Annotated in this window: 42 protein-coding genes, 1 tRNA gene and 5 pseudogenes (1 of these 48 running past the window's edge); 10 read left to right on the top strand and 38 right to left on the bottom strand. The window is 61.0% G+C overall.

What is annotated here, in order from left to right; all coding sequences use genetic code 11:
* A protein-coding gene (locus EOA16_RS24255) for a 50S ribosomal protein L21 (protein WP_127260461.1) crosses the window boundary here: on the bottom strand, positions 1-498 show its 5' portion. The gene continues 183 nt to the left of window position 1, outside the view; only the first 498 of its 681 coding nucleotides appear in the window; its start codon is at positions 496-498; its stop codon lies beyond the left edge, outside the window.
* 404 nt (positions 499-902) lie between these two features.
* Between EOA16_RS24255 and EOA16_RS24250 the strand changes: the two genes are divergently transcribed.
* Positions 903-992 (top strand) — tRNA-Ser (locus tag EOA16_RS24250).
* A gap of 114 nt (positions 993-1,106) precedes the next feature.
* Positions 1,107-2,429: an integrase gene (locus EOA16_RS24245; protein ID WP_063169217.1), complete on the top strand. Its 1,323-nt coding sequence runs from the start codon at positions 1,107-1,109 to the stop codon at positions 2,427-2,429.
* Between the two features lie 1,453 nt (positions 2,430-3,882).
* Here EOA16_RS24245 and EOA16_RS24240 read toward each other — a convergent pair.
* The 12 genes from EOA16_RS24240 to EOA16_RS24185 form a co-directional block, all read right to left on the bottom strand.
* On the bottom strand, positions 3,883-5,784 hold the full coding sequence (locus tag EOA16_RS24240; protein WP_082826564.1) for an EAL domain-containing protein: 1,902 nt from the start codon (positions 5,782-5,784) through the stop codon (positions 3,883-3,885).
* A 175-nt stretch (positions 5,785-5,959) separates the two neighbouring features.
* Positions 5,960-7,141: a 5-demethoxyubiquinol-8 5-hydroxylase UbiM gene (ubiM, locus tag EOA16_RS24235; RefSeq protein WP_024502870.1), complete on the bottom strand. Its 1,182-nt coding sequence runs from the start codon at positions 7,139-7,141 to the stop codon at positions 5,960-5,962.
* A gap of 280 nt (positions 7,142-7,421) precedes the next feature.
* Entirely contained in the window at positions 7,422-8,039 is a 618-nt protein-coding gene (locus tag EOA16_RS24230; protein ID WP_063169219.1) for a hypothetical protein, read from the bottom strand.
* Between the two features lie 728 nt (positions 8,040-8,767).
* Positions 8,768-8,923: a cbb3-type cytochrome oxidase assembly protein CcoS gene (gene ccoS / locus EOA16_RS24225; RefSeq protein ID WP_081714250.1), complete on the bottom strand. Its 156-nt coding sequence runs from the start codon at positions 8,921-8,923 to the stop codon at positions 8,768-8,770.
* Between the two features lie 5 nt (positions 8,924-8,928).
* Complete coding sequence (locus EOA16_RS24220) at positions 8,929-11,208, bottom strand: cation-translocating P-type ATPase (protein WP_063169220.1); 2,280 nt, start codon at positions 11,206-11,208, stop codon at positions 8,929-8,931.
* Complete coding sequence (locus EOA16_RS24215) at positions 11,205-11,702, bottom strand: FixH family protein (protein WP_063169221.1); 498 nt, start codon at positions 11,700-11,702, stop codon at positions 11,205-11,207. Before EOA16_RS24215 ends, EOA16_RS24220 begins: the two co-directional genes overlap by 4 nt.
* On the bottom strand, positions 11,699-13,258 hold the full coding sequence (ccoG, locus tag EOA16_RS24210) for a cytochrome c oxidase accessory protein CcoG (RefSeq protein WP_063169222.1): 1,560 nt from the start codon (positions 13,256-13,258) through the stop codon (positions 11,699-11,701). Before ccoG ends, EOA16_RS24215 begins: the two co-directional genes overlap by 4 nt.
* A gap of 167 nt (positions 13,259-13,425) precedes the next feature.
* Positions 13,426-14,289, bottom strand: a complete 864-nt coding sequence (gene ccoP / locus EOA16_RS24205; protein ID WP_063169223.1) for a cytochrome-c oxidase, cbb3-type subunit III — start codon at positions 14,287-14,289, stop codon at positions 13,426-13,428.
* A gap of 2 nt (positions 14,290-14,291) precedes the next feature.
* On the bottom strand, positions 14,292-14,441 hold the full coding sequence (locus tag EOA16_RS24200; protein WP_024502864.1) for a cbb3-type cytochrome c oxidase subunit 3: 150 nt from the start codon (positions 14,439-14,441) through the stop codon (positions 14,292-14,294).
* A gap of 11 nt (positions 14,442-14,452) precedes the next feature.
* Positions 14,453-15,184: a cytochrome-c oxidase, cbb3-type subunit II gene (ccoO, locus tag EOA16_RS24195; RefSeq protein ID WP_063169224.1), complete on the bottom strand. Its 732-nt coding sequence runs from the start codon at positions 15,182-15,184 to the stop codon at positions 14,453-14,455.
* Entirely contained in the window at positions 15,184-16,803 is a 1,620-nt protein-coding gene (gene ccoN, locus EOA16_RS24190; RefSeq protein ID WP_063169225.1) for a cytochrome-c oxidase, cbb3-type subunit I, read from the bottom strand. Before ccoN ends, ccoO begins: the two co-directional genes overlap by 1 nt.
* Positions 16,804-17,297: 494 nt before the next feature.
* Positions 17,298-18,041 carry a Crp/Fnr family transcriptional regulator gene (locus EOA16_RS24185; RefSeq protein ID WP_024502861.1) on the bottom strand — a complete coding sequence of 248 codons (744 nt, stop codon included), beginning with the start codon at positions 18,039-18,041 and terminating at the stop codon, positions 17,298-17,300.
* A gap of 152 nt (positions 18,042-18,193) precedes the next feature.
* Here EOA16_RS24185 and hemN point away from each other — a divergent pair, with 152 nt between their 5' ends.
* The gene (gene hemN, locus EOA16_RS24180; RefSeq protein WP_063169226.1) at positions 18,194-19,543 is read left to right on the top strand and encodes an oxygen-independent coproporphyrinogen III oxidase; all 1,350 of its coding nucleotides are present in this window, start codon (positions 18,194-18,196) and stop codon (positions 19,541-19,543) included.
* Positions 19,544-19,653: 110 nt separating this feature from the next.
* Here the strand turns inward: hemN and EOA16_RS24175 are convergent.
* The 18 genes and pseudogenes from EOA16_RS24175 to EOA16_RS24095 all read right to left on the bottom strand — a co-directional run.
* Positions 19,654-20,998 (bottom strand): annotated as a pseudogene (locus EOA16_RS24175) (IS5 family transposase).
* A 335-nt stretch (positions 20,999-21,333) separates the two neighbouring features.
* Positions 21,334-21,576 carry a DUF2274 domain-containing protein gene (locus EOA16_RS24170; protein ID WP_024502859.1) on the bottom strand — a complete coding sequence of 81 codons (243 nt, stop codon included), beginning with the start codon at positions 21,574-21,576 and terminating at the stop codon, positions 21,334-21,336.
* 12 nt (positions 21,577-21,588) lie between these two features.
* The gene (locus EOA16_RS24165; RefSeq protein WP_063169228.1) at positions 21,589-22,803 is read right to left on the bottom strand and encodes a TrbI/VirB10 family protein; all 1,215 of its coding nucleotides are present in this window, start codon (positions 22,801-22,803) and stop codon (positions 21,589-21,591) included.
* Complete coding sequence (gene trbG / locus EOA16_RS24160; RefSeq protein WP_164548809.1) at positions 22,800-23,825, bottom strand: P-type conjugative transfer protein TrbG; 1,026 nt, start codon at positions 23,823-23,825, stop codon at positions 22,800-22,802. The genes EOA16_RS24165 and trbG overlap by 4 nt, the downstream gene beginning before the upstream one ends.
* A 1-nt stretch (position 23,826) precedes the next feature.
* On the bottom strand, positions 23,827-24,558 hold the full coding sequence (gene trbF, locus EOA16_RS24155) for a conjugal transfer protein TrbF (RefSeq protein WP_063169230.1): 732 nt from the start codon (positions 24,556-24,558) through the stop codon (positions 23,827-23,829).
* Complete coding sequence (gene trbL, locus EOA16_RS24150) at positions 24,559-25,881, bottom strand: P-type conjugative transfer protein TrbL (protein ID WP_063169231.1); 1,323 nt, start codon at positions 25,879-25,881, stop codon at positions 24,559-24,561.
* Between the two features lie 33 nt (positions 25,882-25,914).
* Positions 25,915-26,640: a P-type conjugative transfer protein TrbJ gene (gene trbJ, locus EOA16_RS24145; protein ID WP_024502854.1), complete on the bottom strand. Its 726-nt coding sequence runs from the start codon at positions 26,638-26,640 to the stop codon at positions 25,915-25,917.
* A complete protein-coding gene (gene trbE, locus EOA16_RS24140) occupies positions 26,637-29,087 on the bottom strand; it encodes a conjugal transfer protein TrbE (protein ID WP_063169232.1) in 2,451 nt (816 codons plus the stop codon). Before trbE ends, trbJ begins: the two co-directional genes overlap by 4 nt.
* A complete protein-coding gene (locus tag EOA16_RS24135) occupies positions 29,081-29,353 on the bottom strand; it encodes a VirB3 family type IV secretion system protein (RefSeq protein ID WP_024502852.1) in 273 nt (90 codons plus the stop codon). The genes trbE and EOA16_RS24135 overlap by 7 nt, the downstream gene beginning before the upstream one ends.
* Entirely contained in the window at positions 29,353-29,661 is a 309-nt protein-coding gene (locus EOA16_RS24130; RefSeq protein WP_024502851.1) for a TrbC/VirB2 family protein, read from the bottom strand. Before EOA16_RS24130 ends, EOA16_RS24135 begins: the two co-directional genes overlap by 1 nt.
* A gap of 12 nt (positions 29,662-29,673) precedes the next feature.
* Entirely contained in the window at positions 29,674-30,642 is a 969-nt protein-coding gene (gene trbB / locus EOA16_RS24125) for a P-type conjugative transfer ATPase TrbB (protein ID WP_024502850.1), read from the bottom strand.
* Positions 30,639-31,052: a CopG family transcriptional regulator gene (locus tag EOA16_RS24120; protein ID WP_063170364.1), complete on the bottom strand. Its 414-nt coding sequence runs from the start codon at positions 31,050-31,052 to the stop codon at positions 30,639-30,641. The genes trbB and EOA16_RS24120 overlap by 4 nt, the downstream gene beginning before the upstream one ends.
* Positions 31,053-31,168: 116 nt before the next feature.
* Complete coding sequence (locus EOA16_RS24115) at positions 31,169-33,193, bottom strand: conjugal transfer protein TraG (RefSeq protein ID WP_063169233.1); 2,025 nt, start codon at positions 33,191-33,193, stop codon at positions 31,169-31,171.
* A gap of 219 nt (positions 33,194-33,412) precedes the next feature.
* Positions 33,413-36,940 carry a Ulp1 family isopeptidase gene (locus EOA16_RS24110; RefSeq protein ID WP_245456008.1) on the bottom strand — a complete coding sequence of 1,176 codons (3,528 nt, stop codon included), beginning with the start codon at positions 36,938-36,940 and terminating at the stop codon, positions 33,413-33,415.
* 833 nt (positions 36,941-37,773) lie between these two features.
* On the bottom strand, positions 37,774-40,080 hold the full coding sequence (locus EOA16_RS24105) for a S9 family peptidase (RefSeq protein ID WP_063169235.1): 2,307 nt from the start codon (positions 40,078-40,080) through the stop codon (positions 37,774-37,776).
* Between the two features lie 667 nt (positions 40,081-40,747).
* Positions 40,748-40,979: pseudogene (locus EOA16_RS33315) on the bottom strand (IS5/IS1182 family transposase); the annotation flags it as partial.
* 86 nt (positions 40,980-41,065) lie between these two features.
* Positions 41,066-42,110, bottom strand: a pseudogene (gene fni / locus EOA16_RS24100) (type 2 isopentenyl-diphosphate Delta-isomerase).
* A gap of 88 nt (positions 42,111-42,198) precedes the next feature.
* Positions 42,199-43,092 (bottom strand): annotated as a pseudogene (locus tag EOA16_RS24095) (hypothetical protein); the annotation flags it as partial.
* 902 nt (positions 43,093-43,994) lie between these two features.
* Here EOA16_RS24095 and EOA16_RS24085 point away from each other — a divergent pair.
* The 4 genes from EOA16_RS24085 to EOA16_RS24070 are packed head-to-tail and all read left to right on the top strand — an operon-like array spanning position 43,995 to position 46,949.
* Positions 43,995-44,291, top strand: a complete 297-nt coding sequence (locus EOA16_RS24085; protein ID WP_024505654.1) for a DUF2604 domain-containing protein — start codon at positions 43,995-43,997, stop codon at positions 44,289-44,291.
* Positions 44,284-44,901, top strand: a complete 618-nt coding sequence (locus EOA16_RS24080) for a putative metal-binding protein (protein ID WP_024505653.1) — start codon at positions 44,284-44,286, stop codon at positions 44,899-44,901. Before EOA16_RS24085 ends, EOA16_RS24080 begins: the two co-directional genes overlap by 8 nt.
* Positions 44,898-45,386, top strand: coding sequence for a Mov34/MPN/PAD-1 family protein (locus tag EOA16_RS24075; RefSeq protein WP_024505652.1), 489 nt, complete (start codon positions 44,898-44,900; stop codon positions 45,384-45,386). Before EOA16_RS24080 ends, EOA16_RS24075 begins: the two co-directional genes overlap by 4 nt.
* Positions 45,387-45,389: 3 nt before the next feature.
* On the top strand, positions 45,390-46,949 hold the full coding sequence (locus EOA16_RS24070; protein ID WP_024505651.1) for an E2 ligase fold family C protein: 1,560 nt from the start codon (positions 45,390-45,392) through the stop codon (positions 46,947-46,949).
* Between the two features lie 206 nt (positions 46,950-47,155).
* On the opposite strand, the gene EOA16_RS24065 is transcribed toward EOA16_RS24070, so the two are convergent.
* The 7 genes from EOA16_RS24065 to EOA16_RS24035 form a co-directional block, all read right to left on the bottom strand.
* A complete protein-coding gene (locus EOA16_RS24065; RefSeq protein ID WP_063169237.1) occupies positions 47,156-49,624 on the bottom strand; it encodes a S8 family peptidase in 2,469 nt (822 codons plus the stop codon).
* A gap of 17 nt (positions 49,625-49,641) precedes the next feature.
* Positions 49,642-50,628, bottom strand: coding sequence for an ATP-binding protein (locus EOA16_RS24060; protein ID WP_024505649.1), 987 nt, complete (start codon positions 50,626-50,628; stop codon positions 49,642-49,644).
* A 355-nt stretch (positions 50,629-50,983) separates the two neighbouring features.
* Positions 50,984-52,954 carry a relaxase/mobilization nuclease RlxS gene (rlxS, locus tag EOA16_RS24055; RefSeq protein ID WP_063169238.1) on the bottom strand — a complete coding sequence of 657 codons (1,971 nt, stop codon included), beginning with the start codon at positions 52,952-52,954 and terminating at the stop codon, positions 50,984-50,986.
* A gap of 178 nt (positions 52,955-53,132) precedes the next feature.
* Complete coding sequence (locus EOA16_RS24050) at positions 53,133-53,816, bottom strand: lytic transglycosylase domain-containing protein (RefSeq protein ID WP_024505647.1); 684 nt, start codon at positions 53,814-53,816, stop codon at positions 53,133-53,135.
* Positions 53,804-54,256: a S26 family signal peptidase gene (locus EOA16_RS24045; protein WP_244514236.1), complete on the bottom strand. Its 453-nt coding sequence runs from the start codon at positions 54,254-54,256 to the stop codon at positions 53,804-53,806. The genes EOA16_RS24050 and EOA16_RS24045 overlap by 13 nt, the downstream gene beginning before the upstream one ends.
* A gap of 92 nt (positions 54,257-54,348) precedes the next feature.
* A complete protein-coding gene (locus tag EOA16_RS24040; RefSeq protein WP_024505645.1) occupies positions 54,349-54,618 on the bottom strand; it encodes a helix-turn-helix domain-containing protein in 270 nt (89 codons plus the stop codon).
* Between the two features lie 181 nt (positions 54,619-54,799).
* Positions 54,800-55,123, bottom strand: coding sequence for a DUF736 domain-containing protein (locus EOA16_RS24035; RefSeq protein ID WP_024505644.1), 324 nt, complete (start codon positions 55,121-55,123; stop codon positions 54,800-54,802).
* Between the two features lie 1,010 nt (positions 55,124-56,133).
* Here EOA16_RS24035 and EOA16_RS24030 point away from each other — a divergent pair.
* The 3 genes and pseudogenes from EOA16_RS24030 to groEL form a co-directional block, all read left to right on the top strand.
* Positions 56,134-56,481 (top strand): hypothetical protein, encoded by a 348-nt coding sequence (locus tag EOA16_RS24030; protein WP_063169239.1) that lies wholly within the window; start codon positions 56,134-56,136, stop codon positions 56,479-56,481.
* Between the two features lie 62 nt (positions 56,482-56,543).
* Positions 56,544-56,837: pseudogene (gene groES / locus EOA16_RS24025) on the top strand (co-chaperone GroES); the annotation flags it as partial.
* 65 nt (positions 56,838-56,902) lie between these two features.
* A partial coding sequence (groEL, locus tag EOA16_RS24020; protein WP_127224146.1) for a chaperonin GroEL occupies positions 56,903-57,671 on the top strand: 769 nt, incomplete at its 3' end.

Raw genomic sequence — 57,671 nt, 5'->3', positions numbered from 1 at the left:
CAGATCGTCCGGCTCGCCCTTCGGCGCCTTGAACAGCGGTGCTGCCGCGGTCTCGGCTGCCTTTGTCTCGGCTGCCTTGGCCTTGGGCTCCTTCTTCGGCGCGGCTTCCGCCTGCACCTCGGTGGCGGCCTCGGCCTTCACCTTCTTCGGCGCCTTGACCGCCGCCGTCTTCGTCGGCTTGGCGCCACCCAGCAGGATCTCGGAGATCCGCACGGTGGTCAAAAGCTGGCGATGGCCGATCTTGCGGCGCGAATTCTGCCGGCGGCGCTTCTTGAAGGCGATGACGGTGCGGTTCTTGCCCTGCTCGACGACTTCGGCGGTGACCACCGCGCCGTCGACGAACGGCGCGCCGAACGTGACATTCTCGCCTTCGCCATGTGCCAGAACATGGCCGATCTCGACCATATCGCCGACAGCGGCTTCGACTTTTTCGATCTTCAGGAGATCGTTGGCGGCAACGCGATACTGCTTGCCACCCGTTTTAATGACTGCGAACATTTTTTGCCTTTCGCTGTTCGGTCGGCCTTGATGAACCGCCTCTGGCGGTTCAGCCGTCTTTTTGTCAGTCTGCGGGTTCAAAAAACAAGCGGCGCGGAAGAACCCTCCACGCCGATTGCGCGCTGTCCCTAACCGAAGGTTGAGTGCGAGTCAAGGCAAACAGCTGTTGTCGGGACTGTTGTTGGCGGCCGAAGGATCGAGCGTGTCGGCACGACTGCACAGCATCACCGTCGTCGAGGCAAGGATGCATGACTGGTCACCGATCTACCCAGGCCTCGCCGCAGCTGAACCGTCGCGAATCCGCTGCTTGCCCGGCAAGCCAAATAACTGACGGATTGGCCTTGTAACCTGCCCGTTCAGCCGTTATCTAGTGCGCCGCGCCGGCAACGGCCGACCATGACCGCGGAGAGGTGGCAGAGTGGTCGAATGCACCGCACTCGAAATGCGGCATGGGTGCAAGCCCATCGGGGGTTCGAATCCCTCCCTCTCCGCCATTTAGCTTCCATAAAAATCCTTTCCTTTCAAAAGCTTCCTTGTTGCGCTTGACCAGCACGAAGCGAAACATATCTTAGACTGTGTAACAAACTGTGTAACATTAGAGAAAGATAATGCGACGTTCCGCAGCGCCAAAGCCGCATAAACGTGAAGGCATCTGGTATCTCGTCCGCAGGGTGCCGAAGGAATTCGCGGCGTTTGATCGCCGCTGCCTAGTACGCATTTCCACGGGCGTCGCCGTGGCTGACGATCCCCGCGGTGTACGGGCGCGAGATGCAGTGCAAAGCCTCGGCGCGGGGCTGGAGGCGTATTGGCGTAGACTGCGGGAAGGCCAATCCGCCGAGGCGGGGCTGCGTTTCGAAGCCGCGAGGAAGCGCGCGCGGTCATTTGGATTGGCCTATCGCACTAACGAGGAACTAGCAGCGGGGCCGCTCGACGAACTCATGGCCCGTATCAAGCTGCTCCTCGACAAAAAATCGATCGAGGACGCGCAGGACGTCTCGGCCGTCATGGGTGGGGAGAAGCGGCCAGCGGTCCGCCTGAGCGGTCTTATCAAGGAATTCGAGACGATCGAGCAACAGAACTTGCTGACCATGTCGCCCAACCAAATCAAGAAATGGCGTAACCCCAAAAAGCGCGCAGTTGCCAATCTGGTTGGAGTCATTGGCGACAAGGAGATCGCAAGCCTCACTCGGGACGACGCAATCGCGTTCCGCGAGTGGTGGCAAAAGCGGATCGTTGAGGATGGACTTGATATCGGTACGGCCAACAAGGACATCGGCCATGTTTCGAAAATGCTGCGCGTCGTCGATCTGACTCACCAGCTCAAGCTGGAGCCGGTTTTTCGAAACCTGCGTCTTTCCGGCGCCGTCCCCGGGCAACGCGCTGCGTTCACAGCGGAGTTCATTCAGGAGAAGATACTCGCTGAAGGCGCGCTCGACGGACTCAATGACGAAGCCCGCCATCTAATCTATGTGATTGCCGATACCGGACTCAGGCTTTCTGAAGCGGCAAACCTCACCACCGAAACAATCCACCTCGATCGAGAAATCCCGCATGTGCGGGTGCGCCCCAATGGCCGTCGCTTGAAGACCGGTCATTCAGCCCGTGACATTCCCTTGGTTGGCGGCGCACTTGCAGCCATCAAGCTCCATCCGGACGGCTTTCCTCGTTATCGCGACAAGGCCGCGTCACTTTCAGCGCTCGTCAACAAGGTGCTCGCCAGCAAGGAACTTCTGCCGACTTCCGAGCATAGTCTTTATAGCCTGCGACACACTTTCGAGGACCGGCTGACGGCAGTTGAGGCGCCGGAGAAGGTAATTGCTTCTCTGATGGGCCACAAATGGATCCGGCCCAAATACGGCGCGGGACCTTCGTTAGCGCAAAAGCGCGAGTGGCTCCAAAAAATCGCTTTTACCCCGCCCGGGCGAATGTGATTGCGGCGCCATCCAGGCCTTGAGAACCAACCTCACGGCTCCAGCTGTCCGAGCCATTTAGGTTGAGCGTGGCCAGCACGCGCTGCGCTCGCTCGCGATTTCCGAGCTTCCGCCGCATTTGTTCGACCTCGTATTCCAGCCTTTCGAAGGTCGGTATATAGGCATCTCCATGCCGGATGACCAAGTAGGCGGCAACAGCTAGACACCATTCTAGCTCCGTGGCCGATGGATCGGAAAAAGGGGCGACGCCATACCAAGACGAGCAACGCCTCTCGAGGGCTTCCGAACTAGGCAAACGGCCAGCATGTGGCATGGGAAAGAAACCTATGCCTGATCGACGAACCTAAAGTGCTCACGAAGCTTGACCGGTACGCGGGCCATCGGAGGGTTCTGCCTAAAACCGCCAAAAATTTTGAAACACCCATTCATCCGGCTCGAATTCAAAGGGATCGGCGATTTTTGGGTTATGGCTTGCAAGCATAGTTCAGCCCAGACAAGAACGCCTGATATCTTGTCGTGCACTGTCACCCTGCCAAATATGGTGCCGGCGACAACGGCAGTTTGGCGAGCAGAAGAATTCCCGAGACTGAGACGTTCTACGGCTTGGCCCATGTTCGCGCTCCTCCTCGATTGGAGACAGGATGGGCCATATGGAAGCGAATAAAAGGAGGTTGGTGACGAGTCTCGGTAGTGGAGTAGAAACGGGTGGAAAAGCTTGCGCTATTCGCCATCGGCGCCGCTAAGCGCATTTGAGAGAAGGGGCAGCGATCGCCAAGAGATGACGTCCGATCGCAAGCCGGCTAGAAATGCGACAGTGACGCGCCTTTTTTGGCACGACCTTAGCACCCGATCGGGCCTCAGCTGGTCGTCGTTGCGCAGCCGATCGGGTGCGATTTTTATAAAGCTCTCTTGGCTTTAGCTTTGAGAGCCCGTCATCGAGACAAATGCAAGGGAACGGTCCGCCCCCTGGGGACATTCGACATGCCGTGGCAGCTTCCTATGGTGAGCCAGCGCATTCCGATACACGTTTTCCGCGCTCTACCGTTGCTCCAGCACCTGTGCTGAGGCTGAGCGCTTGATCAGGACCCGACCGCTGCTGTTGCGGGATGGTGACTGGGTTGAGGTCGCGAAGACCTTGACCGCGGGTACGTTGTTCATCCCGATGAGCGCTGAGCCGAGAAGCAGCCAAGAACGCTTCCCGTAATCGAATCCTACGGGAACCGCGAAACCAGCGTCCAAAGGACGCAATTCTCCGACGTCGTTCACTCAAGCTCATCTCGCAACTTGAACGCTTGTATGAAGCCGCTGCATGTGCGCCGGTGGACCGGATTGCTGCTATCCAAACCACGTGCTCAGTTTCGCCCCCGTAATAACTCTACCGTCCGAAACGGCTTTCGCGCGTCAGGTCCACCCCACATGAAAGTTCCGCGAGCAGCACGGACGGAGAGGCCGGTCACAACTCCTTCGCGTGCTCTTTTACTACCGAATCAAGTGCCAAATGGAGAGGCACTGCCTTAGAGAACAGGAAGCCCTGCGCGGTTCTGCAGCCAAGCTTGTACAGAGTTTGCCGATCTGCCTCTGTTTCAACGCCCTCGGCCATGACCTCGATCCCGAGCGTCCTACCAAGATCAATCACCGCTTTGACAAGCAGCCGATTCTCCCGGGACTTGGCTAAGCCGCGAACGAAGCCCTGATCTATTTTCACCTTCCTGATCCGACTGTCCTTGAGCGATGCCAACGTCGAAAAACCGGTGCCGAAGTCATCGAGCGCGATAGAAATGCCAGCATGTGAAAGCCGGGCGAGCTTTTCATCCACTCTGTCCGGATCCACTGGGGCTTCTTCGGTAATCTCGATGTCGAACATCGTTGCAGGGAGGTCTTTTGCCGCCAGACCATTAAGAATCATCTCGTCAATATCGCCAGCTTCCAACTCGCACGGTGAAACATTCATCGCCACACGAACATCACGACGGTCAGCTTTGACCAAGCCCTCGATAAGAGCGCAACAGTCGGCGAATACCGTTTGAGTTAGCAGCTGAAGCATTCCAGTTTCGCGTGCCGCTGTCATGATCTCGGGCGGAGAAATGGGACCGTGAAGCGGGTGAGACCATCTTAGCAAGGCTTCAAAACTGACGACGGCTTCAGTTTCGAGTCTTACGATTGGCTGAAACCAAGCGACCAAGCTTCTCATCGTTATCGCCGAATGAAGATCGCGTTCGATTGACTGGCGGCGTTGCAACTCCCGGGCTAGCTCGGCATCGAACAGACAAAATTCATTCCTGCCGCGGCGCTTAGCTGTGTAAAGGGCGATGTCGGCCCGCAACAACATTTCCGTTAGTCCGGGGTTTTCAGCCAAGTAGATTCCTATAGACGCTCCAATGCGGACTGATGCGATCCCAGGATAGGGGCGAGCAAGCTTGGCTATGAGATTGGACGCGAGATTGGTGGGAGAAGGAGAATTCTTTCGCGAAGAAAAAACCAGCACGAATTCATCCCCACCGATGCGGGCGAGCGTTGAGCCCTCCGGTGCTTCTTCCTCTATTCGGCGGGCGATCCTGGCAAGCAGCTCGTCACCCGTTCTGTGACCGTAGGTATCGTTGACAGATTTGAACCCGTCCAGATCAATCAGCATGGCCACAAAGGGTCCATCGGTGTTCTCAAACTGATCGATTGCATGTTCGAGGCCCCGCCTGTTGAGGAGCGCGGTAAGATGGTCCTCCCTGGAATTGCGCTCCATTTCCGCGGCAAGCCGCTCGGCTTGATGTCTCAGGCGGCTCGCGTCACGGAAGCGCGCTTGTCCAACGAACGAGGATCGAACCAGGCCGCCCTCGAAAAGCAGGACGGCAAAAGCCAGAATGTAGTTTTCCGGGGCTCCCTTCGTCAGCAAACATGCGGCGGCAATGAGGAGTGGCGGTGTGATGAAGCATATCGCTGCCGCAGCATATGAGCTGCCGTACGTGACCGCGCCAGCTGAAATGCCCGCCAGAATTATTAGATGCAGCGATGCTTGAGACGTCGTGTATCCAGCCGTTAGGACGGCAAGGAATGACCAGGTGAATCCCGCCAGAAGAGCAAGCCTGCCAAACCAGCGAAGCCGCAGCCAAACCCGTGTCAGATCATCCTGGACTCCGGGTTCCTTCAGCTGATGACGGGCGAGTGCAAGGCGGGCGGCATTTATCGCATTAACGACCGAAAACCAGGCCGCGCCAGCAAGACCGTTCCCGGAAAGGGCCTGCACGGTCAAAATCAGCCCGGACAGCACAATGCTTATCGGCATTGAGACGAAAAGGCCTGCCCTCAGATCAGCGAGCTGGTCCTGAAGGATTCTCGCCTCCAGCGGATCTTCTTTTTCCAAGGCTGGACGGGTCAGCTTGCTTACTCCTGCTTGTCCGCAGCCTATGCAGCCCCCCTGAAGGACGGGTTAATTCTTCAATCGGAGATCAGCGTCGGGGAGCAGGATTACTCCGGTGCATCATGCACTCTCTCATCGCTCGCCCAGCACGCGCAAAAATGCGACTGCTGGTGCAGTATCACCGCTGGAGCTCCGCCGAAATCCCATGCCGGACAAGGGGAACATGTTGGGCAAAGCGAAGCCCCAGATGCCTTGCAAGCCGTGCCGCCAGGTGGTCTCTGGAGTAGAGTCCAACCAATATGTTCGTTGCATGGTAGAGCGGCGCCGCCGACAGGCGCAGCCGCCTTTCGTATATATGCAGCATGTCGGGGTCGCCAACATTGCGGCCGTCGCGGCACGCAGTCATGATTCCACGGGCGAGTTGCTTCTGGCTGCTGAGACCGATGTTGAATCCGTGAGCGGTCACCGGGTGCATGCCGATGGCAGCGTCGCCGATGAGTGCGGCGCTCGGCGCCCGGAATTTGTGCGCCCAGGTCGTGACCAGCGGATAGGTGTGGCGCTTGCTTGCCAAGGTCATTTTTCCAAGGCGCCCTCGACACCGTTTCGTCAACTCCGACAGGAACAAATCATCATCGAAGGCAAGCAGTCTATAGGCCTCGTTTGAGCGCAATGTGAGCAGCAGCGACGACATGCCCTCCGCGAGGGGCAATATCGCTATCGTCTGATGGTGATCGAACCATTCGATGGCGATCTGGTGGTGGGCGCGCTCGTGCCTCACTCGGCAAATCAGCATCGAGTGGCCAAGCCGGTTGATATCGGCGCCGATGCCTAGCAGATCACGCGTGGCGGACAAACGCGAATCCGCGGCAACAACCAGCCGAGCAGTTAAACGCGCGCCATTAGAGAGCGTTACGACTGCTCCTTCTTGGCTGTTTGTTGCATCGACGACCGAGTGGCCGCACAACAGCCGGGCGCGATCCTGCAAGCGGACGATTTTGAACAGCGCCTCGCGGATCCGGCAATTTGGAACCAAAACCCCCAGCGGTTCTCCAGAGTTGCTGGGAGGATCGAAACGAAGAGCGAATGCGCTCGAGCCGTTGAGCACGCGCGCGCCTTGAAGTGCTGATTTGTCCGAAGCCGGGATGACATCCCAGGCGCCGAGCTCGCGAAGGGTTCTGATCGAAGCGTTGGTCAGCGCGATTTCGCGACCATCGAAAGCCGGATTCGCCAGACTATCGAATGTGTTCTGTTCAACAACTGCCACCTTGAGTTCGCTTTGGGCAAGCGACGCAGCGAACGAAAGGCCGACCGGGCCGGCTCCAACGACAACGATGTCAAAATTATCGTCAGAGCCCATCAGCGTGCCGCCATCCGGTCGCCTATCCTCGTGTAACGGTGGAACTGAGCCGAGTGACATGAGCTCCGTGCCCGCCGCATTGCCTAAAGGCGCTGGGCCGGGAGATTCGCATCGATCGGCAACGAAGCACTCAAAGCGCTCAGAGGTGGATGCGGCTAACCGATCCCGCCCTTTCGCCGCGCAGCCGCGCAGATCGCCGCCAGCAAGCGAGACACTCGCGACGCTGGTCAGCGACGGCCGCGCCGCATCGATCGCCACATTCCACCTGGAACCCTTGCGCATACTACTCACGCTCCACGACGTCGAAGCGGGCTCTCTTGCGAGGGTGAGGGTATCGAACGTAGCGCTCTCTCTCGTCATCCCAGCCAAGGTAGCGGAAACTTTTATCCACGACCGCGCATATCTCATCAAGAACCTGCTGCATGGCTTCGATGTCGATGTCCTTGCAATTCAGTCGCCGATAGAGCAAAGCCCACGCGGCGACATAGTCGTCGAAATAGCGCGCGTCACTCGAACCAATGATCAACTTCGGACGGTTGATCGATTTCGAAAACGCACGTCCCAACCCCGATGATGCTCCGCAGCACGTTGACATCACGAGGATCTTCGGCGCTGGATGCGAGCCCTGGAACATTTTTACGAAGTCAGCCCAAAGAAGGCCACTTCGCCCACTGGACGAAGCGATCCCGTCACCATTGCCGTGCCCGGCGATGTGAAGCACGTCGCACTCCGCCTCCATCGCTCGTACTACAGCCTCACCAAATTTCGTTCGGTTCAACGCCATTTGGAGCTCCGCGCGGATGTTGACAGCCTTTAACAAGTGCTGCACGATCGGTCCCTCTTGCCTGTCGGCGAAGTAGTCATTTGCATTGTGGCAGTCGATGATGTGTACGGTGTTCATGGTACTCCAGCCGCTTGTTCGTTCATCGTCGTGACGAGCGGACACCACGCGCGCGGAACCGCGTGACGTGCGCTGGGTTCCGGTACCGTCGCATAGCCTCAAGGCGCGGGCCGGGAATCGGGATGGATCGGCAACGACGCACACAACCCATCAAAGGCGAAAGCTGTTGATCGGCCCCCTGTCCGCGCAAGCCACGCGGATGGTCAGCCAGCAAGCGAGATACACACGACGCCGGTCAGCTAATGGCTGCGCCGTAAGCACAAGGCATGGCCGACCACACGACAGAAAACCCAGAACCGTGAAGGTGCTGATAATGACGACCAATCTTTCCGTAAGTCATGCATTTCTCCGTCGAAGACTGGTCAATAGACCACGCCGATGAGTATGACCCTGATCTGGATCAGCCAGACATGACCAATCGGCACTGGCGGTTCACGGTCAGGTGATCGACCGTGACGTTCCACTTTGGAACCCGTGCGCACATTGCCAAGCTCTCGTCCGGCCACGCGAGGTACTCTCGTGGCATCACACGCCTCATACTGGGTGCAATGGGAGGCAGTCCTTCGCACGACAGAGGCTTTTCACAAATGTAGTGTGCAGCTTAGGTCAAGATGGTCATGGAGCATGGAGCATGGAGCATGGAGCATGGAGCATGGACAGCTTGTTCCCGACCGAGCCGGCTCGACTGACGAGCGCGATCCGCGCATCTTATGCACAGCGGATTGAAATCAGCGTTCCGGTTTGTCGTCCCGATCAATTAGTATCCGCTCGGCGGCTCCGTCGAGATCTTCGTATTGACCGCTTCGCAATGCCCAGACGAAGCCGGACACACCCAGTGCACCCAGAAAAAGGGCCACTGGTATGAGATAGAGCAACGTCGTCACGAGGATTATGCCGAATAGCTGACTGCGGAGCGTCCGACTTTTTGAATAACTTGCAGCGTCGCATTCGCCCCGAAGCCGTGCAAGCGCAATGCGTTTCCAATAACAAGCACCGATGAGGCAGACATGGCAATCGCCGCTAACAAAGGCGTGGCGTGGCCCAGGATGGCGATCGGCACGGCGACGGCATTGTAGACGATCGCAATCGCGATGTTCTGGCGGATCAGGTGTCCCGCCTTGCGCGAGACGTCCAGCGCGAGAGGCACTGCCAGAAGGCTTTCGCGCAGGAATACGAAGTCGGCGGCATTGCGGCCAATGTCGGCGGCGGTGGCCGGAGCGATCGAGACATGCGCCGCGCTCAGCGCCGGCGTGTCGTTGAGGCCGTCGCCAACCATCAGAACCTTGTGTCCGTCTTTCGCCAGGGTCTCGATGCGCTCGACCTTGCCCGACGGCAGCAGGCACGGAACGAAGTCCTCGACACCCAGCATTCTTGCAACTTCACCGCAGGCACCTGCGGTATCGCCCGACAGCATTTGCATCGACACCCCAGTATCGTTCAATCGCTTGATCGCCGCCGCCGCGTCGGCGCGCAGCGCATCCTCGAAATCGAAGGTCGCGACAATGAACCCGTCTTTTGTCAGCACCGTTCCGCCATAGCCATGGTTGCCTTCACCACCGGTCCGGGCCTTCCATCCAGCCCATCCGCGTCGACCCAGCCGCCAGATGCTTCCGGCGACAGTGGCTTCGATCCCGAACCCCGGATGCTCTGTGACGGCATCGAATTTGTGTTGCCCGCCAGGAGCGGCAAAGCCGGTTATGGCCTTTGAAAACGGGTGACGCGAGTGCGCGGCCATGTCTGCCGCGATTGCCAGCATGGCCGGATCGATCGACGATGCATTGAGGAGCCGGGGTTGTCCGAGCGTGAGCGTTCCGGTCTTGTCGAACACTGCGTTATCAATCGTCGCCAGGCGCTCCATGGCCGAACCGTCCTTGACCATGATGCCGTTCTCGAACAGACGCCGCGCGGCGACCACCTGAACGATCGGTACGGCGAGGCCGAGCGCGCACGGGCAGGTGATGATCAGAACGGCAATGGCGATCGTCATCGCCCGGTGCCAGTCGCCCGTCGCCGCCATCCAACCCAGGAATGTCACGAAGGCGGTGAGATGAACCACGGGCGCGTAGAGTGCCGACACGCGATCAGCGATGCGGCGATAGTGCGCGCGACCGCCCTCTGCGGCTTCCATCAGCCGAACCATTTCGGCGAGGAACGAATCCTTCGCGGCGGCGGTCGCCTCGATCGTCAGCGGGCCGGTAAGATTGAGCACGCCGGCCTGCACGGCTTCGCCCGGCGCCACGTTTTTCGGCGCGCTTTCGCCTGAGGCCAGCGAGCAGTCGAGATCAGACGCTCCGTGGATGATCTTGCCGTCGACGGGGATCCTTTCACCGGCCGCGATCAGCAGCTGCATCCCCGGTTCGATCTCGCCAACCGGCAGATAGTCGCGCGCGCCATCGCCGCGCAGCACCATGGCGCCGCGTGCGGCCAGCTGCGACAGGCCTTTCACCGCGGTGCGGGCACGTTCGCGCATCACGTGATCCAGCGTCCTGCCGATCAAAAGGAAAAAAAGCAGCGAAACCGACGCGTCGAAATAGGCGTGGTCGCCATGGTTGATCGTCTCATAGAGGCTCATGGCGTAAGCGAGCGACACTCCGACCGCGATCGGCACGTCCATGTTCATGCGGCCGTGGCGCAGTGCATTCCAGGCCGAGCGGAAGAAGATGCCGCCGGCGAAGGCGAGCGCTGGGATGGCGATCAATGCGGAGACCCAGTGAAACAGGTCGCGGGTAGCCCCTTCGGCCCCGGACCAGACAGAGACCGAAAGCAGCATGATATTGCCCGCCGCGAACCCGGCAACCGCGACGGCGCGGATCAACTCCGAAAGCGTCCTGTCCTTTTCATCAATCTCGGGGGCGAAGAGATGCGCCTGGTAGCCGAGCCGTCCAAGCGCGGCGACGAACGGTGGAACCTCGTCGCCACGCCAGCGGACCGAGACCCGTTTCGTCGACAGGTTGACGCGGGCGCTCTCGACGCGATCGAGCGTTCCCAACGCCGTCTCGATCGTCTGGATACAAGCTGCGCAATGAACGCTCGGCACCGAAAGATCGGTTTGGCGGAGATCATCTCCAAGCGATCGGCTCGCCAGCCTGATCTCTTGACTAGACGGCAGGACCGACGTGGTGCTGCCCAGATCAAGCGCCATTTCGGCGCCCGGTGCACAACAACTCATTTCAGCGCTCCATGGGAAATCATGATCCTGCGGACTTCGCGGTAGGGCTCGGCCAGACCGGCGTCAGCGTCGACTTCGACGATCCAGACGCCATCCTTCGGCATGTGCTGGGCTGCGAATTCCTGGCCGGAGGCGAGGGCGAGGTTGACCGCCTTGTCCTCTTTCTCGTAGGCGGGATGGCGAAACAGCACCTTGACGCCATGCAAGGCAATCGGCTTGCCGACGGCGTCGGTAAGGCTATAGCGGACCTCGCCCCATGCGATGGTCAGCTTGCCGGTCCAGCCGAGCGCTGCCTGCGCCCGCCCCTCCTCGGCCTTCTTGTTGAACTGCTGGCTCGCCACATAGGTGTTTTCGACGACAAGGCCGGTCCAGCTCGTGTTGGCGAGCGTTGCCATCGTCAGATTGACCGCGATGACCACCCCGAAAAAGGCTAGGATGATGGCCAGCATGTGCCTGCCGGTGAATACGCGGGGTTTTTCAGCGTTAGCGGTCATCTGGCAGTCTCCGGCGCGTTGAAGGTGGCGGTGTATTCGTCCGCCTCGAAGCTCGCCTTGTCCTCGACACGGAACTTGAAGGTCTGCGCTGTGCCCTGGATTTGATCCGCCGGCTGGCGCACGAAGACCTTCAGCATTTTCAGGCGGTCGGGTTCGACCGGAATGGCAAAAGAACGGCCTTCCGGGATGTCGTCGCCGACCACGCTCATCTCGGCGCCCTGCAAGCCTTGAATCGCGACAACGATCGTCCTTGGCTCGGGGATCATGTTGAGCAGCTTGACGGTGTAGCCGTTGCGGATCGAGCCGTCGGACAGCGTGACAAATTGCGGATTGCGATCATGCAGCACGTTGACTTCGAGCCGATCGCGCGTCAGCAGCGAATAGAGCAGACCCAGGCCGATCAGCGACCAGATACCCATGTAGACGTAGGTGCGTGGCCGAAAGATCTTGCGGATATGGAAATGCGCCACCTTGTCGGAGAACAGGCCATCAGCGGTCCTGACCTGCGACGGGTTGACTGAACTGGAGCCGCCCGCGGTCGCCAGCATCATGTTGGCGTTGTAGTCGGACAGTGTCGCATAGGAGATCAGCCCGCGCTCCTTGCCGAGCTTGTCCATGACCCCGTCGCAGGCGTCTATGCACAGCGCGCAGGTGATGCATTCCATCTGCTGGCCATCGCGGATGTCGATCCCCATCGGGCAGACCGCGACGCAGGCATTGCAGTCGACGCAGTCACCGACCGGCAGCCCTGCGGCAAGGACCTTCTTGGCGTGGCGAGAACGCGGTTCGCCGCGCCAGTCATTGTAGGTGACGGTGAGAGAACTTTCGTCGAGCATCGCTGCCTGGATGCGCGGCCATGGGCACATGTAGGTGCAGACCTGCTCGCGCATCAGACCGCCGAACGTGTAGGTGGTAGCCGTCAGCACGGCGACAGTGATGTAGGCGACGGGTGGCGCGGTGCCGGTGAAGAGTTCGCCAACCAGCGTCGGCGCATCGGCAAAATAGAAAATCCAGGCGCCGCCGGTCGCCGCACCGATGACCAGCCAGACGGCGTGCTTCGATAAGCGCAGCATCAGCTTGCGGGCGGTCCAGGGGCCTGCATCGAGTTTCATGCGAGCGTTACGGTCGCCCTCTATCGCACGTTCGACGACGAGGAACAGATCGACCCACACCGTCTGAGGGCATGCATAGCCGCACCAGGCACGGCCGACAGTCGAGGTGATCAGGAAAAGACCGACGCCCGCCATGACCAGGAGGCCGGCCACATAGAAGAATTCCTGGGGCCATATCTCGATGAAGAAGAAGTAGAAGCGCCGGTTCGCGAGATCGAGCAGGACTGCCTGGTCCGGGGCAAATGGACCGCGAGCCCAAGGCAGCCACGCAGCCAGGTAATAGATGCCAAGTGTGATCGTCATCACCAGCCATTTGAAGCGACGAAAGTTGCCCGAGGCGCGCTTCGGAAAGATCTTTTGACGCGCGGCATAAAGCGGCTTGCGGGTTTTGGCGGAATTGACAGTTTCTGTTTCGAGCCCTGTCAACTGCGTCTTGTCACGCATGTGCAACTCCACTTTCCCAGCCAATGTCAGGGGCACCTGTCGTAAAGCCTCGCCGTAGGATAGCCTTGCCGGGTTGTGCAGATCGCATTAGGGATGGTGTCGAGGCCCGGCTCACGCCGGGCCTCGTCCGCTTGGCAGGGGGGACCGAAGAATAGGACCTTCCATTCCTATTCTCCGCCGCCAAGCGAATGGACATAAACTGCAAGTTCCTTGACCTTGATCTCGCCGAGACGGCCAACCCAGGCCGGCATGACGCCCTGTTTTGGCGCACGGACCTGTGCGGCGATGGCTGTCTCACCGGATCCATAGAGCCAGATCGCATCGGTCAGGTCGGGGGCGCCGAATTCCCTGTTGCCTTTTGCATTGTCGCCGTGACAGGCCACGCAATTCTCGGCAAAGACCTTGGCGCCGGGTTGGATCAGACTTGCATCGCGGACCTTGCCGGAAAGGCTGGCCACGTAGGCGCTGACTTGTGCGATCTGGTCGGCGGTAATGATGTCGCCGAAGGCCGGCATTTCCGACAGGCGCGTGTCCGGATCGGATGCGAAGCGGATGCCGTGCGTAATCGTCTGCTGGATCTGCTCGGCCTTGCCGCCCCACAGCCAGTCGTCGTCGTTGAGATTGGGAAAGCCCTTGGAACCCTGGGCGCCGGAGCCATGACATTGTACGCAATTGACCTTGAAAGCGGCGCCACCGGCGGCGATTGCGAATTCGCGCAGGCCGTCGTCCGCGGCGATTTCCGAGACGCTCTTGGACTCCACCGCCGAGATATATTTGCCCTTGGCGGCCTCAGCCGCGGTCAGCTCGTTCCTGACCTCGTTGCGGCTGGAATAGCCGAGCACACCCGTTGTCGCCGAGTGCAACAGAGGCCATGCTGGATAGGCAATGGTGTAGCCTATCGCCCAGACAATGGTGACGTAAAAAGTGATAACCCACCATCTGGGAAGCGGGTTGTTCAGCTCCCGGATACCATCCCATTCGTGGCCGGTGGTCGAGACGCCAGAGATTTCATCGATATGCTCGTCGCTCATGATCACTCGTCCTCGAGCGGAATGCGGGCCGCTTCGTCGGCCAGCCTTCGGCTGCCGGGGCGTAGGGCAAAGGCGATGCACCCCACGAAGAACAGCGCCATCGCAACCAGGCCCCAGCTGTCGGCAAACGCCCGCATCAAATTGTAGGTCATCAGCGTTCTCCTCAGCGGTAGCCGGCGGCTTCGTCGTAATTTTTGAAGTCGACCAGTGTGCCAAGCATCTGCAGGTAGGCGAGCAGGGCATCCATTTCGGTGACCTGTTGCGGGTTGCCGTCGAAGTCGCCGATCTTGGCTTTTGGGTAACGCGCCTCAAGGCCTGATGTGTCGGCATTGGGATCGGCCTGCGCCGCCAGATCCGCATTGGCGTGGGCGATCATGTCATCGGTGTAAGGGACGGCTACAAGCCTGTTGGCGACCAGATGCGTCGAGAAATCCTTCACGTCGATCGGCGTGTCTTTCAGGAACCCATAGCTCGGCATGATCGATTCCGGCACCACCGAGCGCGGGTCGGTAAGATGCGCGACATGCCATGCATTCGAGTAGCGGTCGCCAACTCTGGCGAGATCCGGCCCGGTGCGCTTCGATCCCCACTGGAAGGGGTGATCGTACATGGACTCGGCAGCCAGGCTGTAGTGGCCATAGCGCTCAACTTCGTCGCGGAACGGCCTGATCATCTGGCTATGACAGAGGTAGCAGCCCTCGCGCATATAGATGTTGCGCCCGACAAGTTCGAGCGGCGAATAGGGGCGCATGCCTTCCACCTTCTCGATCGTGTTGTCGAGATAGAAGAGAGGCGCGATCTCGACGATGCCGCCGACCGTCACCACGAGCAGCGAGCCAACGAGAAGAAGCGTGGCGTTCTTCTCGATGATTGCGTGTTTGTCCATCAAGCCCATTACCTGGCTCCTGATCGCGCAGGTCGGATGGCGACGGGGCTCGGCATCGGCTCCTCCTCGCGCTGGTGGCCGAGGATGGTCCTGGTGATGTTCCAGGCCATGATCAGGGCGCCGGAGAGGTACATGGCGCCGCCGATGGCGCGCAGGACATAGTAGGGGTGCATGGCGGCGACGGTTTCGGCGAAGGAGTAGACCAGGAAGCCCTGCTCGCCATATTCGCGCCACATCAGGCCCTGCATGATGCCGGACACCCACATCACCGCGGCGTAGACGACGATCCCGAGTGTCGCCAGCCAGAAGTGCCAGGTGACGAGCCTCAGCGAGTAGAGCCGTTGACGGTTCCAGAGCTTCGGGACCATGTAGTAGATCGCGCCGAACGAGATCATGCCGACCCAGCCGAGCGCACCCGAATGGACGTGCCCGATGGTCCAGTCGGTATAATGCGACAGCGAATTGACCGCCCGGATCGCCATGATGGGGCCTTCGAAGGTCGACATGCCATAGAAGGCGACGGCCATCACCATCATGCGGATGATCGGATCGGTGCGCAGCTTGTCCCAGGCGCCGGACAGCGTCATCAGGCCGTTGATCATGCCGCCCCAGGACGGCATCCACAGCATGATCGAGAACACCATGCCGAGCGTCTGCGCCCAATCGGGCAAGGCGGTGTAGTGCAGGTGATGCGGCCCGGCCCAGATGTAGAGAAAGATGATAGCCCAGAAATGGACGATCGACAGCCGGTACGAATAGACTGGCCGGTTCGCCTGCTTGGGCACGAAATAATACATCATGCCGAGGAAGCCGGCGGTGAGAAAGAAGCCGACCGCGTTGTGGCCGTACCACCATTGCGTCAAGGCGTCCTGGACCCCTGAAAAGGCGGAGTAGCTCTTGGAGCCCGGGAACGAGACTGGTATGGACAGGTTGTTGACCACATGCAGCATCGCGATGGTCACGATGAACGACAGGTAGAACCAGTTGGCCACGTAGATATGCGGTTCCTTGCGCTTCAGGATCGTGCCAAGGAACAGAATGAGGTAGGCGACCCAGACGATGGTCAGCCAGACATCCACATACCATTCGGGTTCGGCGTACTCGCGGCCCTCGGTGATGCCGAGCAGGTAGCCGGTCGCGGCCATGACGATGAACAGCTGGTAGCCCCAGAAGACGAACCAGGCGAGATCACGGCCGAAGAGGCGCGCGCGGCAGGTGCGCTGCACGACATACAGAGACGTGCAAAGCAGCGCGTTGCCGCCGAAGGCGAAAACGACACCGGATGTGTGCAACGGCCGCAAACGACCGAAATTGAACCAGGGCTGGATGTTGAGATCGGGGTAGGCGAGCTGCAGCGCGATCACCACGCCGACCAGCATGCCGACGACACCCCAGAACACGGTGGCGATCGCGCCGTAGCGGATCGGACCATCCATGTAAGCGGATGGGTCAATCGGAGCTGCTGGCCTGAACTCCGTGTTGCGCAACAGGATCGCAGTGAAACCAGCCACTGCGAAGAACAACACCCACATGTGTCGGCGGAAAGGTTCATCCACGCCGAAGCCGGCGGCCACCAGGGCCGCAAAAGCGAACACGCTTAGAAGGACGATCTCTGTGCCGAATTTCATTGCAGATCCCGATCTCGAATCTGGTGGATGCCAAATCCGCAGCGCACTAATCGCGCAGCCGCCGCCCCCTCGCCCTGATCTATGTCAGGCCGCACGATTTTGTGCGGCGCAATCAGCAGGTGGCGAATGAACGAGGAACGCAGCGCGGGCTCACTCCCTCATGGAAGGCGTTCCCTGGGTTGGGCGGGCGCAGACGCGATCGCTGAGGCGAAAGCTGAGGCTCTGCGCGCGTTGGATGCTATTGCCGATGCCCTGCCAAACGTTGTTCGGATCCCATTGGAAACGAACGCGATCGTTCCGCCGAGCCGTGGCAGATTAAGGACCATGCTTCGCCGGTATGTGCCGAAACACACCTGGCGATTGGTCACGTTCCTATCAAAGCCCGAAAGCTGTTTGTCTCGACAACCGTGACGCCGCTTCGTCGAAGGCGCGGCGACATCGCATTAAAAGGCAAACACGGCCCGCCCCGGAGTCATGCGACATGGCCTCGCCGCTTAGGGCCGCTCGCGTCCGCCGCCACAGCGCTTCTCCAGACGGCTTATGCTGTCCACCGTCACATGGCGTGCGTTCTCAATCCGAATCACCCCGTCAGCCCGCAATCGCGTCAGTTGGCGGCTCACGGTCTCGCTGGTGATTCCAAGGAAATCAGACATTTCGGCACGCGTCAGCGGCAGATCGAAGGAGGCCGACCCGGAAGCCGCATCGAGACTGGAATCGATATTCCGGGCCATCATGAGGAGAAAAGTCGCCACCTTTTCCGGAGCTGTCTTGCGCCCCAGCGTCACCATCCACTCGCGCGCCTCATCGAGTTCATTCAGCGTCTGTTTGAGCAGGCGATGCTCGAATTCCCGTGACGCCTTCATCATCCGTTCGACGGCCGCTCGCGGAAACGAACACAGCGTGACTGCTGTTGCCGCTTCCGCATTGATCGAGCTTTCCTCCTTGAAAGGACGTCCCAGAAAATCCGGTGCAAACTGGAGACCGACGATCTGCTGGCGCCCATCCGACAGGCTCTTTGATAGCTTTACCACGCCTGAAAGCACGTTGGAGTAGCTGTCGACGTTCTGTGCCTCGCCGGTCAACTCCATTCCTGACTCGATCCGGCGACGCGAGCAAGTCTTGGCGAGCCCAACCAAATTGTCTGGATCGAGCGCACCGCAGACACCGCGACGCCGTGCCTCGCAAGGGAAGCAAAGAACAGGAATGCCGGAACTATGAATGTCTTGCCGAAAGGTCATGCGTTCGCCTTACCCGATCCTAACTGCCGGCAGGATACCCATCCAGGGTAGAGAAATCCTGCGGCGGTTTGTCCATGAGCGCGGCTGATCGAGATCAGGGTCTGCTTCAGCGATGCGTGCAGTGTTCCGGCGGGCAACACGGTGAACGCGAGATGCAATCGGAAATAGCTGTCAAACTCAGCGAGAACGTCCCACGCTACACCAGCTATCCGACGGCGCCGCATTTCCATTCGGGGATCGATGCTGCCATTTACCGTGGCTGGTTGGAGACGCTGGAAAGCGGCGACGAAATCTCGCTGTACCTGCACATTCCTTACTGCGACAAGCTCTGCTGGTTCTGCGCCTGCCACACCAAGCAGACGCACCAATATGAGCCGGTGGCCGCTTATCTGCGCTCGCTGAATGCCGAAATCGTCACGATTGCCGGTCTGGTGAGCGGCAAGGCACATGTCCGTGCAATCCACTTCGGTGGCGGTTCGCCAACTATTCTGAGGCCCGATGATATGGTTGCTCTTGGAGCGGCCTTGCGGGACAGCTTCGACCTTCTCCCGGATGCTACGGTCAGCATCGAAATCGAAACCAACGACATGGACAAGGCGCGCCTTGATGCACTTGCTCAAATCGGCGTAACGCGGGCGAGCCTCGGCGTGCAGGATTTCGATCCGCAAGTGCAAAAAGCAATTAATCGTGAGCAGAGTTTTTTGCAGACCAAGGCAGTCGTCGACGGGGTTCGTTCGCGGGGCGTCGAATCGGTCAATCTGGACCTGCTCTACGGGCTCCCGAATCAGACACGCGAGACGATCTGTTCCACGGTGGCGCAGGCACTGACCTTGGAGCCAGACCGGATGGCCCTGTTCGGCTACGCACATGTGCCCTGGTTCAAGAAGCATCAGACGATGATCGACGAGGCATGGCTGCCGAGTCCCACTGAGCGTTTCGCCCAATCTCAACTCGCGGCGCGGGCAATTGTCGCCAAGGGATATGAGGCAATAGGACTCGATCATTTCGCGAAGCCCGACGATGCGCTGGCCATAGCGGCCCGCGCAGGGGTTTTGCATCGCAATTTTCAGGGCTACACTGAGGATCGCTGCCCGACACTGATCGGACTTGGCCCTTCGTCCATCGGTCGTTTTCGCCAAGGCTACGTGCAGAACATGGCTTCGACTGCCGGGTACGGGCGCATGGTTGCGGATGGCGGGTTGGCTGCCGTCCGCGGCGTTGCCCTTTCCGACGACGATCGCGTCCGTGGCTGGATCATCGAGCGGCTGATGTGTGATTTTGCCTTCTCGGCAGTCGACCTGGTGGAGCGGTTCGGCAAAGCCGGCGAGCAGCTCCTTCATCGCTCGAGGTCCATCGCACTCCACGATCCTGCCCGAGCGCTTGAATTCGATGGTGACAGTTTCCTCGTACGGACTGAAAGTCGCCCCTTCATTCGAACCATCGCGGCCAAGTTCGATACATATTTCAAAGGGGGAACGGCGAGGCACTCGGTGGCGGTCTGAGCAAAGCACAGTGCGCTCGCCGTTTGGTCGATCGGCGAACCAGCTGCGTTCGTTTTGACCGCTCATAGGCGACTACCGCATCAAATCGTCGACCGTGAACAATCCGAGCCCTAAGCGGCGACCGGCTTCGGCCGGATTTGAAGCAGGGCAATCAAGAGCGACAAAAACCCCTTCAGCCACCTGAGCAGGAGGGAGAAGTTGTAGCCGGCGGCGGCCAGGATGGCGTTGAGGGTGTCGCCCTGCTGGCCGGCGAGGTAGTTGCGGCCCATTCTGTGTTCGCTCTTGATGTGGCCGATGACGGGCTCGACCGCCGACCGCCGTCGCATCTGGCGCTTGATGGCTGGGGTGACGCGGCGTTTCTGGCCCGCGGTGAAGACCCTGAGCTTGTGGCTCTGCGGTGCGTTGTGGCCGCGATAGCCGGCGTCGGCGAGGATGCGGCCGATCTCGTTGCCGATGGTCTTTTCCATGTCGGGGATGACGCTTGCCAGCGTGTGGCCGTCATAGGGATTGCCGGGCAGTGCTTTTGCATGCAGGGCGAACTGGCCGCCCCTGGAGCGCTTCAGCGTGGTGGCCACCGACACCTTCACCCCGAACTCGTAGGGCGCATGCGCCTTGCCCTTGCCGATGCATTCCACCTCGTGTGCGTGCAGGCTGTAGATCTTGCGGCCGCGCTGGCGCTGGCGTTGCTCGAGAACGGTGGCGGCCTGGTAGAGCGGCCATTTGAACAGCGTCCAGCCCCTGATCGCCGGCGATCTGGCGACCAATGTCGCGAATGGTCCGGCCGAGATAGGTCTTGAGCTTGCGTAGCGCCTTGTTGGCCCGCTTGAACTGCTTGGCGTGGGCATAGCGCTGGTGGCTGATCAGCGCCAGCTTGCCGACCCGCACATAACTCTGGCGCAAATGGAGACCCGTCCTCTTGGCCAGCCGCACCAGCCGTTCGCGTGCCCGATGGATGAGCTTGGCGTCGGTCGGGAACATGGCGTTCTTCGGCTGCACGGTGGTGTCGACGATCACCTGGCGCGTGTCGGCCGGTTTCATCGCCCCGGTCTTGACCGCGAGGCTGAGGCTCTCCTGCAACAGCACCATAATCCGCTCCTCGCCCATACGGCTGCGCCAACGCGTCATCGAGGAGCGGTCGAACGGCAGCGTATGGCAAAAGAACGTCTCGCCGGTGAGATACTGGAAATAAGGGTTCTCCACCCAGCGCTCGCACAGCACCTCATCCGACAGGTTGAAGGTGTGCTTGAGGATCGCCAGCCCCGCCATCAGCCGGGTCGGCAGCGGCGGCATGCCGGGGCCGTCCGAATAGACGGCGCCGAAACGCTCCTCCAGCACCGGCCAGTCGATCGCCTGCGCCAGCCGCACCAGCTCGTGCTTCATGTTGATGATTTGGTCGAGCCGGGAGCGGAACAGGTCCTGCTCTCCCGTCTCGCGCTTCTCGCGTGGCCTGGACATTCGCTGTCCCCTCGATTCGCCGCCGCCGAACCGAGTGAATCACGCTCCGCGCCACAAGGGAATCGCAAAACCGAATTGCAGGAAAACAGCGTCCAAATACCGCTAATCCTGCAATTCCAAAGCCGCTATCCGCCTCAATCAACAGGCCAGATCAATGGCTTGCGGATAGTTCACGGCCGACCAAATCGAAAATGCAAACTTAGGCTGTTGCGCGGTATCTCCTTCCACATCATCTCTTGCGCATACCTGCATTCCAAGGTGTTTGATCCTATGCTTCGCGAGGAGCAGGTAGGTCGCGACAGCTAGGCAATGTTCCAGCTGCCCTAGCGGAGGAGTCACGATTTTCCGGCAAGCTCCGTCGGCAGACGTTCCTTTCTGGCCTTGGCAAAGGCTCGGTCGCCTTCCAGAAACGCCGCCAGCATGAAAGGGATGAGTTCTGCCACGGTTTCAGACTGACCATAGGTCTGACGGTAAAGTGCAGCATACTCCTTGAGTGTTTGGCTCAGCTCCGCGCTGACGGTAATGGTGATCTTCGAAGCTGTTCGGTCCGGAAGTTTTCCAAGTTTCAGGTCAGCCATGATAACTCCTGCTCAACTGGCGTATGGCCGCAGCACGATGTCCTTGTGCACGATGACGCGCAGTGGCCAACCTGGGCGGACGACGATGGTGGGCTGGATATTGAGGTTTTTTTCGGTGATGCGCTGGCCGGCTCGACTGGCGTTCTGCTGGGCTGATTCCCGGATCGCCTTGACCAGATCGCTCTCGTTTTCGCCGAGGCTGAATTCTGTGCCGACACCGAGCAATGTGGCAAGCGCCACTCCCTTGATCATCTGCCAAGTGTGGAAATCGACTTCGTCTTCCAGCCCTGCGTAGCCGGCGGTGTCGCTCGCGGGCAGATTGTCGATTTCGGCCGACGAGCCGTCGGGCAGCAGAATGCGCTGCCAGACCAGCAGCGCTCGCTTTTGCCCGAACGCGACGACGCTGTCGTAGACGCCGATAAGACGTGAGCCCTGCGGAATCAGCAATATGTTGCCCGTGACCGTGTCGTGCACATTTTCGGTGACTTGCGCGACGACAAGGCCCGGCAAATCGGAATTGATGCCGGTGATCAGGCTGGCGGCAATCACGCTGCCAGCCATCAGTTGATATGGCGAGATCGGCGTCTGCAGCGCATGCGGATTGTAGATCCCGCCAGTGCTCCGCTGGCTGAGAAAATCAAGCTTTCGCTGCTGATTGTTCTGGTCGCCTTCCGCCGCCGCCACCGAGGCTGACGCGCGTCCTGCTTCGGATTGGGGAAGCGCCTCAAATGGATGCTGAGCAGTTTGCACGCTCTCTCCGACATCTGTCTTTTGAGCTCGATTTTCGACGCGGAAAAGCACCCGCGATTCACGCGCTTCGATCGCCTGCTGCGCTAGACGCTGCTCCTCGGCCGAGATGTCTTGGCCCGGCACGATGCCGAGCTGGCGCTGCCGCTCGAGGATGGGGCGGCCGAGGTCGCCCGGCAAAGGTAGCCCAAGGACGGGAGGCTTCGGCTTCATGCCGGAATAGTCATGGGGAAGCGTATCGAGCCCCTCGGCGGTTGGTTTGCGCTCAGTGTTGTAGAGATCTTCCGCCTGATCCCTGATGCGAAGGGCCGGCCCCTGGAGGGCGATCATGGTAACGCCGAAGACAGCGCCGGATCCGAGCGCTGCGATCGCGATGATCACACCGCGCCTGAACCGCACCACGCGGCGGGGAGAGGCCCGAAGCTGCAGTTCCTCGGGATCCAGTTTCGGCGGGATGCCAGAGCGGGAATTTTCGATCATGAGTCCTCACCTCGCCGGCTGCCGCGAAAGAGCGAGATCCGCCGTTGCGGTTGCCTGCCGTCAATCCTGCTGATGCGGATCACCTGCTGCCGCTTGGTGCCGAGGCGAAGTTCGGCCGCGGCGAAGAGCCGATCGACGATGTAATAGTTGCCGCGCACGCGATAGTTGACGAGCTCGCTGCTCCCATCTGCGCCGACGATGAAGAGTGGTGGCGCCTCGCCCTGATCTATGCGACGAGGGAACTCAATATAGACCTTGCTGCCGTCGTCGAAGGCTCGCGTCGGTCTCCAGGGCGGTGTGTCGCCACTGATTGAGTAGCGAAAGCGAAGGTTTTCGAGCGCGATATTCGACGCGACCGGTGTAACTGCCTCGGCTTGAGCATTGCGCTGGCGAAGCGCGATGATCTGGTCTTGGCTGTAGGTCCAGGAGATTGCCGCCATTGCGGTCTTCTCGGTGCTTTGAAGCTGCAAATGATAGGTCCGCCGGTCCGTCGTAATGACGACATTGGTGGCAAGACCCGGCGCGAAGGGTTTTACCAGAACATGGGTGCGCTGATTGTCACCGGTGCCGCTTGCGGTATCGCCAATGACCCAGCGCACGGTGTCGCCAGCCGACACGGCGGTTAGTTTCTCGCCCGGCTGCAGAGCGATGTCGGTCACGCGCTCCGGCGCGGCATAGAGTTGATAAAGCGCGCCATCGGTGAAGGGGTAGACTTGCACGGCATTAACATACCCGTACTTGGTGGGTTGCTGGGTCGCGGCTTTGTTGGCATCAGCGACGCGTTCTTCAGGGGGGCGCTTGTCCTCGGCCTTGCCGGGCTCGGGCTGCATTTGGCCAGGCAGCGGCAGTGGTTTTGGCACCTCGACAATTCTAATCGGCCTCTCCGGCGCCTTTTCGATCGCGGCCGGTTTGAAGTCGGCAGCGTCATAGGAAATCTCAGGCGGCGGCACCTTCTTCGATGCACAAGCGGAAACGACCGCTGCCGACACCGATAGGATCAGCACGGCACGAATCGGTGACATTTTACCTTTCATTGGTGGACTCCGTCGGAGAAAGGGGGGTTGGGACGGCGCTGTCGAGCTCGCGTGACCAGTCAATGGCATTGATGAAGACGCCGAGCGGATTCTTGCGCAGCTGATCCGTATTGCTTGGCGAGCGAATCACGATCGTGAGGATCGCAGTCCAGCGCATCGTGCTGGCAAGGCTTCCGCGCTCAAACACCTGCTCGGTCCATTTGACCTGGAATGAACTTTCGGAGGCTCTGACCACGCTGGTGACCTGTACCGAAACACTGCGCGTTCCGATCTGACCGAAGGGGTCGTTCGCCTTGGCGTATTCGTTGAGGAAGAGCGCTGCGCGATCGCTAGCAAAGTCGTACGCTGCCAACCAGTTCTGCCGTACCAAAACCGGATCGGTGGAAACGGAACGGACATTCTGGATGAAGCGGCCGAGATGCCAGGCGATCTGAGCATCCGAGGGCTCATAATTCCGGATCGCCGGCGCGACGGCGCGCGTCTCGCCGAAGCCATCGACCTCGACGACATAAGGCACGACACGGCTTTGCATCGACTGCCATACGAGTCCGCCGGAAAGCCCGGTCGCCAAGGCCAGGCAGCCAAGGGCCATGATCCGCCAGTTCCTGGCCTGCAGTCGAGATGAGCCGATGCGCTCGTCCCACAGCTGGGCGGCTTTTTGATACGGCGTGACCGGTTCGGGTGTTTTGCCGTAACGGTGCACGGGTCGCTTGAAGAGCATCTAGTCATCCTTGTCGTTGAGAGAGGGGGTGGCGCTGCCTCCCGGCCGGTCTCCGTCTCGGACAGCTTGCATGGCAGCGTGGCGATTTGCACGGGCGGTCTGTTCAGAACGTAGGCGCCTTGCCCACGTCGGCGCCGAAACAGTGGCCGAACCGGCAGAGCGTTCGGTCATTGGCGCTGTCGGCGTGCCGCCGGTCGCGGTCCACGCGGCATCGCGCCCGGCATCGGCGTTGCGCCCAACACTTGCAGTGGCGGATCGCGCTATGCGTATAGCGGCGCCGCCAGCTGCACTGGTTACACCATGCATTCCAGCAGCCACACCGGAGAGGCCAGCGTCGGGCGAGGTTGCGCGCCCGATCTGCCATGACGTGGAAGCAGCCGATCCCATTGTTGTGCCGGCTCGGATGGCGGCGACACCGCCGCTGGTTGCCATACGCGCGCCAGCAAATGCTGTGCCTCCAGCAACGAGTGATACACCCGCTGCCGCCGCGGTCGTGCCGAGGGCGGCGCCCGCCCCAAGCTGCGGTGCGCCTGAGACAAGACCCGACGCGATCCCCGGCCCAAAAATGCCAAGGCCAAGCAATGCCAGTGCGCCCAGTACCTGGGACATGGCACCGGCAAGATCCGGCTCCTTGCCTTGCAATGCGGAAGCGAACTCCCCGAAGAGCGTGGAGCCGATACCGACAATGACGGCGAGCACCATCACCTTGATGCCTGACGAGATAACATGGCCGAGCACGCGTTCGGCCAGGAACGCTGAACGGTTCCAAAGTGCGAATGGAACCAAAACAAAACCTGCCAGCGTGGTGAGCTTGAACTCAAGGATGGTGATGAAAAGCTGGATGGAAAGGATGAAGAAGGCGATGATGACCAGGAACCAGGCCATCAGCAGCACGAAGATGGTCAGTGCGTTGCCGAAGATTTCCGGGAAGCCCAGGAGCTGACTGGCTTGGTCAAGCATTGGCCAAGCACCTTCGAAACCGGTCGCGGCAATGCGGCCCGGGCGCAAGAGATTGTCTGCCGACAGATTGCCGGCCGACGCCTTAATCCCGAGACCGGCAAAAGAACGATAAACGATATCGGCGAGGTTCTTGAAATTGTTCAGAATGAAGGCGAAGACGCCAACATAGAGCACCTTGCGGACAAGCCGGCCGAGAACGCTGGTTTCGTCGCCGAGCGCCCACGCCAGGCCGGCAAGTGTGATGTCAATGCCGATCAGAATGGTAGTGAGGAAGGCGAGGTCGCCCGATAGCAGACCGAACCCGCTGTCGATGTAGCGGATGAAGGTCTCCATGAAGCGATCGATGACGCCAAGGTCGTTCATGCCGCTGCCTTTCTCGTCGTGATGAACTCGTGATTAATTGCCGGGATAAGCCGAGCCGGTACCCAAGAATCGCTTCGTCATCTCGCGGGCGGCTTCGTCTGACTGGGCCTTGCGGGCGGCATCCTCGGCCTCAGCTCGAAACTGCGTTGCGAGCAGCGTCTGGATCTGCATCTGCTGTTTTGTCGAAAGCGCCATCAGCTGGTTGGTGGCCTGGCTTGCCTGAAGCGCACCGGCCGCCCCTTGGCTGCGGTTGACGAGATCGGCGAGCAGATCGCCGTCGGCGCGGACGTTCTCGACGATTTGCGACTGGACACCCATGGTCTGGCGGAACGCCTGCATGGCGGTTTGCCAACGCTCCCGCGCAGCACTCGCCACATCGCTGACTTTGATCGTGGCGTCGTAGCTTTCCGGATATTGGCTGCGCCACTGGTCTTGAAGCTTGCCCAGATCAAAGCTGAGGCCACTCGCCTGGTCCATCAAGCCGTCGATGCGATGGAGCGAACCGGTGAGTTGGCCAACGGAAGAGAAATCCAGACGCTGAAGATTGCGCGCCATGTTCTGCAGCATGGTCGCCTGATTCTGCAGCGACTGGATCTGGTTGTTGATCTGCTCCAATGCGCGCGCGGCCGTCAGCACGTTCTGCGCATAATTGGACGGATCGAACACGATAAGGGCGTAGGCGGGCTGCACATAGTCGGCCATAGGCTTGGCGATCAGGGAAACGGTGATCAGGCCGGAGAGAAGGCGTCGCCGCATCATGAGAATTGCTCCTTGTCTGGTTGAGGGAATTGCTTGAGAAGTTCGCCGGCCCAATCGAGGCCGCGCGCGATCAGGAACTGCGAGGCAAAGCTGCCTTGCCCGTCTTCGGACATGATCCTGTCGATCAGAGTCTGCGTGGCCGGATCGGAAGCACCGCAAAGCGCAAGAGCGATGGGGCCAAGCTCGAGCTCGAACAGACGGTTGCCGCGGCGCGATTGCAGATAATACTGACGCTTCGGCGTGGCGCGGGCGATCAATTCGATCTGCCGCTCGCTTAAACCGAAGCGCTCGTAGGCTGTGCGCGCCTGGGGTTCCACGGCACGATCATTGGGAAGGAAAATGCGCTGCGGGCAGCTTTCGATGATTGCCGGCGCTATGCCAGAGCCCGCGATATCAGCCAGCGACTGCGTAGCGAAGACAACCGACACGTTCTTCTTTCGCAGCACCTTCAGCCATTCGCGGATGCGGGCGGCGAACAGCGGATTGTCGAGATAGACCCACGCCTCGTCGAGCATGATCAGCGTGGGCCGTCCGTCGAACCGTTCCTCAAGTCGCTGGAACAGATAGGTAAGCACCGGCAGCAAAGCGCTTTGGCTGTGCATTAACTCCTCGGTCTCGAAACACTGCACATCCGACAAGGCCAGCCCATCATGATCGGCATCGAGCAGGCGGCCGAAGGGACCGTCGAGCGTGTAGGGCATCAATGCGGTCTTCAGCGCATTGGATTGAAGCAGGACCGAAAGACCGGTCAGTGTGCGTTCCTGCGCCGGCGCGGTGGCAAGGCTGGCCAGCGCTGACCAAATAGCCTCCTTCACCTCCGGCGTGACGGTGACGTTCTCGTGGGCAACAAGGCTGGCGATCCATTCGGCCGCCCAGCTTCGGCTAGCCTGGTCGTTGATGCTGCGCAGTGGCTGAAAGGCAAGGGAACCGTCCGCTCCTAGCGCGTGGTGTTCTCCACCCATGGCAAGTGTTGCAGCACGGGCCGAATTGCCTTTGTCGAAGACATAAACCTGGGCGCCGGCGTAGCGCCTGAACTGCAGAGCAATCAGAGCAAGCAGAACCGACTTGCCGGCGCCGGTCGGACCAACAACCAGCATGTGGCCGACATCTTCGACGTGGGTGGAAAGCCGAAACGGTGTCGACCCACTGGTCTCGGCAACGAAAAGCGGTGGCGCTTCGGTTTGGGTGACTTTCGCGAGATGCTCGTTTGTCGCAGGACCGGCCCAAACCGACGACAGCGGCATGAGATGGGCAAGGTTCAATGTATGAACGAGCGGTTGGCGAACGTTAGCGTAGACATGGCCAGGCAATGAGCCGAGCCAAGCCTCGACCGCATTGACGCCTTCTCGGATCGTGGTGAAGCCGAGCCCATTGATGATGCGCTCGACCGCGCGAAGCTTCTCTGCAGCGGCTTGGCGATCCTCGCCCCACACCGTCACGGTGGTGGTGAGATAGCCGAAACTCACATGATCACCGCCCAATGCCTGAAGGGCTTCGTCGGCATCGAGCGCCTTGTTGTCGGCATCGCTATCGACAAGCGGGACCGGCTCGTTGGTAATGACCTCGCGTAGGATTGCCACGATCGATTTGCGCTTGGCAAACCACTGCCGGCGCAATCGCGTCAGCGTCTTCGTGGCTTCCGTTTTCTCGAGCGGAATGAAGCGCGTCATCCAGCGATAGGCGAAATCCTGATGATTGAGGGTATCGAGGATTCCGGGCCGGGTGAGGTTCGGAAAGCCGAGGATGGTCAGTGTGCGAAGATGCTGCTCACCCAGCATCGGCTCCAGGCCACCGGTAAGCGGCGCATCGACCAGGATTGCATCCAGATATATCGGCGTTTCCGGGGCCATGATAGGATGGCGACGAGGCGAAATCGTGCCGTGGAGGTAGGTCAACGTCTGAGCATCATCGAGGACGCGTACTTCGGACATGAAACCCGAGAAGAGATCGAGCACGCGGTTGGTCTCGTCACGGAACCTCGCCAGATCCTGGCGCCAGTCTCTTTCTCCTCGGGAATAATGAGAGTCGACGAGCGTGCTTTCTGCGCGCGCCTGGGCGTCCGGCGGTGGCATAAACACCAAGGTCAGATGATAGCGGCTCTCGTAGTGCGCTACCTTCCCCTCGAAAGCAGCGCGGCGTTCTTCGTCGACCAGCCACGACGCGGCGTCAGGAAAATGCGAGTTCGGATAGCCCAGCGCTTCTGTGCGCTCGGCCTCAAAGAACAATGCCCAGCCAGAGCCAAGGCGTCTGAGAGCATTGTTCGCCCGGGCGCAAATGCCGACGAGTTCAGCCTCCGTCGCACTTTCGAGATCCGGGCCGCGGAACCGCAACGTCCGCTGAAAGCTGCCGTCCTTGTTGAGCACGATGCCGGGCGCCACCAAGGCAGCCCAGGGTAGATGGTCGGCAAGCCGGTCGGCTTTGCTTCGATATTCCGAAAGGTTCAGCATGCAAGCCACCCCTTCAGACGTAGGTGGCGCACAAGCACGCTGGCGAAGTCCGGATCGCGTCTTGCGGCAAACACCGCTAACGAGTGGCCTGCGATCCAAAGCACCAGACCAGCAATCCATTGCTGCAAGCCGAAGCCAATGGCCGCGGCCACTGTACCGTTGAGGATCGCCACCGCGCGCGGAGCCCCGCCGAGCAGGATCGGCTCGGTCAGCGCCCGGTGGACCGGTACTGCGAAGCCCTCGATATGCTGCTCCCCGGCGGCCATCAGACGAGCGCCCCACCACCGAAGGAGAAGAAGGAGAGGAAGAAGCTCGATGCCGCGAAGGCGATCGACAGACCGAAGACGATCTGAATCAGGCGCCGAAAACCACCGGCGGTGTCGCCGAAGGCAAGCGTCAGGCCGGTGGTGATAATGATGATCACCGCAACGATCTTGGCGACCGGTCCCTGCACGGACTCCAGGATCTGCTGCAGCGGCTGCTCCCACGGCATGCCGGAGCCGGCGGCATAAACCGGGGCCGTGATAAGAAACGCGAGCGCTGTGGACGAAAGAAAGCGAAGCTTCTTGCGCATGAGGAAGGCCTTTCAAAGCTGCTGGAGTTGCGAAAGCGTGAGCGGGGCAACGGCGTAATCGCCGCTGCCGTCGAGACCGGTGACCTCGGCGATTGCGTCGATGTGGCGCGACGAGCCGCGTCCCGCTATGAAGACGATCAGATCTATCGCCTCAGCGATGAGCCGGCGGGGAACGGTGACCACCGCTTCCTGGGCGAGTTGCTCAATGCGATAGAGAGCCGAGCGCGCGGAATTGGCGTGTACGGTAGCGATGCCGCCTGGGTGCCCGGTGTTCCATGCCTTCAGCATGTCGAGCGCTTCCGCGCCCCTCACCTCGCCCACGATGATGCGGTCCGGCCTGAGCCTCAGCGTCGAGCGCACGAGATCGGCAAGGGTGACCGAGCCCCGCCTTGTTCTCAGGGCAACGCAGTCCCTGGCCGCGCACTGCAGTTCGCGTGTGTCCTCGATCAGGATCACCCGATCGTCGCATTCGGCGACTTCAGCCAGCAGAGCGTTGGCGAGTGTTGTCTTCCCCGAGGAAGTGCCGCCGGCGATCAGCATGTTGCGCCGCTCGCGGACGGCCTTTTTCAGCGCATCGGCCTGCAGCGGCAGCATGATGCGTTCGGCAACATAGTCGGCCAGGGTGTAGACTTTCGCGGCGGGCTTGCGGATGGCAAAACATGGCGCCAACACCACAGGTGGCAGCAGGCCTTCGAAGCGTTCGCCAGACGGCAATTCGGCACTGACGATCGGGTTGTCGGCGTGCGCCTCGGCGCGCACGTGCGAAGCAACCAGGCGGATGATACGTTCTGCCTCGGACGGGTGCATGTGAACGTCGGTATCGACCCGACCTTCGCCTAACCGGTCGAGTCGCAGCGCGCCGTCGGGATTGACCATCACCTCGATGACGGACGGATCGGCCAGGGCTTCGGTGATTGCCGGACCCATGGCGGTGCGCAGCATGACACGCCGCCGGTGGTCGGCCTCGGGATGAGAGCTCATCCTTCCCCTCCCCCACCATTGTCTTTGCTAAGCGACTTTTTGCCGGAAGCGATCTGGCGGCCGACCTTCTCAACGAATTTCTCGAAACGCTCTTGGGCAATAGCCTGCGTTGCCCGATCCGGGACCGGCGTGTGGGCGTGAAGGGTGATCGAAAAGCGGATGAAGAGCGCCAGGCTCTCCAGGATCACCTCGGAATCGCGCCTGACGTGGGCAAGATCGCGGGAGAGCCGGTCAAGCCTTACGCCGTAGCGCCGATCGAACTCGCTCTCGCCACGCCGCTCGATGAACGCCTCGATCGCCTTCCCCACGATCGCTGATTTGGTCGTTGACGGATCGCGACTGAGGTTGTCCAGTTTCTCGCTGAGCTCCGGCTCAAGCAGAAACTGATGGCGAATGCGGTGCGGCTTCATGCGGATCGTTCCGACGGCCCGGCGTTGCGCCGGCGACGGGAGAAGCATCGGCCAGACGCTCAAAATTGCTTATGGCCGTTATCTACGCTGAGGTGCGCTCTGCAACTCAGCGGACTTCAGAAGCCGGGAATGACATCGTCGCCCCTGCCCTCGTTGATACCGTAGACGCGGGCCGCAGTGGAAATCCGATCCATGACACGCTTGTCCGCGAGCGCTTCGCTGTCATCGTCTGCGGGCTTGTACAGATCGGCCTGATCGGGCTCTTGAGAGACAACAACGTCTTCTTCGGGCAGGCTTGGATGGCGTTGCTGCTGAACGCCTCCCTCGTCTTCAACTGGCGCGTCGGCGCTTTCCTCGTCCGCAGCAAGTCGGCTATCGACGCTGCACACTTGTCCAGTCCAGCCGTCCGGGCGTGATGCAGGGCAGTCCGCATAGGGTCCGTCGTGCAGCACCGGCGCAGGCAGCACCCGATCTGTGAAATTCTGATCCTGATAATAGCGCAGCTTCTTGGCGCGGATCGGCGGCAACCCAGAAACCAGGACCAATTCGTCTGACGGCGGCAATTGCATCACCTCGCCTGGCGTCAGGAGCGGGCGCGCGGTTTCCTGGCGGCTCACCATGACATGTGAAAGCCAGGGCGCAAGCCGATGGCCCGCATAGTTGCGCATCGACCTAAGTTCGGTTGCGGTGCCGAGGGCATCCGAGATGCGCTTGGCCGTGCGTTCGTCATTGGAGGAAAAGGCAATTCGCACGTGGCAATTGTCGAGAATAGCATTGTTCTCGCCATAGGCCTTTGAAACCTGGTTCAAAGATTGTGCGATCAGATAGGAGCGAATGCCATAACCTGCCATGAAGGCGAGCGCCGTTTCGAAGAAGTCGAGGCGACCGAGCGCCGGAAACTCGTCCAGCATCATGAGCAGCTGATGCTTACGGCTCTTCTTCGGGTCCCCCTCCAGACGCTCCGTCAACCGCCTGCCGATCTGGTTCAAGATCAGTCGCACAAAAGGCTTGGTGCGCGAGATATCCGAAGGCGGCACGACCAGATAGAGCGACAGCGGTCGCTCTCCATCCACTAGGTCAGCGATGCGCCAGTCGCAGGACGAAGTGGCCGCCGCGACCGTTGGATCACGATAAAGCCCGAGAAAGGACATGGCGGTCGAGAGGACGCCTGAGCGCTCGTTTTCCGACTTGTTCAGGAGTTCGCGAGCCGCCGAGGCCACTACGGGATGGACCTGAGGGTTATGCCCCGTCCCGAGATGGTTTGTCGTCATCATCCGCCGTAGCGTTGCGGCAAACGAGCGTTGCGGGTCCGACAGGAAGGTGGCGACGCGGGCCAGCGTCTTGTCCTCTTCAGCGTAGAGCACGTGCAAAATGGCGCCAACTAGGAGTGAATGGCTGGTCTTCTCCCAGTGGTTCCGTCGCTCCAGCGCGCCCTCGGGATCGACGAGGATGTCGGCGATGTTTTGAACGTCCCGGATCTCATCTGGGCCTTTGCGCACCTCCAGCAGCGGGTTGTAGCGTGCCGATCTCGGGTCGGTCGGATTGAACAGAAGGCAGTACGAGAATTTCGACCGCCAGCCGGAGGTCAACTGCCAATTTTCGCCTTTTATATCATGAATGATGGCAGACCCGGTCCAGGAAAGTAGCGTTGGAACAACCAGCCCCACGCCCTTGCCCGAACGCGTCGGCGCAAATGCCATGACGTGCTCCGGGCCGTCATGGCGCAGATAGCGATCGTTCAGCCTACCGAGGAAAACGCCCGCCGGCCGTAACAACCCTGCCGTCTCGACCTCATGAGTCGTGGCCCACCGTGAAGACCCATAGGTCGTAACCGACCCGCGCTGTCGCGCGCGCAAAAGCGAGCCAGCGATTGCGGCGGCACAACCCAGGAATCCGCTGGCGCCTGCAAGCGTACCGGCTTTGTCGAAGACCTCCGGCGCATAAGCATCGAAGTGGAACCACCATTCAAACAGCTTCCACGGCTTGTAGATTGGCCAGCCGGCGAAGAGAAACCATGGTGCGCCGAGAGGCGTCTGGTAGGTCAGCATTTGAGCGCACCATTGGGTTGCCGTCCATACGCCGATAATGACAATTGCGCACACAACGGCGATCTGCCCGATCAGTAGCTTCGTAGGTGTCATCGGCTTGGCCCGCTGAACAACGCGACCTAGCATCGCGCGGCGCAGCCGGGACAGGAATGTTCCTCACATACGATTTGGGAGCAATGAACGACTTCCTACGTATGCAGGTCGGTCAGCACGCGTGTTGCGCCTTCACGCGACACCATCCGCCACTCCATCCTTTCCATTCACCCTGAGGCCCGGCGCCGCCGACAGTTGCGTGACCGCTCCTCCGCAAAGTTATCTTCTGCGTTCAGGGAGCCACGGCGCCTGGGCTGGCTGATGAACACCGTCCGCTCGCGCATGTGGGGTCGAATTGATTTGTGCCCAAGTGGAGGCAGGCTCGTCTTCCAACAGTTGCCGCAGTTCCCCTGGCTCGAACGCCATCATCGGTGGGGAAGCGGGTTCATCCTCCAACAGTTGCCGCAGTTCCCCTGGCTCGAACGCCATCATCGGTGGGGAAGCGGGTTCATCCTCCAACAGCTGCCGCAGTTCCCCTGGCTCGAACGCCATCATTGGTGGGGAGGCAGGCTCGTCCTCCAACAGTTGCCGCAGTTCCCCTGGCTCGAACGCCATCATTGGTGGGGAGGCAGGCTCGTCCTCCAACAGTTGCCGCAGTTCCCCTGGCTCGAACGCCATCATTGGTGGGGAGGCAGGTTCGTCCTCCAACAGTTGCCGCAGTTCCCCTGGCTCGAACGCCATCATTGGTGGGGAGGCAGGCTCGTCTTCCAACAGTTGCCGCAGTTCCCCTGGCTCGAATGCCATCATCGGTGGGGAGGCGGGTTCATCCTCCAGCAGCTGCCGCGGCTCTTCCTCGTGCGGCAAGCGCCTCCTTAGCCGGTCTTGCAGCGCCTGCCGATCGGCAACGAGGTTGTCGAGGGGCAGCGGCTCGTGGTCTGGCCGCTGCCCTTTCACCAATCGTTCAACCAGCGCCCACGTGCCCTCCAGGACAAATACGCCGCAATCATAATGGTTCGTCTGTCTGGCCATGGGGGCTGGCGCCAAGGTGGCATTCAGCAGTCCTGCGAGCTGTTTTGCAGGCACGTCGTTATATCCCTCTCGCTGGAGGGAGTCGTAGTGATAGGCGAACCGCCTTTCCGGGTCGCGGCGATCAACGAGCAGCAGCGACCAATGGGTGCCGGGGCTAGTAGCCGTGCCATTATTCACTGGCAAGAACAGGAAGTCGGCTGTGGCGTTGTTTTGATTATAGATGGACTGCAATATGCCTCGAGCGTCTTGCGGCGACGTGTGTCGCAGTAGATGGGATACGGAAGGATCCACCAGCCGAGTCCGGGCAGCGAGCGCCGGATTGATCCCCTGCAGTTGCCCCTCCAGCAAATTGTAATCTCTCTGGATATGGGCGTCGCTCAGCCATTCGGCGGCGCCGAGCACCCGCCCCGTTGCAACGTTGGACGGGGCTGTCGGATCGAGCGCCCCGATCTGAGCCCCAGAGGAACTGGTAGTCAGTGTGGTCACATCAACCAGTGGAAGGCCGCGGTAGGTGCCTGGCAGCCTAGCGGTTGCTGGCGAGGCGGGTTGGGGAGCTCTTGCCGGTGCCGCTGGCCCAGCTTCAGCAGCGGCCCCAACGCGCCTGGTGACTGCGTCTGCCGGATGAGCAGAAAGGACAGTTTCGCGCCCGAGCACAATGCGCGGCAGGATATCCCGGAGGTGAGCCAATGCAGAACTGATACTTAGCCTATTACCATAGGAGACAGCCTTGAAGCTCTCAACATCTTTATCCAGCGATTTGTCGTGAATCCGAGCCGCAATCCCAAGCTTGTTATTTTGACGCAGGTACTGACTAAAATGTCTAAGAAAATTTGTATAGCCGCCCACGGTATCTGGATTCCGTCCGGTCGCAGGCGCTGCCAGGTACTCCTTGGTCGAAGCGGCTCTGTAATTTCTAATGAGCTCGGCATCGTCAGGATAGGGGATCACGACAGGGCGAGCCATAATCGGGGCTCCGCCTGTCGACTTCTTGAGGTAACGCAGTGCGCCAGCCACGGTGGAGGAACCACCCGTACTCTCGTACTCCTTGAGATCCTGATCCAGCGACGAATGGTAAAGCCGAGCAGCAAACCCTGGCTTGTTGTTTTGAAGGAGCCACCGACTAAAGCCGAAAAGAGAATTTACATTGTAAGTGACCGTGTTCGCTTTGGCCTTACCCGCGTGGAATGCTGCCCTCAGCCCTTCGATAGCGGTCGCATCGTTGGAATAGACAGGACGCTTGTCGGCACCGTCGGGGACTACAATTGGACGATCCGGCTGCACTGTCGAGGGCATCGACCCACCACCTCCGGGATGCGGTGCTGGGGTGGATTCGTGCTCATCCCTCTGCCTGACGAGCTGCGCCTCACATTCCGGTGTAGCCACCTCATGAGGATCCTGCATCGGTTCGATCCCCTCCATCTCCTGCTGCAACCAAGCCAAAGCTTGGCGAGCGGCCTGCGCGGCTTCATCAACCGCGGAGGATGTCTCCACACCTCTGGCGGACGCCGGCAGAGCCTGCTCCGCCCGCCGTCGAAAGAGCTCTGGCGAGGCGGATTTCTCCGCCCACAATCTGGGCTGCGTAGCGAGTCCCCGTCCAGATTTATGTGGCACCGCCTCGCTTGGCAGCGGGCTGCTCCTGTCCCGTGCAGCTACCAGCTCCTCCGGGGCGCCCTGGTCGCCGTGGCGCCAGTTCAAGTGAGGGACGGCCTCTCCAAAGTCGGGCGCTTGGTGTTGGTGCGCGGTTGGGGCGAGAGACAATGGTAGATCGGTGCCCTCCTTATAACCTACCGGCAGGAGCTCCTCTGGCCAATCGAATCCCTGCTGTGGTGCGGTATGCTGAGCAGCGTCGCCACGGGGACGAGCCTCCATGCTGACCGCGTTTTCCAGATGATTCCCGAGTATAACGCGCGGCGGGTTCTTGCGGAGATAAACCAGCGCAGATTCGATCGGAGCTCCACCATTAGAGGAGGCGGCCTTGTAGCTCTCAACATCTTTATCCAGCGATTTATCGTAAATGCGACCCGCAATTCCGAGCTTGTCATTTTGACGTAGGTAATGACTGAAATGGTTAAGAGCAGTTGCGTAGCCGCTCGCGGATCTGAAATGTCTGGTGAGCGCGGCGTCGTCAGGATGGGGGTTCAGGACAGCGCGACCCACAATCGGGCCGGCTCCGCCCATCGACTTCATCAATTGACGCAGTGCGCCAGCCACGGTGGAGGAACCACCCCTACTCTCGTACTCCTCGAGATCCTGGCTCAGCGACGGATGGTAAAGCCGAGCAGCAAGCCCTGGCTTGTTGTTTTGAAAGAGCCAACGACTAAAGCCGAAAAGAGAATTTGTGCTGCGAGTGACCGTGTCCGGCCTGGCTTTACCCGCAAGGAGTGCTGACTTCAGCCCTTCGATGGCGGTGGCATCGTTGGAATAAACAGGACGCTTGTCGGCACCGTCGGGGACCACAATTGGACGATCCGGCTGCACTGTCGAGGGCATCGACCCGTCGAGATGCGGTGCTGGGGTGTATTCGTGCTCGTCCCCCTGCATCACAAGTTGCGCCTCCCGTTCCGATGTACCCACCTGATCGGTGGGGAGTTGCATCATCACGCGAGCGCCTGAGTTGCCAACCTCACCTGGTTGCCGCTCAGTGACAGCATGCTGCAGATTGCTTTGGATCCTCTGCCTCTTCGTTGGTCTCAACTCACCTTTACCATGCGAGCCATTGACGAGGACCTCCTCGCCTAGCGCACCCATCAACTCGTCCGCCGCCTGCAGTTCGCCCAAGTGCTGCTCAAAACCGGCTTGGCCGGCCTGTCCGCTTGCTCGTGCGGTACGGCGTGCTGCACCTGCAGCCAAGCTGCCACGATGAATGTCTAGTTTGTACGGGTGCACGCTATCCTCACTTCCACAGATCACATGAGCAACCTACTCAGGCAAGCTTTCGAGAGGCTGACGAGGTCCGCCGCCGCGGAAGGCGAAGGCTGGTTTTCTGCTCAGCGGTTGACGGCCTCGCGTGTTGCGGCCGCGCCGGGTATCACGCCAATCAATCTGAATAGTCGATGCGTCAAACGAACCAGGATGGGATTTTCGTAGCGGGGCTGCTCTACTCACTCTTGTCCTGAGGGCAGAATTCAACCATATCGCCGAGCAACTGGATGCCGATTGGATACCCGATCCGGAAAGCTTCAGCTCATATGTGACGCGAGGATGAGAATCGTGGCAGCTCCAGACCGACGGGCTGCCACCCACAGCGGCGATGACCGACGAGGGTCTTCTATTGCCAAGGCAATCGTCCGTTCGGGGACCTATGTGTTCCAATGCTCGTCGAGCGGATCGGTGGGCCGCACCGCCGTAGCGTTACGGCGAGCGGAAGCGGCGTTGGGTGCGGCTTTTCCCCTGAACGCTTCACACCAGGCTGATAGGGGATCTTGCAATCGCACACACGCGGTCTGCAGGCGTGCCTATCAAGCAGTTTGCTCAGACCAACGTCGCGGCGAGCCGATCCTCAATACGCAGCGCAAGTCCTAGACTCCACGATCGTCCTTCGGTGCAGATTTGCTCGCGCCTCGCCCTGATTACAGCTGATAAGGCGAGCTAACAATTGCAAGAGCCACAAGCTATTCCAGCTCGATCGGTTTGGTGTTCCAGTCGGGCGGGGTCTGACCGAGAATGTTGCGAACGAAGAAGTCTAGGAGTTTGCGCTCGGTGTAGGTGCCTAGAGTATGGTGATTGGCACCAGGAACGTAGACCATGTCAAAATCTTTTCCTGCCTTGATGAGTCGATCGGCAAGCTGGAACGAGCAAAACGGATCGACATTATCATCCATTTCGCCGACCGCGATCATCAGCTTGCCCTGCAGCCTGTGAGCATTGTCAACGGCGGAGGATTGCGAATATTCAATGCCGACCGGCCACCCCATCCAAAGTTCGTTCCACCAGGTCTTGTCTATCCTGTTGTCGAAGCAGCCGTTTTTGGCGACGGCGACCTTGTAGAAATCGGGGTGAAAGAGCAGCGCGCTGACTGCACTCTGGCCGCCGGCGGATGCGCCAAAAATGCCGACGTTGGATATGTCGTACCATGGATATTGCGCGGCCGCCGCCTTGTGCCACAGAATGCGATCGGGAAATCCTGCGTCCTTCAGATTCTTCCAAGCAACATCATGGAAGGCGCGGGAGCGGTTGTTGGTGCCCATGCCGTCGATCTGAGCAACGACGAAGCCCAGCTGCGTGAGCGGCTCTGTCCACCGCGAGAAGGATTTTGGGACGAAGGAGCCGTGGGGTCCAGCATAGATATTCTCCACAACCGGGTATTTCTTCGTCGGGTCGAAGTTGGCTGGCAGGTGGAGCACGCCCCAGATGTCAGTTTTGCCGTCGCGCCCCTTGGAATGGAAACTGAGCGGCGGCTGCCAGCCTGCGGCGACGAGCTCAGAAATGTCGGCCGTCTCGATCTGCTGGAGCTTGGCATTGTCGCTGGCGCGGTAGAGTGCCATGCGCGGGGGCAGATCGATGCGTGACCAGAGATCGACATAATAGCGCCTGTCAGGCGAGAACTCGATATGGTGGTTGGCCGGTTCGGGCGTCAGTGCAGTCAGTCCCTTGCCGTCAAAGCCGATGCGGTAAGCATGGACCCAATAGGGGTCCTCCTGCGAGTTCATCCCGCTCGCCTCGAACCAGATCTGACGCTTGACCGGATCGACATGGTTGACCCTCCGGACGACCCACTCACCTCGCGTGATCTGGTTTTCGAGCGCGCCTGTCCGGCCGTTGAAAAGATACAAATGCTCATACCCGTCGCGCTCTGATGCCCAGATGATCTCCTTCCCGTCATCGACATCGTAACGGAAGATTTTTCCGGCATCCTCCTGGCCATGCCCCAGCGGCAAATAATCAACGAATGTCTCGCTGGTCTCATCGATCAGGGAGCGCCCGCGGCCCGAGGCGGCGTCTACCTCGACCAGGCGATAAAGCTGATGCCCGCGCTGGTTATATTCGAAAGTGAAGCCGCGGCTGTCCGCCCACCACCGGAGAGGGGAAAGTTCGAAGACGTTCGAGAAGAGGGCACCGTCAATCACGATCTGGCGCCGGCCGGCAATGTCGAACAGGACTGGCTGGGGCAGCGGAAGGACATCGCCCGGCCTGGGATAGAATTTTGTTGAATATTCCCGCTCCAACTGGTCCGTCGAAGAATTGAGGTAGCGGACCTCTCGCCTATAGCCGGGGCGAACAAGGTAAGCGGCGAGGTGGCGCGAGTCCGGCGACCAGCTCAGCGTCGAAAAGACGTAGCAATTGCCTTCGGCTCCGTCCCGGCTCAGAGGAACATCCTGCAATCCGTCCTCGCTGCGCAGGAAAACGTTGCAGTTCTTGATATAGGCGATCCATTTGCCGTCGGGCGACGCGTTGCTCTTGTCGGGGTTGTTCTCCGCTGGCGGCGTGTAGCGGTGGCTGAGCTCCCTACGGTCCCCTTTCCTTGCATCGAATGTGGTGCTGGTACAGTCATAGCTTGCAAGGTCGCAGCTCCACCGGGTGTCTTCAATCTGGAAGTCGAGCCTGCGACCATCCTCACTCAGTTCGAAACGGTCGAACGGAAGATTGCCGGCTTGATAGCTCTCATGGCTCACCTTGTTTAGCGCTGCCGCCAGACGCGCCTGATCGAAAGCGGGCCGCTTGAAACCCGTGGCAGCATCGACCTGCATGAACTGCTGCTCGCCGTGGCTAGTCCGGCGGTAGACGAAGGCTTCACCCCCGGTCAGCCAGAAAGGCATTTTGGGGACATTGACAGTGAGCCCGCCATATCGATCGTTGATCGTAAGTGCGCGCTTGAAATCGGCCGGCGCTAGCGTCGGGTGTAAACTTTTCGAACCCTTGGCCAGCGTCTGAGTTGCCGATCGCCATGCGGCGCGCGTCAAAGCGCCGATCCTGGACATACCTGTTCACTTCTTTCGGTTTTCGGAATGCTAATTTTGAAGTTGGGTTCTCGTCGCCGGTCTGCAGCAGCGCCGAAGCGTCGCCTTGGAGGAGAGCCAGCACGCGGGTGCAGCCAGGCACGCGCAACAGGGGCGCTCCTTGGACATCCAGGCACTGGTTCGGGTGCCGATTGAAGAGTTGGCGTCCGCCGCCGAAACAACCAGGAAAGAGCGTCCATGCAGCCCTGACGCGACTATTTCCCCGCGAGTATGGCCGCTTGCTTTTCTGCATCATCTGAAAGGTCCTGCTCTAGTCGGGCCGGATGTCACCCCGGCAGAAATCATTGTGCTATTTCGACAATCTCCGAGCGATTGCCGCCGGCCCATGACGAGGTTTACCGATAGGGCGCAATATGCGTGCCAAAGGAAAAGCGGTTTAAATACACGGCAATCCGCCTATGTCGCATCCCCAACATCGTCGCACACCGGACAATGCCGGACGAAATTGTCCCGGGGCGTCAAATTGGTTTGATGGTGACCCAAGGAGTTCTGGCTTTATCTGAGGCGTTCGGCCTTTTTCGAAAGCCGGACTCTTCGCGCGTTTCCGACGGCCCGAAGCGCCTGATCAAAGCTGACGGCATTCCCGGGTCTTGGCCTTGCCACAGCAGCACCTGCTGCATCAATTCCGACGGACGCTGTAGAACACCTGCAACACACGGCCCGCAGCAATTTCTCCGGCGCAACGCTGGGGCGACCGCCTTTGGCACTGCAGGCGTACATGCCGGAAAGGATGCCGTCTAGCCGCACCAGCGCTCCATTGATCATCAGCCGGTGCGGGCACCAGGATGACCGGCTGGAACGAAATCTTCCAACCGCTTCATCGTGAACAGCTGCTCCATGAACACATCGCTCCCGTCAATCGAGCCGTCTCGCCAGGGGGATCAATAGTCTGTCTTTGGCGTAGGTATTTCAGCAGCCTGCTGTTAGCGTGCGGACGACGCCGACATCAACCGGCGGACAAATGCGACGAGGGCAACAAGCGCGCCTGACGCAACGCCGCCAGATCAGCCGAGCCCGTGCAGAAGCAGGCGACGGCCAACTGGCGGATGACGATCTCGAAATGCGCGACAACGGCCCCGGTGGACACTGTCGCCGCGCCCAGCACGCTGGCCGCCTGCCCGGCGATGTCCGCGCCCAGGCGGATGGCCTTGGCCACGTCGACGCCATCGCGGATCCCGCCCGACGCGATCAGCTTCACCGTTGGCAGCGCCCGACGCACCGCCTGCACGCTGGTCAGGGTGGAATCCCCCAATCGGCGAATGACATCGCCACTGCACGGTCGGCGGCATTGCGGGCGCGCTCGCCCTCCACTGCGGCCCAACTGGTGCCGCCGGCGCCGGCGACATCGATTACCGCCACGCCCGCCTCGACGAGCGCACAGGCACCGAGGCGGACAGGCCCGCCCCCACTTCCTTGGCCACCATCGGCACGCCCACGATGCGCGCGGCGCCAGCGATCAGCGCCAGGACGCCGCGCCAGTTCGCGGTCGCCCTCCGGCTGTACCGCTTCCTGCAGCGGATTGAGATGGACGATGAGCCCATCGGCCTCCAGCGCGTCCACCGCGCGACGCGCCAGGTCCAGGCCGTCGGCCTCCCGCAGTTGCGCGGCGCCGATATTGGCCAGCAAGGGAATGTCTGGCGCCAGGCGGCGCAGCGCGCGCGTTAGCCCCTGGGAGTTGCGGGATTGCAGGCTCACACGCTGCGAACCGCACATGGCGATCCCCAAGGCTTGCGCTGCCTCGCTCAAATGCCGGTTGATGGCCTCGGCCCGTGGCATGCCGCCGGCCATAGAGCTGATCAGCAGCGGCGCGCGCATAGCCTTGCCCAGCAGCGAGGCGCGCAGGTCGATCTGCGTCAGGTCCAACTCGGGCAGTGCGCAGTGTTCGAGATGGATGTACTCCCAGCCAGCGGCCACCGTGGCCGGCGCCGTTCGCCGATCCAGCACGATGTCCAGATGTTCGTCCTTCCCCGGCTCAGGGCGGTGTCGCTCATGCTCGCTCCATCCGTAGCAGCGGGCGACGGCGTTGCGTCGGATCGAACCGACGGCAGCGCGCCCAAGCCGCCGCCTCCGGCGCGTCCAGGCCGACGCACGCTGGCCTCCCCCTGCAGCGTCGCTGCGATAGCGGCTGGTCGAAGTCTGGTAGTACTGCGCGCGGATCGCCGCCATCGCCTCGATCAACGGTCCCCACGGCGCGGGAAAGCATTCTTCCGCCATCACCCGGTGCAGCATGCGCGTATGGCCGGCCAACTCGTCGTTGAGGAACTCAACCACAGGCATAGCCGGATAGCGCTGCAGAAGCAGGATCGCCGCGTTATCGCCGGCCGACCTGTCCTTGTCGCGTCCATGCAGATCGTTCTGCAGGCGCCCTATCACTGAGATGAGCCGCAGGACCTGGCGAAACGCTGGACGCGCGCGCAAGGTCGCCATGTCCAGCCCCCACAGCAGCGACAGGCAACAGAACACGGTCCCGTAAGCGATCGAATCGATGCCGTTGTGCAGGTACTCGGCGTAAGACCAGCGTCGCGCCCCTGCCGCCTGCGCGTGTCCGGCGCGCAGCGCCGCGCAGTAGCACCGGGTATAGTCGAGAAGCCGAGCATAGTCGTGACGATCGTAAGCGAGCGCAGCCAGCGAAGCGCGCAGCTGAGCGCAGCCCTCGAATCCGGAGAGCACGCACGGTACGCCGTGCCCCAGCGCCTGCTCCAGGGCGGCGAGCTGCTCCGGCGCGATCAGGCCAACGTCGTTGCAATCGTCTAGCCAGAACAGCAGCGCCAGTTCGCGATAGAACGCCACGATCAGCGTTTCGTCCTGCGGATCGCGGCCGGTGCGGGCGCTGGTGTCGCGCAGGCTCGGGTGAATGCGTTGCAGGATATACTGGCCGCCCCTTACCGCTTCCTCAGCATGCTCATCCGCGAAACCGGTCAGGGCACGCCCCCACTCAAGCACCTGCTGCAGCGCGCGTTCGGTCTGGATCATGGCGCCGCCCCTGCTCCCTCGGCTACGACGCGCCGCCCACAACGAAGCGCCAGCCACAACCCGGCGAGACCGCATCTCCGCGCCATAACGGCGATCGCGAAGTTATCGATCCGATTGCCAGTTGCTGATGCAAGCTCTTGTGAACGGCCGTTAGGACCGGCCCGCAGCCTCGCCGGCAGTATCGAGCAATCCGCTTGCGCCGGCTCGCCATAGCAGGCGAGGACGGCAAGGTCGCCGGCGGCAAACGCACGCGAGCACATTGCAAGCGACATCCGCGAACGCGGCGCCGACTGGTCAGCCTCCGCCTCGGTGCCCGCATATGTCCGCGAGTCGAGCAGCGCCTTCGCCACGAAATGAGCAGAACGCCTTACGAGCATCGACCGCCGGCTGCTGCGCATGCGCGATGATGAGGCATGGTCTCGCAGCGGACCCGTTCCGACAGATGCTGCACCAGGGACGAGGCGACCTTATCCAACAAGGCACCACTTGCGCTGTTTGTGGAGACGAGCGTCGGCTGCATCCATGCGGCTGCTTGAGTGGTGAAGACTCTGAACGACGGTTCCTACGGCGCTGCCGGCGCAATCGGCTGCTTGGGGGACGCGTGACGCAGTCAAAGCTCCCCTTGCCAAGCACGGAGCAGGCGAGTGAGAGAGCAGATGAATAGGCGTGTCGCCAATATTTTTGCATTGCTCTAATCGATTATAGTTGTGAGGAGCAATTTGAGACCATTTACTTGCGGCTCAAGTCACCCATAAAAGAAGGCAAGCACCGATTCGGTAGCTTATCCCCTGTCTTTCGCGTACTCGCGGCCGTGGCGCCGGGTGAACGATTGAAGACCGCCGGTCTCACTCGCAGGTGGGCGCCAGGGCGTGGGGCGGTTGGCAAGCCACAGGAGTAGGACAATGTCGAAGGATTCGGGTAAGGGCGATAATCACGGCGGCGGACCGGGCAAGATCGAGATCACGGTGGTGGTGAACGGCCAGCCCACGCAGGTCGAAGCCAATCCCAACCAGCCGCTTCACGTCATTCGTACCAAAGCCCTTGAGAACACGCAGAATGTCGCCCAACCAGCCGAGAATTGGGAATTCAAGGATGAGGCCGGCAACTTGCTCGATGTCGACAAGAAGCTTGGCGACTTCGGTTTCCCGAATACTGTGACCCTGTTCCTCAGCCTGAAGGCGGGCGTCGCAGGTGCCTAAACACCAAAGTGTGGATCCGGAGGTCTCCCGAGCGAAGTTTGATCGGGAGATCGGCCGGTTCCGGCCATATGCTGATGTCTATCGGGCTCAGGGCTGCTTCTTGATCGAGGCGACCTTTCCGCGCGCTTTCTTCATTTTCGCCAGCCCCAAGTTAAAGCCACGGGTGGTCAGCGCAGCGAGCGAGGTCGACTTCACCGACTACGACTTAAGACCACCGTCCGTGGTCTTCGTCGATCCGTTTACGCGTCATCCGATTGCCCGGAAAGATCTATACCTGAAAATGCTTAGACGTCCGCCGCTGCCCGGAACGCCGCCGGAGATGATAGGAGCTCTCATCCAGCAGAACGCCGTGCCGCTGACGGACTTCATCCAGGCCAACAGTCCCGAGGACGAACCATTCCTGTGCATGGCGGGCGTCCGGGAATACCACGACAATCCAGCCCATTCAGGTGATCCATGGCTGCTTCATCGGGGTTCTGGCGAAGGCTGTTTGGCCTTCATCCTGGACAAGATCATCAAGTACGGAATCGTTCCTATAGAGCAGTTGCAGATTCAACTCCAACCGACAATCGTAGGAATGGTGGTATCCCCTCAGGCGATACAAGAATGACTGGTTTGAGAGATGTAACGATCGTGACTCTCCCGCGCGGCTGCATCTCGACCACGCATGGGCATCTGCGCTCAGTTGGTCGCGAGGGCAATGAGGGGATGGCGCTCTGGGTCGGCGTTCAGCAAGAGCGGCACTTTGCCGTAACAGAGACGGTTATCCCGGCGCAGCGTCACATTCGGACAAACGATGGCGTTTGCGTGATCGTTGCGGCCGAAGAACTGCACCGGCTCAATGTCTGGCTCTACAAAAGCGGCCTGAAACTCTTGGCCCAGATTCACAGCCATCCGGGCCGCGCCTACCATTCGACGACGGACGACGCTTATGCGGTTGCTACCACGGTTGGGTGTCTGTCGCTGGTAGTGCCGAATTTCGCCCGCGAGCCTTTCGATTTTGCTCGGGTCGCCGCCTATCGGCTTGACGAAAAGGCCAAATGGAATGCGCTCCCTCCCGCGGCACTGTCGCGAATGATCATGATATCGAGTTGAACAATGGCATTCGCTAACTTCATCGATCGCGCCGCCACGGCGGCATCTCAGGTCCTGGCCGATTTTCATCTGGGAGACTTCAAAGCAGCTCTTGAAAAGCAGGTCGTGGCAGTCGCCTTCGACCATCAGGCCGCTTCCTGCGCCGAAGGCCAGGCGACACTAGATCTTGCGGTGAGATTGCTCGCTAGGCTCTACCCGGTTCTGGCGATACTCCCGCTGGACAGCGCGGCGAGCTCTCAAGCCCAAGCGCTGGAGCGCTTGGCAAAGTCGATCAATCCAAAAGTCGGCATCCGGCGTTCCGGCAAGTCTGCCACCGTCTGCGTCGTTGCAGGGGTAACGCGCCCATCACTCCGGTGCCCGATCTTTTTCGTGGGATCGGACGGTTGGGCGGCAAAGCTGTCGCGTACGGACCCGGTGGGCTCTGGCCCAAGTCTGCTGCCTTATGGAGCTGGCGCCGCCAGTTGCTTCGGCGCCGCCAACGTCTTTCGAACTATCTTCGCTGCCCAGTTGACCGGCGCCGAGTTGGACGAAACCATCGACCTCTCGCTATGCAGCTACGACAAGACCAAAGCCGGAGAGCCTGGCCCGATCGACTTCCCAGTCGACCTTGGCGAAACCCACCTCGTTGGGCTCGGTGCGATAGGCCATGGCTCGCTTTGGGCGCTAGCGAGACAACCCGATCTCAAAGGTCGTCTGCATGTAATCGATCACGAAGCGATCGAACTCTCAAACCTGCAGCGCTACGCATTGGCTGGCCAGGCGGAGATTGGTATGTCCAAAGCGGTTCTTGCAGCCACCGCCCTTAGATCGACTGCCCTTGAGGTCGAGGCGCACCCTCTGACGTGGGCAGAATATGTTGCGCGCCGGGGCAATTGGGTCTTCGACCAAGTGGGTGTGGCGCTTGACACCGCCGCCGACCGTCTGGCTGTCCAAGGTGCACTGCCGCGATGGATCGCAAACGCTTGGACGCAGGAGCACGATCTCGGTATCTCCCGGCATGGTTTCGATGACGGCCAGGCTTGCCTTTGTTGCATGTACCTGCCATCCGGAAAATCCAAGGACGAGCACCAGCTGATTGCCGAGGAACTCGGAATACCGGAAGCACACGAGCAGGTGAAAACGCTCCTGCAGACCAATGCCGGAGTTCCCAACGACTTTGTAGTTCGCGTGGCTACAGCGATGGCTGTGCCGTTTGAACCGCTAGCCCCGTTTGTCGGCCAGCCCCTGCGCTCCTTTTATCAGCAGGCTATCTGCGGCGGTCTGGTGTTCCAGCTTAGCGAAGGAAGTCGCCGCGTTCGAACTGTGGTTCCGATGGCCTTTCAGTCGGTGCTTGCCGGGATTATGCTTGCCGCGGATTTGGTCAAACATAGTGCGGGGTTTCCCATGAGCCCGACGACGAGCACTCGGGTGAATCTTCTGCGCCCCCTTGGCTCTCACTTGCACGATCCGAAGGCCAAGGACTCCAGCGGCCGCTGCATCTGTAGCGACGACGATTTCATTGCCGCTTACAGGCGCAAATACGGCGAGCGCGTTGATCAGGTAAGCGATGTCTCGGCCGCCTAAACAGACGCGCACCTCTCCGTAGACGCAGGGGGCGCGGCTTGTGGGCGTGACCATGGGCGCCATTATCACACGCTTGGCCCGCTCCTTTGCCGGCCTATCGTCCTCCGCGCATGATCCCTGTTGCCGACGTGATGATCCAGCACCAGCCGCCATGGCACCAGAGGCTGGTCAAACCTCCGTTGTTGGCCGATTTGGACAGTGCTGCATCAGGTCTCGACCGACGTCTCGACAGTCAGGGCTGCTTCGACGGGTGTGAAGATGTCAACATCGACCCCAGGCGCCCGCATCGTCACAATCAGGGCGTACCGAGCCAGAGCGTCGACGCGTTCCAGGTAAGGCTTCTCCTTCCACCAGCCCCCGACCGGGAACACGCCGATCGCATCACGCTCGGCGAGATCGGCGGCGCTGCCCGACCAGAAATCGGCGTGCAACGAGCCGCGATCGCGGAAGGTGCCGAGCAGCCACTCTTCTCCGCCTCCAGCAGGCGCCCCTTCCTCCTCGTCCCGAGCGGCCTGATTGATGCGGGCTCGGAATTCGTCGACTGTCTCGGTCGCTGACTTTACTCTGAACCGAAGACCATGGGACGCGTAACGATGCCGGCGGGTCCATCCGCGTTCACCGGGGTTGGGTTCGATGAAATAGGACAGCGTGACGCGGAGCTCGACCTGGGCAGCGCCGAGCGCCGCGAGCTGCTCCTTCGGCCAAGGCAGGCGATGCAGCTTCATGTCACGCGTTTTGGCAGCCGCGCCGCCCTCGCGCTGGAAAGGCTGAAGCTCATCTTCAACGATAAGCGTGAGGTCGTTCACCGTTGACAGAAGCGCGCGCCCAAGATCTGGCACGCCGTAACCATAGCGCCGCACGAGCGCCTGGATCTCGCCCTTCGCTCCGTTGCACGCATCGATGCGTGCGCGCATCGCCGGAGTCCATTCGGCCGAGTGGACGATCAGGGCGCGAACCGTTTCAGGCCACAGCTCGGGGCGCGCTGATAGAATTAGTCCCGCCATCCGTGCGGCATGGGCCGTTGCCGCGCTCGTATCTCCGAGGGTGGTGAAGTGGCGCAGTTCGGGTCGATAGAAAGTGGTCAATATCTGCAGATCGTCGATCGGCTCGCCAGGCAACACACCGTCATGGGCGAGATTGCCGCCTTCGAAGACGACCTCGGGCTTCACCGGCCACTGCCTGTCCCAAACGACCGAAGTGCGACTGCGCGGCGAGAGCTCGCCGACCGGCGCGATCGGAGCGTAGCCCGCAAAGTCGGTGTCAATGATATCGACCTTTTCTGTGAAAGCGCCGACCGTCAGCGCATTCCAGGCCTGAGAAGGATCATCGACTGCTTCCAGATCGTTGCGCGTCAAATGCTCGGCCGGCATGAGGTCATCGCCGATGTTGCCGGCAGAGAGAACGATCAAGCGTCGCTGCTCCTCTTCGAAACAGAGTTGGTCGATAGCGGCAGACCACGATGTGGGCCTTCCACGCGCCGGACTGGCGCTTGTCACAGCCATTGCGATCGCGCGGCGGCGCTCCGGCGCCTGCACCTCGGCGCGGGCGATCGCTTCCGCGGTGATCGAGCCATAGAGTTCTGGATCGTTTGCCTCGTCTTCTGGCGGAAGGATACGGACACTCTCCAGCCGAAAGGGCAATGGAACTGGATCGCCTCCGACCAGGAGCGGGACCAGATCACCGTACAGGCCGACACCTGCCATTCGCGTCCCGTGGCCGCTCCACGCAGGTGTGTCGTCGCTGCCCCATGCCGGTTTGACGGTGTGCCAGTCTTCAACGGCAAGTGCGGGTTCGATCAACGGGTGGGTGCGACGTACGCCGCTGTCGAGAATGCAGACCGCAATATCGGATTGAGGCGGTCTGACGCGCCCGAGAAGCTCGTCGCTCCAGTCCCTTTGCTCCGCGCCGCCAAGGCCCATGAAGAAGGACGGCGTATCCTTCGCGCGCCGCAGCTCGGCGACGACATCGCTGTGCGCAATCATGCGGTCGAGCATTGCCGTGCTGGCGAGTGCCAGCATGACCACCCGCTCCGGAAACCTGACCGCATGCGTGCGCAAAGTGATGTTCAGGGCTTCGGCAATGTGCTCGAAGTTCTCGCGGCGACCGTCGCGCAGCCAGACTTCCCACCACACCTGCTCGTCAGCGGCCTGGGGGAAGAGGTCGTCGTGGTCGGTAAACAACGATCGTGCAGTCGCCAGCCTGACTGTCTCCATGCGGGAGACGAGCGGCTCGTTGCGCGGTCTGCCGCGGTCAGTGTCAACGTCTCGATACGCCTCGACTTTCCGCAAATAATAGGCTTGCGCGCTTTGCGGCAGGAACACCGACGCTGTGATGGGAGCACCGGGTTGAGTTGGCTCATGGACGGCGACCAGCTCCATGTGCTGGCGACGATCGGCCAACTGGTCGAGGGCCGCCCGTCCGGACATGGGCAGATCGATCTCGAGGTAAAAGCCAGGCGTGCCGACCGACAGCTGGGGGTCACGCGCCGCAATCTGCTGGCGTGCACTTTCGACCGCTTGTTCGATGGATTGCGTCAAGGCCGCAGCATGCGACGCCCGATCACGCGCCGGCAGCGGCGGTGCATGTATAAGTTGGTTGGGCCGCCGATAGGCTTCCCGAATGCCGTTGTTGCGAAGGTGGATATGGGCGCGGTCGCGCGGAAAATCGTCTGCCATTATGATCTGTGCTGTCGCTACTCAGACAGCGAAGCCTGCCGGCGTTCCTTCAGAGCGTCGATGAGCGCTTCCGAGGTGATCCGCTTCCCCCCCCGCAATATGATGGTTTTTGCAGCGTCGTCGGCCGCGCGGGTGATCTCGGCCTGCGACAGTCTCTCTGCCTGAGAGATCGCCTCGTTCCAGGCAAGCCCTCTGGTGTCGAAGCGGTCGAGTCGAGCCCGAAGCAGCGCCTCGATAATCGGCCGATCGGGCACGGCGTATTCGATGACATCGTCGAAACGGCGGAACAAAGCTCTGTCGAGCAGCTCGGGATGATTTGTTGCCGCAATAATCAGGCTGTGGCTGTCGTCTTGCTCGAGAAACTGCAGAAACGAATTCAGCACGCGCCGAATCTCGCCAACATCCTGGCGTTCGCCTCGACGCGCGCCGATGGCATCGAATTCGTCAAAGAAGTAGACGCCCCGCGTCGCCTGCATTGCATCAAAAACAAGCCGCAGCTTTCCGGCAGTCTCTCCCATGAACTTGGTGATCAAACCATCGAGGACGATCATGAAAAGGGGCAGATGAAGCTCCCCGGCCAATGCCGATGCGGTCATCGTCTTGCCTGATCCTGGCGGGCCGACCAGAAGCAGTTTGCGACGGGGAACAAGCCCGTGCTCGCGCAAGCTTGCTTGTTGGCGCTGCTCTCCCAGCACGCGGTGCAGGCGCGAGCGCAGACTGTCCGGCAAAATCATGTCCGTCAGTCGCAGGTCCGGATAGCGCACATGCAGGAGGCCTGCGAGTTCGCCCTTTGGCTGAAAAAGGGGAACCGGCCGACTGCTCTTGGCAATCCGGGCGTCCCTGCTCTTGGCTGCGTCGACCAGATCCTTGAGCTCCTGAGCAAGCTTGCCATGGCCTTGACGTGCCTCATGCGCAGCAAGCTGCATCGCGATAGAGAGGAAACGATCCTCGTCGCCGGCAATGTGGCTTTTAAGCAGCGTCACGATATGGCGGGCCGTGGTCATGGCTCTCTTCTGGGGTATCCGTTTACTTGGCGAAGCGCATGCAACCTAAACGCTTTCAACGGCGATTTGTAACGCGCAATGGTGTTTTTTCTCTTGTCGATGTTCGCCCGTGGCAACTTCAGCGGTGAACTGTTGCGCCGCGGTCATAGGCCAGCCGGAATAACGCCGGCCAGCAGACAACAGTCCGCATCTTCGAGCGCTCGAAGTCTGGCCACTCACGCAGCGTGTCGGGTCCGAACGCTCCAAAGCCGCCCCGCCTGGCAGGTCCATGCGACCGATTGCGGGCGTGCGGCCATAAGGTCTACGCGGGCTCGCATGGCTGCCCGCGCCGCTGGCTAAAAAGCTGTACACCATCTCACGAAACACCAGGTCCGCTCCTTTGCCGGCCGACGGTCCATGAAATCCCCTCCCCACTCACGACACCGGAGACCTCCTTGCCCACATGGCGCTCAAGCACCGGCCGCCATGGCACCAGCGTGAACTCGCGCGACTTTTCAACGACGGCATATTTTCCGCTGGCAAGCTCGACGGAGCGGCGGAGCGTACCCTCTACTCGTCCTCCGAATCGCGCTTCGGCATAGGGCAGGCCAAGTTCCTCCGACAGTTGGCCAGCAACACGGTTCAGTTCTCGCTGGCGCAGGATCGAAAGCATGTTGGCTCGATAGACGATCCCATCCTGTTCTTTATGCGCGAGGCCTTGCGCGATCAGCCACTGCCGCCGGCGAGCTTGCGCCTCTCTCACGTCGCGGCCGAAGCCGGATCCGTGCAAAGGCTCGGGTCTATCGGCAACCAGCTCCCGGTCGAGCCAGGTGGCGCCGTTGAAGCTGACCTGTCGCTCCAGCGCCATTGAGGAGAGCTTGTCGGCAACGACAGGCTCGGCCCTGGCCCGCTGGCCCTCATAATTCGCGACGCGATCGAGATGGTCCGGCGCGATGAGCCAGGTGCCGTTCGGCTCTCGCTCAACGCCGCCGGTCGCGCGGCGGATCGCCTCCAGCCGCCGCACATGCGTTCGCGCAAAGCTCTCGGTGGCGGATGGGTCATGCTTCAGGTGCATATCGACGTCGTAACGGCCGCCATGCGCGGCGGCGATTTCGGCGATGGTACGATCGACCTGCCTCGGCTCGGTGTTCCTTGGCGCGACACGCACGATGCAGCCATTAGGCATCGTTTCCATCGCCTCGCCTCTACCGATGTTGATCCAATGGCTCTTACCGTCGACGGCGTCGACGATCATGTAATGGCGGTCATTGATCTCGTCGGCCAGTCCACGCGCGACAACGCGACCGACGAGAGACTGGACGGGCTCGCCGGATCGATCGTGGATCACCCAGTCGGCGGCCCTGCGGGCAAGCCCCTTGCCGGTCAGTTCGCGGTGCATGGTCTTGATGATGTCGCCGCGTTCGCCGGTGCGGCGCAGCGTGGCTTCGAGCTCATCGTCGAGGCGCCAGGAGCCAGCGCCGACCTCCGCGGCCAGACCCATCCGCTCGAGCTTGCGCAGCCGTCCCTGGTGCAGCGTCTGGCGAATGGCGTCGGGACCGCCCGGCGAGACCAGGCCGTCATCATCACGCATGCTGAGCAGCCGACGGTCGATGCTGGTGAAGCGTTCCTGCTCCATTTCCCGGCGCAGGCGAAGCTCAATCTCGCGGTCGGTTCGCGGACCGAGATCGAGGCTGACCAGCTCGGCCGCCCGCTCGCGGATGCCAGATGAGATATATTCGCGCGCGATGACCAGGTTCTCGCCACGGTCGTCCCTGCCACGGACGATGATGTGGCTGTGCGGGTGGCCGGTGTTGAAATGATCGACCGCGACCCAGTCGAGCTTCGTGCCGAGGTCTTCCTGCATCTGCGCCATGAGCCGCCGCGTCAGCGCCTTGAGGTCGTCGTACTCGATGCCGTCTTCGGCAGCGACGATGAAGCGGAACTGATGGCGGTCGCCGTCCGCGCGATCGATGAACGCCTTGCCGTCGACGCGGCCGCTGTCGGCGCCGTAGAGCTCGCCAGGTTCACCTTCGCGGGTGACCCCGTCGCGCTGAAGATAGCGTAGATGGGCACGCGCCCCGTCCGCGCCCTTGCCGGCGAGCTTGACGACCCGCGCCTTGACGATCACCCGGCGCTGGCGGAAGGCGGCATACCGGTCGCGCGATTTCAGCAGTGCGGCGGCCGCCCCGCCGCGCCCTGTCCGGCTTCCTGTGAAGCGACCACCGCGTTGCGGCCGGCCGCCAGCCCGGTTGATCGCCGCACGAACCTGGCCGGCATAGCGTTTGCCGGCCTTCGAGCCGCGCGACCCGATTTTGCCGAGCTTCGGCCTGAACTCGTCATCCTTAATGCGAGCCTCCCAGACATATCAAGCAAAATCAGACACTTACACGTCAAACCCTCTTGGCACCGGCGGCAGCCTCCCGGAAAAACGATGTGCAGACAAAGATTTAACCGCCTCCTGGAGGCGGTACCTTTATCTTGCCTTCCGCGCCCAGCCCCGCCAGACGCGCCCCCGTCCGCCATGGCTAACGCACCGGCTCCTTCGGCTGCGCGCCGTCCTTGCCGAGCGGCACGAAGAGATCGCCGTTTCGCACGCCTGAGTGAACACCGTCATGAATGAAGAACAGCGACCGTCCGAGAGGAGCGATTTGCGCCTTTGGAGCGACAGATTGGCTTTCGAACGCCTCGATGTCGGCCGCCGAAACTCCGGCCGCCTTGAGTTGGTCGAGGTACTCGACGGTCTCTTCTGGCAGCGGTTTGCCACGCTTCAAATGCTCGTCGTAGCGCTCGGGACCGGCATTGTAGGCGCCAAACAGGCCAGGAAATCCGAAGCGGTCATACATGGCACTGAGATAGGCCGTGCCGGCCAGGATATTGTCGCGCGGATCGTGGGGGTTAGGCCCAAGGCCGTGTTCGACCCGCATCTCTTCATAGGTGCCGGGCATCACCTGCATGAGGCCCATGGCGCCAGCGGGGGAGGTGATGGGGCGGCCGCCGCGCATTGTCTTGCCGCCGCTTTCGGCAGCCATGACGGCATAGATCCAGGCTTGGGGAATATGGAAGCGCCGGCTTGCTTCCGATACCAACGTCTGCCACTTTCGCAGCTGCGGACTTTGGGAGATGGCGACCGGCTCAGCGCCGGTCGAGGCGGAACAGGCGCATGGCGCAATGGCGATCATGCCCAACAAGAGGAGGGTCACTCGGTCCATAGTGGTACGAGCCTCCCGATGACATTTTGAGTGGGAACAGGCCCGAAATAGCGGCTGTCGAAGGAGCGGTTTTTGTCGCTGCCGAGCAGGAAAACCTCGTTATCCCCGAGCGCTCGGCAGCCGTTCCACCATGGCAAAGGTCGGCCTTCGGCGTCGATTTTGAGCCGGCGCGCGACGATGTCGCCGCCGATGATGATGGCGTCATTGAAGGCGCAGACATTATCGTCCGGCAGCGCTGCAAGACGTTTTGCCAGCGGCACATTGCGAGGCAGATAGCTGCGCTCGGCGGCGAGATACGCCGCGTATTCAGGCGGGCGCACGAGCACGAGATCGCCACGCGCCAGCGCTCCCGCAGCGATGCGGTAAAGGCCGATCGGCGCGCTGGCCGAGGCGTTCCAGACCAGCCAAGGGGCGGGCTTTCCCAGCGCCGTGAAGCCCAAAAGACCGAGACCGGCCGCGGCCAAGGCGACCGTCTTACGGGCTCGAACACGCCTCAGGCGGCTGCCGATCAGATGGATGGAAGGGCGCCGCCTCATGAACGGCCTCCCGTGCCGCCCTGGCCGGAACCGGCCTTGCCATCGCCGGCGATGGAGTGCTGCGGGTGTCCTTTCGACCAATGGTCGAGTTCGTCGATGTGATAGCGGACATAGCGGCCGTGCTTGCGGAATTTCGGGCCGCCGCCCTTGAGCCGCATCTTTTCGAGCGTGCGCTGGGAGAGCCCGATATAGAAGGCGGCTTGGGCTGTGCTGAGAAACGGGCTGCCCTTTTTCGCGCGGGCCGCGCGTTCGTTTTCGTCGTCCATGATGATCCTCGTTTCGCTTCGGACAAGCGAGGGCGAGGATGGGCGAGGGAGATCGTCTCGGGGACGGGCGAAGAGTCGGGGGAGAGTTTTCGCCGCCCTTTAGGGCGGACGGGGTTTGGGTGGAACTCCTGGGAATGAGCCCCGCGCCGGGGCTGCGGCGCGAGGCTCTTATCTCGGCCGGTCAGTCGGCCGGGTTCCAGATGATGGCGTAGGTGTCGTGATCGTCCTGGCCGGCGGCTCGGCCGAGATTGGCGTAGAGCTTGCGCGGTCCGAACTCCGGCGCTGCAATCGACAGGCTCACATAATCCTTGCCGGAAGTCTCGCCGGTGCGGATCCAGCCAGCGCCGACTTCGACCCCTTGCGTAAGCACCCGGAAGTCGGGATGGTTATCGGCGCTCTTGGCCTGGTTGGGGACGATATCGATGTCGGCGCGGACGCTGAGCGTCTTGAACTGGCCCTTGTAGGCGCCGTTTTCCTGCTTGTTGACGTAACCGATCGCGGTCATTTCGAAGTCTCCTTTTGTGGTTTCGCCGGGGACCATCCCCTGCGATGGCGCACCGTAATGGGCGCGTCAGGACCGCCTGAATCCGACAGGGCCGCAGCGACAGTGAAGGACCCGAGCGGGCAGCTTTTTTGTGAGCGAAGCGGCGCGAGGAAGCCGCCGCAGGCGGCGGGGAAAAAAGCTGATGGCGCGAGGGTTTCGGGCGGCCGGACCCGCCCATAGGTCGACAAGCCAGCCGCAGGGATGGTCCTTGGAGAGAGCATGGAGACCGCTCGCCAAGTGCGGTCTGTCAGCCAAGCAGGACGCCGGGATGAAACGGCCTGCAAAGATGCTGCGCCCTTATGCCGGATCGAGATCGTGCCAGCGGGTCGGGCGCCAGAGCAGACATCCGGCATGGTGCGATCTATGAAAGCAGGGCTCGCCAGCGGGAATTTGATACGCGAGGGGGCCAAAGTAAGGCTGGATGAGAAGCCGGTGCTACCTGCAGGTCCAGTGTCATGTGGCGGCGCTCGGGAAACCGCTACGCAATGTAACGCGCTCTTATGAGGCGAACAGACCGGCCCCAAAACCGATCGACCGGTGGTCGGCGCGAAACGCGTCATGCCTGTCCGAAAGCTGACAGTGGCAGAAGACGCATGTCGGGTTCCGCACAATTGACCATGCTGGATTTGTGAGGTTTTCAGGGAGAGCCATGCGTTCACTTCCCAGTGAGCTTTGGCACGGCATTTGCTCTTGATGTGGCAACACGGATCGAAGGTTGACTGCATGCACAAGCGCGAGATGAGCAATGCTCTCCTTTCCTGGAGGCTTGGCAGCAGATTCGATTTGACGTTGCGAGGAGCTTCAGCCGCTCGCGGCGGAAGTGATCTCAAATCTGAAGGCACCGTTGGGGCCGCAGCCATCAAACACATCTTTCTCTTTTTCGCAGCTCGTCTTCAACGCGATGCGGACTTCTTCGCGTCGACGGCGGCCGAAGGTGGAGAAGGGGCTCGACTTGCAAAAAGGAGTTGTCAATGACGTCTTACGTTCGCACCAACAGCCCGGCGCAGGTGCGCTCACTGTCCACCTTTGGCAAGCATCTGCAAAGGAGCGTGCTGACGGCGACGCTGCTTGCCGCGGCTTCGACGGGAAGTGAAGCGCAGCCCTATGTTCGTGCTGACGGCAGCACGACTGACGACTTGGAAGCGGCGCGAGCAAGTTGGCGTCATGACGCCGAATTCAATGGAAATGTGGGGCTCGCAGCCATCAACGCGGATGCCGCGTATGCGTTGGGTTCCACCGGGGAGGGGGCCAGAGCTCCTCGCCTGCCCTCGTCCGTCTTGACGAGTGCCCGCTTACAGCCTACCTCACTATCGCGTTAGCACTCGTCCATCGCGAGTGCTAACAAAAACCCCTCAACAGCGCACCAGGGAAAAATCCGAAAATGGCAAAGTCGAAGTTCCGCCCGCTGCATGACCGCGTGGTCGTTCGCCGGGTCGAATCCGAATCCAAGACCGCTGGCGGGATCATCATCCCCGACACGGCAAAGGAAAAGCCGCAGGAAGGCGAGATCATCGCTGTCGGCTTCGGCGCTCGTGACGAAGCTGGCAAGCTGGTCCCGCTGGACGTCAAGGCCGGCGACCGCATCCTGTTCAGCAAGTGGTCGGGCACGGAAGTCAAGCTCAATGGCGAAGACCTTCTGATCATGAAGGAATCCGACATCATGGGCATCATCGGCTCATATCAGGCCCTTTCGTCAACTGAATTCCCGGGCTCGATTGAAGCCCCTGCCAGGAGCTAAAAATGGCTGCCAAAGACGTAAAATTCTCCCGCGATGCCCGCGAGCGCATGCTGCGCGGTGTCAACATCCTCGCTGACGCGGTGAAGGTCACGCTCGGCCCCAAGGGCCGCAACGTGGTCATCGACAAGTCGTTCGGCGCCCCGCGCATCACCAAGGACGGCGTCACCGTCGCCAAGGAAATCGAGCTTGAGGACAAGTTCGAAAACATGGGCGCGCAGATGGTCCGCGAAGTTGCTTCGAAGACCAACGACATCGCTGGCGACGGCACCACGACCGCGACCGTTCTGGCGCAGTCGATCGTCCAGGAAGGCCACAAGGCCGTTGCCGCCGGCATGAACCCGATGGACCTGAAGCGCGGCATCGACCTCGCGGTAACCGACGTCGTTGCGACCCTGATCAAGAACGCCAAGAAGATCAAGACCTCCGAAGAGGTTGCCCAGGTCGGCACCATCGCCGGCAACGGCGATGCTTCGGTCGGCAAGATGATCGCCGAAGCGATGCAGAAGGTCGGCAACGAAGGCGTCATCACGGTTGAGGAAGCCAAGACCGCCGAGACCGAACTCGAAGTCGTCGAAGGCATGCAGTTCGACCGCGGCTACCTCTCGCCCTACTTCGTCACCAACGCCGACAAGATGGTTGCCGAACTCGAGGACGTCTACATCCTCCTGCACGAGAAGAAGCTGTCCAACCTCCAGGCCATGCTGCCGGTTCTCGAAGCCGTCGTGCAGACCTCGAAGCCGCTGCTCATCATCTCGGAAGACGTCGAAGGCG

This window comes from Mesorhizobium sp. M7A.F.Ca.US.008.03.1.1 (genome assembly GCF_003997495.1).
GTDB lineage: Bacteria > Pseudomonadota > Alphaproteobacteria > Rhizobiales > Rhizobiaceae > Mesorhizobium.
This window is presented reverse-complemented; position numbering and strand designations above follow the sequence as displayed.

Bases quoted from the DNA above. Each gene is read 5' to 3' on its own strand.
- EOA16_RS24245 (WP_063169217.1), top strand. From the start codon at position 1,107: ATGCGACGTTCCGCAGCGCCAAAGCCGCATAAACGTGAAGGCATCTGG.
- EOA16_RS24230 (WP_063169219.1), bottom strand. From the start codon at position 8,039: ATGAACACCGTACACATCATCGACTGCCACAATGCAAATGACTACTTC.
- EOA16_RS24220 (WP_063169220.1), bottom strand. From the start codon at position 11,208: ATGAGTTGTTGTGCACCGGGCGCCGAAATGGCGCTTGATCTGGGCAGC.
- EOA16_RS24215 (WP_063169221.1), bottom strand. From the start codon at position 11,702: ATGACCGCTAACGCTGAAAAACCCCGCGTATTCACCGGCAGGCACATG.
- ccoG (WP_063169222.1), bottom strand. From the start codon at position 13,258: ATGCGTGACAAGACGCAGTTGACAGGGCTCGAAACAGAAACTGTCAAT.
- ccoP (WP_063169223.1), bottom strand. From the start codon at position 14,289: ATGAGCGACGAGCATATCGATGAAATCTCTGGCGTCTCGACCACCGGC.
- EOA16_RS24200 (WP_024502864.1), bottom strand. From the start codon at position 14,441: ATGACCTACAATTTGATGCGGGCGTTTGCCGACAGCTGGGGCCTGGTT.
- ccoO (WP_063169224.1), bottom strand. From the start codon at position 15,184: ATGGGCTTGATGGACAAACACGCAATCATCGAGAAGAACGCCACGCTT.
- ccoN (WP_063169225.1), bottom strand. From the start codon at position 16,803: ATGAAATTCGGCACAGAGATCGTCCTTCTAAGCGTGTTCGCTTTTGCG.
- EOA16_RS24185 (WP_024502861.1), bottom strand. From the start codon at position 18,041: ATGACCTTTCGGCAAGACATTCATAGTTCCGGCATTCCTGTTCTTTGC.
- hemN (WP_063169226.1), top strand. From the start codon at position 18,194: ATGCAATCGGAAATAGCTGTCAAACTCAGCGAGAACGTCCCACGCTAC.
- EOA16_RS24170 (WP_024502859.1), bottom strand. From the start codon at position 21,576: ATGGCTGACCTGAAACTTGGAAAACTTCCGGACCGAACAGCTTCGAAG.
- EOA16_RS24165 (WP_063169228.1), bottom strand. From the start codon at position 22,803: ATGATCGAAAATTCCCGCTCTGGCATCCCGCCGAAACTGGATCCCGAG.
- trbG (WP_164548809.1), bottom strand. From the start codon at position 23,825: ATGTCACCGATTCGTGCCGTGCTGATCCTATCGGTGTCGGCAGCGGTC.
- trbF (WP_063169230.1), bottom strand. From the start codon at position 24,558: ATGCTCTTCAAGCGACCCGTGCACCGTTACGGCAAAACACCCGAACCG.
- trbL (WP_063169231.1), bottom strand. From the start codon at position 25,881: ATGAACGACCTTGGCGTCATCGATCGCTTCATGGAGACCTTCATCCGC.
- trbJ (WP_024502854.1), bottom strand. From the start codon at position 26,640: ATGATGCGGCGACGCCTTCTCTCCGGCCTGATCACCGTTTCCCTGATC.
- trbE (WP_063169232.1), bottom strand. From the start codon at position 29,087: ATGCTGAACCTTTCGGAATATCGAAGCAAAGCCGACCGGCTTGCCGAC.
- EOA16_RS24135 (WP_024502852.1), bottom strand. From the start codon at position 29,353: ATGGCCGCCGGGGAGCAGCATATCGAGGGCTTCGCAGTACCGGTCCAC.
- EOA16_RS24130 (WP_024502851.1), bottom strand. From the start codon at position 29,661: ATGCGCAAGAAGCTTCGCTTTCTTTCGTCCACAGCGCTCGCGTTTCTT.
- trbB (WP_024502850.1), bottom strand. From the start codon at position 30,642: ATGAGCTCTCATCCCGAGGCCGACCACCGGCGGCGTGTCATGCTGCGC.
- EOA16_RS24120 (WP_063170364.1), bottom strand. From the start codon at position 31,052: ATGAAGCCGCACCGCATTCGCCATCAGTTTCTGCTTGAGCCGGAGCTC.
- EOA16_RS24115 (WP_063169233.1), bottom strand. From the start codon at position 33,193: ATGACACCTACGAAGCTACTGATCGGGCAGATCGCCGTTGTGTGCGCA.
- EOA16_RS24105 (WP_063169235.1), bottom strand. From the start codon at position 40,080: ATGTCCAGGATCGGCGCTTTGACGCGCGCCGCATGGCGATCGGCAACT.
- EOA16_RS24085 (WP_024505654.1), top strand. From the start codon at position 43,995: ATGTCGAAGGATTCGGGTAAGGGCGATAATCACGGCGGCGGACCGGGC.
- EOA16_RS24075 (WP_024505652.1), top strand. From the start codon at position 44,898: ATGACTGGTTTGAGAGATGTAACGATCGTGACTCTCCCGCGCGGCTGC.
- EOA16_RS24070 (WP_024505651.1), top strand. From the start codon at position 45,390: ATGGCATTCGCTAACTTCATCGATCGCGCCGCCACGGCGGCATCTCAG.
- EOA16_RS24065 (WP_063169237.1), bottom strand. From the start codon at position 49,624: ATGGCAGACGATTTTCCGCGCGACCGCGCCCATATCCACCTTCGCAAC.
- EOA16_RS24060 (WP_024505649.1), bottom strand. From the start codon at position 50,628: ATGACCACGGCCCGCCATATCGTGACGCTGCTTAAAAGCCACATTGCC.
- EOA16_RS24050 (WP_024505647.1), bottom strand. From the start codon at position 53,816: ATGGACCGAGTGACCCTCCTCTTGTTGGGCATGATCGCCATTGCGCCA.
- EOA16_RS24040 (WP_024505645.1), bottom strand. From the start codon at position 54,618: ATGGACGACGAAAACGAACGCGCGGCCCGCGCGAAAAAGGGCAGCCCG.
- EOA16_RS24035 (WP_024505644.1), bottom strand. From the start codon at position 55,123: ATGACCGCGATCGGTTACGTCAACAAGCAGGAAAACGGCGCCTACAAG.
- EOA16_RS24030 (WP_063169239.1), top strand. From the start codon at position 56,134: ATGACGTCTTACGTTCGCACCAACAGCCCGGCGCAGGTGCGCTCACTG.